General features: G+C 58.8%; 49 protein-coding genes (1 of these 49 running past the window's edge). 34 read left to right on the top strand and 15 right to left on the bottom strand.

Annotated features, from left to right (window positions below):
* Positions 1–94 carry the 5' portion of a PTS transporter subunit EIIC gene (locus tag DW821_RS07170; protein WP_118066257.1) on the bottom strand. Its footprint begins 1676 nt before the window's first position, so 94 of the gene's 1770 nt are visible here — the first part of the coding sequence; its start codon is at positions 92–94; its stop codon lies off the left edge, out of view.
* A 357-nt stretch (positions 95–451) separates the two neighbouring features.
* Between DW821_RS07170 and DW821_RS07165 the strand changes: the two genes are divergently transcribed.
* From DW821_RS07165 to DW821_RS07130, 8 genes are all read left to right on the top strand, one after another.
* On the top strand, positions 452–1456 hold the full coding sequence (locus DW821_RS07165; protein ID WP_117629880.1) for a LacI family DNA-binding transcriptional regulator: 1005 nt from the start codon (positions 452–454) through the stop codon (positions 1454–1456).
* A 214-nt stretch (positions 1457–1670) separates the two neighbouring features.
* Positions 1671–2009: a PTS lactose/cellobiose transporter subunit IIA gene (locus tag DW821_RS07160; RefSeq protein ID WP_089572387.1), complete on the top strand. Its 339-nt coding sequence runs from the start codon at positions 1671–1673 to the stop codon at positions 2007–2009.
* Between the two features lie 506 nt (positions 2010–2515).
* Positions 2516–3031: a hypothetical protein gene (locus tag DW821_RS07155; protein WP_118066255.1), complete on the top strand. Its 516-nt coding sequence runs from the start codon at positions 2516–2518 to the stop codon at positions 3029–3031.
* Positions 3028–3486: a hypothetical protein gene (locus DW821_RS07150; protein ID WP_118066253.1), complete on the top strand. Its 459-nt coding sequence runs from the start codon at positions 3028–3030 to the stop codon at positions 3484–3486. Before DW821_RS07155 ends, DW821_RS07150 begins: the two co-directional genes overlap by 4 nt.
* A gap of 307 nt (positions 3487–3793) precedes the next feature.
* Complete coding sequence (gene lacA / locus DW821_RS07145; RefSeq protein WP_006234830.1) at positions 3794–4222, top strand: galactose-6-phosphate isomerase subunit LacA; 429 nt, start codon at positions 3794–3796, stop codon at positions 4220–4222.
* 63 nt (positions 4223–4285) lie between these two features.
* Complete coding sequence (lacB, locus tag DW821_RS07140) at positions 4286–4810, top strand: galactose-6-phosphate isomerase subunit LacB (RefSeq protein ID WP_006234831.1); 525 nt, start codon at positions 4286–4288, stop codon at positions 4808–4810.
* Between the two features lie 374 nt (positions 4811–5184).
* Entirely contained in the window at positions 5185–6066 is an 882-nt protein-coding gene (locus tag DW821_RS07135; protein ID WP_117629878.1) for an aldose 1-epimerase family protein, read from the top strand.
* Between the two features lie 53 nt (positions 6067–6119).
* Positions 6120–7055 carry a hexose kinase gene (locus tag DW821_RS07130; protein ID WP_117629913.1) on the top strand — a complete coding sequence of 312 codons (936 nt, stop codon included), beginning with the start codon at positions 6120–6122 and terminating at the stop codon, positions 7053–7055.
* Positions 7056–7296: 241 nt separating this feature from the next.
* Here the strand turns inward: DW821_RS07130 and DW821_RS07125 are convergent, their stop codons facing one another.
* Positions 7297–8925: a UDP-glucose--hexose-1-phosphate uridylyltransferase gene (locus tag DW821_RS07125; RefSeq protein ID WP_233505705.1), complete on the bottom strand. Its 1629-nt coding sequence runs from the start codon at positions 8923–8925 to the stop codon at positions 7297–7299.
* On the bottom strand, positions 8916–10121 hold the full coding sequence (locus DW821_RS07120) for a galactokinase family protein (protein WP_117629876.1): 1206 nt from the start codon (positions 10119–10121) through the stop codon (positions 8916–8918). Before DW821_RS07120 ends, DW821_RS07125 begins: the two co-directional genes overlap by 10 nt.
* A gap of 383 nt (positions 10122–10504) precedes the next feature.
* Here DW821_RS07120 and DW821_RS07115 point away from each other — a divergent pair, with 383 nt between their 5' ends.
* Positions 10505–11491, top strand: a complete 987-nt coding sequence (locus DW821_RS07115) for a LacI family DNA-binding transcriptional regulator (protein WP_117629875.1) — start codon at positions 10505–10507, stop codon at positions 11489–11491.
* 129 nt (positions 11492–11620) lie between these two features.
* Positions 11621–12781, top strand: a complete 1161-nt coding sequence (locus DW821_RS07110) for an FprA family A-type flavoprotein (protein WP_118066251.1) — start codon at positions 11621–11623, stop codon at positions 12779–12781.
* A gap of 66 nt (positions 12782–12847) precedes the next feature.
* Here the strand turns inward: DW821_RS07110 and DW821_RS07105 are convergent, their stop codons facing one another.
* The gene (locus DW821_RS07105) at positions 12848–13651 is read right to left on the bottom strand and encodes a DeoR/GlpR family DNA-binding transcription regulator (protein ID WP_118066249.1); all 804 of its coding nucleotides are present in this window, start codon (positions 13649–13651) and stop codon (positions 12848–12850) included.
* A gap of 335 nt (positions 13652–13986) precedes the next feature.
* On the opposite strand from DW821_RS07105, the gene DW821_RS07100 reads away from it, so the two are divergent.
* Complete coding sequence (locus tag DW821_RS07100; protein WP_022095149.1) at positions 13987–14844, top strand: class II fructose-bisphosphate aldolase; 858 nt, start codon at positions 13987–13989, stop codon at positions 14842–14844.
* A 322-nt stretch (positions 14845–15166) separates the two neighbouring features.
* On the opposite strand, the gene DW821_RS07095 is transcribed toward DW821_RS07100, so the two are convergent.
* The 3 genes from DW821_RS07095 to vsr all read right to left on the bottom strand — a co-directional run bounded on the left by DW821_RS07095 (position 15167) and on the right by vsr (position 18260).
* Complete coding sequence (locus DW821_RS07095; protein ID WP_118066247.1) at positions 15167–15790, bottom strand: HAD family hydrolase; 624 nt, start codon at positions 15788–15790, stop codon at positions 15167–15169.
* A gap of 56 nt (positions 15791–15846) precedes the next feature.
* On the bottom strand, positions 15847–16776 hold the full coding sequence (locus DW821_RS07090) for an AraC family transcriptional regulator (protein ID WP_158567555.1): 930 nt from the start codon (positions 16774–16776) through the stop codon (positions 15847–15849).
* 497 nt (positions 16777–17273) lie between these two features.
* Positions 17274–18260 carry a DNA mismatch endonuclease Vsr gene (gene vsr / locus DW821_RS10320; RefSeq protein ID WP_233545843.1) on the bottom strand — a complete coding sequence of 329 codons (987 nt, stop codon included), beginning with the start codon at positions 18258–18260 and terminating at the stop codon, positions 17274–17276.
* 144 nt (positions 18261–18404) lie between these two features.
* Between vsr and DW821_RS07070 the strand changes: the two genes are divergently transcribed.
* On the top strand, positions 18405–19190 hold the full coding sequence (locus tag DW821_RS07070; RefSeq protein WP_117583535.1) for an ABC transporter ATP-binding protein: 786 nt from the start codon (positions 18405–18407) through the stop codon (positions 19188–19190).
* Positions 19180–21417 (top strand): ABC transporter permease, encoded by a 2238-nt coding sequence (locus tag DW821_RS07065; RefSeq protein ID WP_118066241.1) that lies wholly within the window; start codon positions 19180–19182, stop codon positions 21415–21417. The genes DW821_RS07070 and DW821_RS07065 overlap by 11 nt, the downstream gene beginning before the upstream one ends.
* 328 nt (positions 21418–21745) lie before the next feature.
* Here the strand turns inward: DW821_RS07065 and DW821_RS07060 are convergent, their stop codons facing one another.
* Entirely contained in the window at positions 21746–22711 is a 966-nt protein-coding gene (locus tag DW821_RS07060) for a response regulator transcription factor (RefSeq protein WP_118066239.1), read from the bottom strand.
* 331 nt (positions 22712–23042) lie between these two features.
* Between DW821_RS07060 and ptcA the strand changes: the two genes are divergently transcribed.
* The 5 genes from ptcA to DW821_RS07025 all read left to right on the top strand — a co-directional run bounded on the left by ptcA (position 23043) and on the right by DW821_RS07025 (position 29211).
* A complete protein-coding gene (gene ptcA / locus DW821_RS07055; RefSeq protein ID WP_117776864.1) occupies positions 23043–24116 on the top strand; it encodes a putrescine carbamoyltransferase in 1074 nt (357 codons plus the stop codon).
* Between the two features lie 133 nt (positions 24117–24249).
* Entirely contained in the window at positions 24250–25689 is a 1440-nt protein-coding gene (locus DW821_RS07050) for an APC family permease (RefSeq protein WP_117785928.1), read from the top strand.
* A 367-nt stretch (positions 25690–26056) separates the two neighbouring features.
* Positions 26057–27262 carry an agmatine deiminase family protein gene (locus DW821_RS07040; RefSeq protein WP_089572369.1) on the top strand — a complete coding sequence of 402 codons (1206 nt, stop codon included), beginning with the start codon at positions 26057–26059 and terminating at the stop codon, positions 27260–27262.
* A gap of 367 nt (positions 27263–27629) precedes the next feature.
* A complete protein-coding gene (locus DW821_RS07030; protein WP_117637033.1) occupies positions 27630–27812 on the top strand; it encodes a hypothetical protein in 183 nt (60 codons plus the stop codon).
* Entirely contained in the window at positions 27802–29211 is a 1410-nt protein-coding gene (locus tag DW821_RS07025) for an APC family permease (RefSeq protein ID WP_118066235.1), read from the top strand. Before DW821_RS07030 ends, DW821_RS07025 begins: the two co-directional genes overlap by 11 nt.
* Before the next feature lie 36 nt (positions 29212–29247).
* Here DW821_RS07025 and DW821_RS07020 read toward each other — a convergent pair whose 3' ends face one another.
* Positions 29248–29439, bottom strand: coding sequence for a hypothetical protein (locus DW821_RS07020; RefSeq protein ID WP_117640166.1), 192 nt, complete (start codon positions 29437–29439; stop codon positions 29248–29250).
* Between the two features lie 128 nt (positions 29440–29567).
* Here DW821_RS07020 and DW821_RS07015 point away from each other — a divergent pair, with 128 nt between their 5' ends.
* The 4 genes from DW821_RS07015 to DW821_RS07000 all read left to right on the top strand — a co-directional run bounded on the left by DW821_RS07015 (position 29568) and on the right by DW821_RS07000 (position 35398).
* Positions 29568–30560: a helix-turn-helix transcriptional regulator gene (locus DW821_RS07015; protein WP_117654947.1), complete on the top strand. Its 993-nt coding sequence runs from the start codon at positions 29568–29570 to the stop codon at positions 30558–30560.
* 315 nt (positions 30561–30875) lie between these two features.
* Entirely contained in the window at positions 30876–32504 is a 1629-nt protein-coding gene (locus tag DW821_RS07010; RefSeq protein ID WP_158567554.1) for an amidohydrolase, read from the top strand.
* 96 nt (positions 32505–32600) lie between these two features.
* Positions 32601–33977 (top strand): MATE family efflux transporter, encoded by a 1377-nt coding sequence (locus DW821_RS07005; RefSeq protein ID WP_089572364.1) that lies wholly within the window; start codon positions 32601–32603, stop codon positions 33975–33977.
* 251 nt (positions 33978–34228) lie between these two features.
* The gene (locus DW821_RS07000) at positions 34229–35398 is read left to right on the top strand and encodes an ATP-binding protein (protein ID WP_199408051.1); all 1170 of its coding nucleotides are present in this window, start codon (positions 34229–34231) and stop codon (positions 35396–35398) included.
* 359 nt (positions 35399–35757) lie between these two features.
* Here DW821_RS07000 and DW821_RS06995 read toward each other — a convergent pair whose 3' ends face one another.
* Positions 35758–36408, bottom strand: a complete 651-nt coding sequence (locus DW821_RS06995; protein WP_089572363.1) for a GNAT family N-acetyltransferase — start codon at positions 36406–36408, stop codon at positions 35758–35760.
* A 350-nt stretch (positions 36409–36758) separates the two neighbouring features.
* On the opposite strand from DW821_RS06995, the gene DW821_RS06990 reads away from it, so the two are divergent.
* Positions 36759–37790 (top strand): 3-deoxy-7-phosphoheptulonate synthase, encoded by a 1032-nt coding sequence (locus DW821_RS06990; RefSeq protein ID WP_089572362.1) that lies wholly within the window; start codon positions 36759–36761, stop codon positions 37788–37790.
* A 557-nt stretch (positions 37791–38347) separates the two neighbouring features.
* On the opposite strand, the gene DW821_RS06980 is transcribed toward DW821_RS06990, so the two are convergent.
* From DW821_RS06980 to DW821_RS06970, 3 genes are read right to left on the bottom strand one after another with little or no spacing between them, the layout of a single operon-like run.
* Positions 38348–40204, bottom strand: coding sequence for an ABC transporter ATP-binding protein (locus DW821_RS06980; protein ID WP_117716325.1), 1857 nt, complete (start codon positions 40202–40204; stop codon positions 38348–38350).
* Entirely contained in the window at positions 40204–42570 is a 2367-nt protein-coding gene (locus DW821_RS06975) for an ABC transporter ATP-binding protein (RefSeq protein ID WP_118066231.1), read from the bottom strand. The genes DW821_RS06980 and DW821_RS06975 overlap by 1 nt, the downstream gene beginning before the upstream one ends.
* Complete coding sequence (locus DW821_RS06970; protein ID WP_118066229.1) at positions 42567–43016, bottom strand: MarR family winged helix-turn-helix transcriptional regulator; 450 nt, start codon at positions 43014–43016, stop codon at positions 42567–42569. The genes DW821_RS06975 and DW821_RS06970 overlap by 4 nt, the downstream gene beginning before the upstream one ends.
* Positions 43017–43267: 251 nt before the next feature.
* Between DW821_RS06970 and DW821_RS06965 the strand changes: the two genes are divergently transcribed.
* From DW821_RS06965 to yihA, 9 genes are all read left to right on the top strand, one after another.
* Positions 43268–44017, top strand: a complete 750-nt coding sequence (locus tag DW821_RS06965; protein ID WP_118066227.1) for an SDR family NAD(P)-dependent oxidoreductase — start codon at positions 43268–43270, stop codon at positions 44015–44017.
* Positions 44018–44125: 108 nt separating this feature from the next.
* Positions 44126–45139: a 2-keto-3-deoxygluconate permease gene (locus tag DW821_RS06960; protein ID WP_117564719.1), complete on the top strand. Its 1014-nt coding sequence runs from the start codon at positions 44126–44128 to the stop codon at positions 45137–45139.
* Between the two features lie 470 nt (positions 45140–45609).
* On the top strand, positions 45610–47661 hold the full coding sequence (pflB, locus tag DW821_RS06955) for a formate C-acetyltransferase (protein ID WP_117583522.1): 2052 nt from the start codon (positions 45610–45612) through the stop codon (positions 47659–47661).
* Positions 47662–47746: 85 nt separating this feature from the next.
* Positions 47747–47998: an autonomous glycyl radical cofactor GrcA3 gene (gene grcA3, locus DW821_RS06950; RefSeq protein WP_117583521.1), complete on the top strand. Its 252-nt coding sequence runs from the start codon at positions 47747–47749 to the stop codon at positions 47996–47998.
* 549 nt (positions 47999–48547) lie between these two features.
* Entirely contained in the window at positions 48548–49402 is an 855-nt protein-coding gene (locus tag DW821_RS06945) for a DegV family protein (RefSeq protein ID WP_117716955.1), read from the top strand.
* A 175-nt stretch (positions 49403–49577) separates the two neighbouring features.
* Positions 49578–50396, top strand: coding sequence for a pyruvate formate-lyase-activating protein (pflA, locus tag DW821_RS06940; RefSeq protein WP_117716956.1), 819 nt, complete (start codon positions 49578–49580; stop codon positions 50394–50396).
* A 31-nt stretch (positions 50397–50427) separates the two neighbouring features.
* Positions 50428–50616 (top strand): hypothetical protein, encoded by a 189-nt coding sequence (locus DW821_RS06935; RefSeq protein WP_117640187.1) that lies wholly within the window; start codon positions 50428–50430, stop codon positions 50614–50616.
* A gap of 78 nt (positions 50617–50694) precedes the next feature.
* Positions 50695–51435 (top strand): 5'-methylthioadenosine/S-adenosylhomocysteine nucleosidase, encoded by a 741-nt coding sequence (mtnN, locus tag DW821_RS06930; protein WP_099432169.1) that lies wholly within the window; start codon positions 50695–50697, stop codon positions 51433–51435.
* A 38-nt stretch (positions 51436–51473) separates the two neighbouring features.
* Entirely contained in the window at positions 51474–52064 is a 591-nt protein-coding gene (gene yihA, locus DW821_RS06925) for a ribosome biogenesis GTP-binding protein YihA/YsxC (RefSeq protein ID WP_055252447.1), read from the top strand.
* Positions 52065–52322: 258 nt separating this feature from the next.
* Here the strand turns inward: yihA and thrB are convergent, their stop codons facing one another.
* Positions 52323–53204, bottom strand: a complete 882-nt coding sequence (thrB, locus tag DW821_RS06920; protein WP_117563865.1) for a homoserine kinase — start codon at positions 53202–53204, stop codon at positions 52323–52325.
* A 201-nt stretch (positions 53205–53405) separates the two neighbouring features.
* Complete coding sequence (gene thrC, locus DW821_RS06915) at positions 53406–54923, bottom strand: threonine synthase (protein WP_118066225.1); 1518 nt, start codon at positions 54921–54923, stop codon at positions 53406–53408.
* 104 nt (positions 54924–55027) lie between these two features.
* On the opposite strand from thrC, the gene DW821_RS06910 reads away from it, so the two are divergent.
* The gene (locus DW821_RS06910) at positions 55028–56416 is read left to right on the top strand and encodes an aspartate kinase (protein WP_118066223.1); all 1389 of its coding nucleotides are present in this window, start codon (positions 55028–55030) and stop codon (positions 56414–56416) included.
* A gap of 173 nt (positions 56417–56589) precedes the next feature.
* Positions 56590–57615 (top strand): aspartate-semialdehyde dehydrogenase, encoded by a 1026-nt coding sequence (locus tag DW821_RS06905; protein WP_117638260.1) that lies wholly within the window; start codon positions 56590–56592, stop codon positions 57613–57615.
* Positions 57616–57671: the final 56 nt, after the last annotated feature.

Here is a 57671-nt window from a genome sequence, read left to right as displayed (position 1 = left end):
TAAAGCCGTCGCGGATCGCCTTGAGGTACTTGTTGCGGGCGATCGCGTTGAAAAAGGGCTGGCCCTTTTCGATGATGGCGATGAGTTGCTCCATGCAATGCTCCTAAGAGTCGGTGGGTTAGCAACGATGGTAGCTTTTGACGTTCGGTTGCCAAAATGTTGACGTTGCCATTTTGCGGCACAAAAAAAGACGCGAACCGGTGGCCCTTGTGCCTGTGGACCGTCGATTCCTTGCGCGTAAACGTTTGAGCCGCCCGGTGGCTCTGTGTTTGCACAATGGCAACGTTAACATTTGGGCGACAAAAGCCGCTCGGGGAAGCAGAATTGTCGGTGAACGGTAGGTTTTGGGTGGTAAGCGTATCGTTGGGGAGGCGTTGGATATACTTAAAGGTGTTCAAAATGACTGCGCAGGATGTCTTCAATGGCATCGTTGACATAGAAAGATCGACCTATGGCCGCTGTTAAAAAATCGGTTTCCGTTAAGGACGTGGCGCGTCTCGCGGGCGTCTCGGAGCAGACAGTCTCGCGTACGGTGCACGATTCGCCCAGCGTGCGCCTCGAGACCAAGGAGCGCGTGCGCGCCGCCATGCGCGAGCTGGGGTATCGCCCCAATTTTGCCGGTCGATCGCTGCGCCGCGGCAAGTTTAAGACCGTCGGCGTCGCCATGTTCAACATTACCGGCACCGGCAACCTCGACCGTATGGAGGGCTTTGCCGCCGCGGCCGACAAACATGGCTATGCCATCACCCTCACTAAAGTAGACGGGCATCCGTATACCCTCGAGAGCGCATCGTCGCGCATGAGCGCGCTGCCGGTGGATGGCATGGTTGTGATCATGAATCGCATGCCGGCGGACTTTGGCACCTTCGAGCCGCTGCCCGGTATGCAGACGGTGCTCGTTACCATGCTGGAGCACCCGCTCTGTTCAACAGTCGATAACGACCAGTTCGATTGCTCGCGCCAGGTGGTCGAGTACCTGCTGGAGCAGGGGCACAAGACCGTGCACTTTATCTCGTGCCCCGAGCGCTCGCTTTCGGGCATGCGTCGCGAGGAGGGCTGGCGCGAGACATTGCGCGCGCATGGTATTGAGCCGCCGCGACTCGTCCGTGGCGATTGGACGGCACAGAGCGGATATGCCGCCGGCCAGGTGCTTGCGGACGATTCGAACTGCACAGCCATTTATGCTTCCAACGATGCCATGGCCTACGGCTGCATTCGCGGGCTCGAGTCGCGCGGGAAGCACGTGCCCCAGGACGTAAGCGTGGTGGGTGTTGACGATAGTTTGGGCGATATCGTGCCCGATCGTCGCCTGACTACGGTGCGCTTTGACAACAAGCGCGTCGGCATGTGGGCGGTCGACAAGATTGCCGGCGCCGAGGGCGCTGCACCCGGTGTGGAGCACATGCTGTTTCCGGGTGTGCTCGTCGAGGGCGATACGGTGCGCGATATACGCTAGGGTGCGGACCTGTTTGGGTTGCCGCTAATTGTGTTTGAGAATGTTCAGATTGGTTTAAAAACCGTTCACGGGTGAAAAGCAACCGTTCATAGCTCGAAATTACGTTTTGCGCTGTTCTTTTTTGTTTGAATGTTAATGTTCCTGCCATACACAGCGCAGCGCGTATGCCCGGACGCGATGCTCTCCGTTGGTTCATATGTGAAAGGAACGCAATATGGCAACCAAAGAAGAAATCTCGATGGTTGGATTTGAGATTGTCGCATACGCGGGCGACGCCCAGACCGATCTGCTTGCAGCGCTCGATGCTGCTCGCGAGGGTGATTTTGAGAAGGCCGAGCAGCTGCACAAGGATGCCAGCGATGCACTTATCGGCGCCCACGACACGCAGACCAAGCTGCTTTCGCAGGAGGCCGGCGGCGGCGAGATGGAGATGACCTTCATCATGGCTCACGCTCAGGACACTCTCATGACCACCATGATCCTGGAGAAGCAGACCCGCTTTACCATCGATGCCTATAAGCGCATCGCCGCACTCGAGGCTAAGCTCGCCTAACGAGCTCTCACAACCAAGTCCCCTTCCAAAAGCTCTGCCGCTACCCGCGGCAGGGCTTTTCTGTTTACCCGGCACTTGGGGACGTTCCTTATCTGCCGGCAGTTTGGGACACTCCTGCCATGCATTCGATCCTTTGAGGATGGAAGAAACCGGGTCATTAGGTTTGCTGCGGTGCCGACTCGGTCTGTCGGTTACAAAACTATGCCGGTTTACTACGATGAATCGCATTCTTTCAACTATGGAAAGAACAGCGTTATCAAAGCCGCAGGTAGAAAGCTTGTCATTTTCTGCTAATAGCAAATGTGGTCGGTCCTATCGGTTTTATCGTAGTAAACCGGCATAGTTTTGAAATGGCACTATTCGACTAGCAGCGTTATGGAGCTTCTGCACGCCCTCCCGTTCGGTTTTTCGATGGGTGGGTATACTTTCCACCGCAATACAGGCCGGAATGAGGAGGCATCCAAATGCCGGATAACGGGTCAATACAAAAAAGAGACGCGCACGAGATGGCTCATGGGCGTCCTGTCCAGATAACCGAGCACACGACGGTAACCGAGCTGCAGCCCAGCCTGTCCGATGTCGTGTGCGCAAACAAAAAGCTGCAGATTGGCTTTATCGTTGCACTCGTGGTACTGGCGCTGCTGTCGGGCTTTGTGGCTCGTCCGCATTTTGCCGATACCAAAACATGGGACTCCACCATCGAGGTCATCGACCAAAAGAAGGGCAACGTTTTGGCGCTCACGACCTCGTGCGTGGCGCTGTCTGCGGGCATTACCGCGCTGCCGGGTGATACGGGAACGCCGGTTGCCGAGCAGCTCGCGCAGCTTTCGGGCAACTTGGGCATCGTGCTTGCCGTGCTCTACCTAGAGAAATATTTGCTCACGATTTTGTGGTCGGTTGGCTTGGGCATCTTAATCCCGTTTGCGCTGGTGCTCTTTGCGGTCTCGCTTGGCATTCACGGACGCTGGAGCACGAGCGCTGTCCTGCGCCGCGTGGCGACCCGCGTGCTGGTGGTGCCGTGATCGGCATGGCCTTGGTGCCTGCAAGCGTATGGGTGTCGCAAAAGGTCGACGAGACGTATCGGGTGAGCATCGAAGCGGCCGAGCAAAAGGCGGCCGACGCTGCGGGTGCGGCAGACGGCAATAGCTCCAAAACGAGCAAGAAAAAGTCCGAGTCCACAGAATCCAAGAACGTGCTTGAGCAGCTTGCCGACGGTGCCTCGGGTCTTGTCGCGTCGGTGACCAACGGCGCCAAACAGATGACCGATGAGATTGTGCAACAGGTGACCGATCTGATCGAAGGCGTCATCGTGATGATTGTGACTTCGTGCGTTATTCCATTGCTGGTGCTCGCGGCGTTTCTGTGGCTGGGGCACACGCTGCTGGGGATCGATATTTCCGGCCCGGCGAACTATTTAACGGGACGTTTTCTGAGCGCTCCGTCCAAACATGCCAAGAAGAGCGGGCAGTCTGAGTAGGCGGCAAAGCGATCTTTGGAAGATCAACCGTAAGAAGGGCGGCCGAGACACGTTCTCGGCCGCCCTTTTGTTTGTTGAAGACATGGTCGCTACGTCTGCGCCGGGCTCAAACGGTCGGCAATCAACCGTAAACGGTATTTGTTCAAAAAAGAACAAAGTTAAACAAATAATGGTTGCAACCTATGTTCGAATGTGTTCAAATAAACATGAACAGTGAAGAACCGCACATTCAGATGCCCGGACCTGAGCGCGATTCAACACTTCCAAACAGAAACTACGCACCTGCGTATCTCTCAAGGAGGATGTCATGAGGGTTGTAATCGCTTCCGATGCCGACGGTATGTCGATGAAGGAGTCCATCAAGGAGATGCTCATCGCTGACGGTCACGAGGTCGTCGACTATTCCGAGACCCCTGCTGCGGACTTTGTCGATTCCGCGACCGCCGTTGCCAAGGACCTGCTGGAGCACAAGGATTCCCAGGGCTTCGCATTCGATAAGTACGGCGTCGGCTCCTATATGGCCGCCGTCAAGATCAAGGGCATGGTCGTCGCCAACATTTCCGACGAGCGTTCCGCCTACATGACCCGCGAGCACAACGGCTCGCGCATGGTCACCATGGGCCCGGGCGTTGTGGGCACCGAGGTCGCCAAGAAGATCGCCCGCGAGTTCCTGCGCGCCCAGTACGCCGGCGGCCGTCACCAGATCCGTGTCGACATGCTCAACAAGATGGCCTAACGAGAGCCACCGAGAACTCGAACTTCTATCTCAACTTGTGAATTCAGACGAAAGGACGTTCTGATGAAGAAGACCATCGCAATCGGTTGCGACCATATCGTTACGGACGAGAAGATCTATCTGGCCGACCGCCTGGAGCAGGCTGGCTACAAGGTGCTCGACTGCGGCACCTACAGCCACACCCGTACGCACTATCCCATCTACGGTAAGGCCGTGGGCGAGGCTGTTGCCAGCGGCAAGGCCGACTTTGGCGTGGCCCTGTGCGGCACCGGCATCGGCATCACCAACGCCGTCAACAAGGTTCCCGGCGCTCGCTGCGCCCTGGTTCGCGACATGACCTCTGCCCTGTATGCCCGTCGCGAGCTCAACGCCAACATCGTGGGCTTTGGCGGCAAGATCACCGGCGAGTTCCTGATGGCCGATATCATGCTTGCCTTCCTGGAGGAGCCCTACGAGAAGACTCCCGAGCACGACGCCCTGATTGCCAAGATCGACGCCTGCAATAAGGCCGACGCCGAGGCTCAGGCTGACCCGCACTTCTTTGACGAGTTCCTCGAGAAGTGGGACCGCGGCGAGTATCACGACTAAGGGGGTTCCGGCGTTTTAACAAACGCCGGACCGGTCGACGCTGCGAAGCCATCTGGCGGGCAATCTGCCGCTCAGCTTCGACGGCATGACCAGAAGGTCAATGCCGTCTCGCTTCACGGCACCTTGCCTCGCCAGCTGGCTTCTCGCTGATGTCTGAGTGACCTGTGGGGTTACCGCTGTTGTTGCGAAGCGTTCTGGTATGGCAAGTTGCTCCGATAACACGTTTGCTTGCTTGGCTTGAGTGCTTCGTTTTGGCGGCCCCCGGCATTCTGCAGCTTTTCAATTGACGGCTCGCGTTTCTGTGAGGGGGCGCGGGCCGGTTTTCTATCAGCCCCACTGACTTGGCGGGCTGTCGTAAGAAAGGGAAGGCTCCTATGGAGTTTGTTCTTGATAACGGTTCTATCCGCGTAGCACTGAGCACGGCTGGCGGATCGTTCACTTCTATTGCGGCCAACGGCCGTGAGTACCTGTGGCAGGGTGACCCGGCGGTCTGGTCGGGCCAGGCACCCATTTGTTTCCCGATCTGCGGCGGCCTTCGCGACGGTCACGCAATGACCATGGGCGGCCGCGAGGTTAGGCTCGCCCGCCACGGCTTTGCGCGCAAACAGGAGTGGAAGCTCGAGGAACAGAGCGACAACATGGTTGCACTGAGCCTAAGCTCTGCCGACCATGCCGAGCTGCTCGAGCAGTACCCGTATCCGTTTAAGATCGTTGCTCGTTACACGATCGATGCGGCAAAGGTGGCCGTGTCGTACGAGGTGACCAATGAGGGCACCGAGGACATGCCGTTCTTTGTGGGTGGCCACCCCGGCTTTAAGTGCCCGCTCGACGAGGACGAGTCCTATGACGACTATGAGCTTCGTTTTGATCAGCGTGAGGCCGCCGAGCTCTGTACTGCCGTTCCCTCGACGGGCCTGATTGATGTTGAGCATCGCAGTAAGAACCCCATGATCGACCAGAACCTGCCGCTTGCCCACGAACTCTTCGACTTCGCGGAGACCATCTTTGACGTGCTCGAGAGCCGCGTGGTTACGCTGACCAAGAAAACCGAGGACAAGGGCGTGCGCCTGACGTTCCCCGATATGCCATACCTGATTGTGTGGAGCAAGCCCGAGGGTGACTTTGTGGCCGTGGAACCGTGGGGCGGCCTGTCTACCTGCTCCGATGAGGACGATATTCTGGAGCACAAGCGTGGCTGCCTGGTTGCCAAGCCGGGGGAGACCGTCATTCGCGGTTTTGAGATCGAGATCCTTTAACGAGTTATCGTATGTTTGGGGCGGGTCATGCCGCCCCGGAACAGGAGTTCAATATGATTCTGACCGTCACCATGAACCCGTCGATTGATACGCGCTATCAGCTCGACAAGCTGATCATTGACGACGTTAACCGCGTCACGCCCGAAAAGACCGCTGGCGGCAAGGGCCTCAACGTGAGCCGTGTGCTGCTGCAACTGGGAGACGACGTGCTCGCGACTGGTCTGCTTGGCGGCCACATGGGTGCCTATATGGCCGAGCTTATGGATGCCGACGGCGTCAAGAACGACTTTGTGCCCATCGCCGGTGAGACGCGCATTTGCCTGAATATTCTGCACGAGGGTAATCAGACCGAGCTGCTGGAGAGCGGCCCGCAGATCGCCCCGGCCGAGCTCGAGGCCTTTACGGCCAAGTTCGCCGAGCTCGCGGCGAAGGCGGACGTTGTGACGCTTTCGGGCTCGCTGCCGCGTGGCGTCGATGCCGGCTACTATGCCGAGCTCGTCAAGATCGCCGAGGAGGCGGGCGCCAAGGTGCTGCTCGACACCTCGGGTGCATCGCTGGAGGCAGCGCTGGAGTCCGACGCTAAGCCCGAGCTCGTAAAGCCCAACCTGACCGAGATTAACGGCCTACTGGGTACGTCCTTTACGACCGATGATGTCGATGCCCTGCGCGAGGCGCTTGCCGCCGATGGCCGCTTTGCCGGTATTCCCTGGGTTGTCGTTTCGATGGGCGCTGCCGGTTCGGTGGGCTTCCATGAGGGTCGCGCGTTCCGCGCCAAGACGCCCGCGATTGCGGCTGTGAACGCAACGGGTTCCGGCGACTCGACCATCGCCGGTTTTGCGCATGCCATTGCTGCTGGTGCCGACGACGTCACGGTGCTCAAGACCGCCAATACCTGCGGTAAGCTCAACGCCATGGATCCCAAGACCGGCCACCTGATCATGGACCGCTGGGACGAGATCTACAGCAACGTTGAGGTCGTAGAGTTGTAGCGGTTGCGACTCCTAATAGAATGATCGTGGATAATCTCCCGCTTTTGGTGCCCATACGAGTTCAAAGTGGGGGATTTTCCACGCTCGAGTCATTAGTTGTTGGGGACGTTCTTGTTTGACTAGTCGTTTAAGAACGTCCCCAATGACTACACTCAAAAACGGCGCCCGTCGGCGATGTTGCCGGCGGGCGCCGTTGTCTTGAAGACGAAATAGTCCGTTTTCCTCCGTCCCCAAGGGATCATTACAGTGAGTCGATAAAGCGCTGCTGGGCGGCGCGGCCGGCTTCGTCCCACTTAAAGACGCCGGCGTTGTCGAGCACGTGGCCAAACACTACGCCGACCTCCTCGTGCAGGATGTCGATGGCGTTGTCCGCCGTAAGCTCGTCGGCGCGGCGGGCATAGACGTCCTCGGCCCACGCGGCATGGCTGCGGCAAAGGTCGTCGCCCTCGAGCGCTGCGGCAAGGTCGTAGCTGGTATCGGCTTTGGCTGCCAGCAGGTGCTCGCGGACAGCGCCGAGCTCGGGAACCAGGCGCGGCGGAAGAATAGCCAGGCCCATAACCTCGATCAGGCCGATGTTCTCCTTCTTAATGTGGTGATACTCGGCATGCGGGTGGAAAACGCCCAGCGGATGCTCGTCGGTCGTGATATTGCAGCGAAGCGCCAGGTAGGCCTCGTAAATCTCGCCGCCGGCGTTGCCGCGGGAGTCGACGCGGCGGATGACGGGCGTCACGGTGTTGTGCGCTACGCCGTCGGCCGTGTGCGCGATAACGCCCGCAGACTCGTCGGTCCACTCGCGCCAGGCGAGGATAATCTTCTCGGCAGCGTCGAGCAGCTGAGCGCGGTCATGCGAGCGCAGGCGCAGCACCGAGAGCGGCCACTGCAGCACAGTGCCGGTGACCTGGTCAAAACCGGGCATGCTAAACTGCGAGACCTCGGCGGCATGCATCATGGGGAACTCGTGCGCGCCGCCCTGGAAGTGGTCGTGCGACAGAATCGAGCCGCCCACGATAGGCAGGTCGGCGTTGGAGCCGATGAAGTAATGCGGGAACAGGTCCACAAAGTCGAGCAGGCAGGTCAAGCCCTTGCGGTCGACGTGCATCGGACGATGCTCGGAGCTCATGGCAATGCAGTGCTCGTTAAAGTAGGCGTACGGGCTGTACTGGAAGCCCCAGCGCTCGCCATTAAGCTGAATGGGAATAACGCGTAGGTTCTGGCGAGCGGGGTGGGCGCCGCCGTCGGCTGCGGCGGAGCGTCCCGGGTAGCCCTCGTTTTCGATGCACAGCTGGCAGGCGGGGTACTTTTCGCCCGTGTTCTTTGCGGCGCCGGCGGCAGCGATATCGCGTGGGTCCTTCTCGGGCTTGGACAGGTTGATGGTGATCTCCAGGTCACCCCAGTTGGTGGGGGTGCTCCATTTGATGTTGCGCGCGATGGCGGCACGGCGCACGTAGCCGGCGTCGCAGCACAGGCCGTAGAACCAGTCGGTTGCGGCGCGGGGCTCGTTGACGCCCATACGTCCGTTGAACTCCTCGTTTACAACCGAAGGCCTCGGCATGAGCGCACCCATGATGCGCATGGCGATGCGGTCGCGGCCTGACGCCGTGTCCTCGGCGGCACCGTTGGTAACGGCGGCCTCGGAAAGCGCGGCAAGCGTGCCCTCCAGGTCAAAGTCGGGGAGTGTATCGGGGTGCAAGAGCGAAATCTTCTCGGTCTTGAGTGCCCAAGCCATGTCGAGTGCGGGGCCCGTGGCGCCGATGCACTCCAAAATGGTGTTGTATGCCCAGATCCGGTCGTCCTGGCCGATCATCGATCGGTGGATGGCGTACTCGATCAGGTTCTGCGCGGCCTCTCGCACGTCAGTCATTACAGCCATGCCGCGTAAGCCCCCTTGTCAGAGATGGCGTAGTGACGGGCAGAGCCCTCGCCCAGCCAGCCGTTCATCTTGGCAATGAAGGTGTCGACCAGATCGAGCGGCACGAAGGCCTGGATGGTACCGCCAAAGCCGCCGCCGTGGATACGAACGGCGCCACGGCCGTCGAGCACATGCTCGGCAAGAGCAAGCGCGTACATGGAAGGCTGCTCGGCACCCAGTTTGGCAACAACATTCTGCAGGTACATGGCGGAGCTGGCGCCGGACTCACGCGTCAGGACCAGGAACTGGTCAATGTCGCCGGCGTTCAGGGCCGCCCAGCGCTTATCGACCAGGCCGTTCTCGTACCAGTAATGAACGGCGCGCAGGCAGGCGCGGTCGCCCAGCTTGGCGCGCAGCTCGGGGAGCTTGGCGTCAAAGTCCGCCACGTTTACCTCGCACAGGCGTGCCTTGCCAAACTCGGCGGCGACGTCCTGCATCTCGCGCGGAACAGCGGCGTAGTCGTCGGTGGCTGCCACATGGTCGGCGCCGACCTTGACGAGCACGAGCGCATAGCCGTGATCCTCAAAGTTGAGTTCGAGCTTCTGGGTCTTAGGCTGAGCCTGGTCCTCAAAGTCCATGTAGGCGAGGCCGCCCAGGCACACGGCAGCTTGGTCCATCAGACCGCAGGGCTTGCCGTAGTAGTTGTTCTCGGTGCGCTGGCTCATCTGGGCGAGTGCGACGGGTTCAATGGCGGGCGCGCCCCAGAGCGTCTCCATGGCGCGGCCGTAAGCCGCCTCGACAGCGGCGGAGCTAGAAAGGCCGCCACCCGAGGGGACGGAGCAGGTAAAGGCAAAGTCGAAGCCCTGGGGCTCAACGCCGAGACCTGCGACCTCGTGGGCCATACCGCGCACGAGGCTTGCGGACGTGCCCTTCTCGGACTCTTGAATATCCAGCGTGTCGAGCGTGATCTCAAACGTAGGATAACCCTCGTCGGCGACGCGAACCTTGTTGGAATCGGTCGCCACGGCAATGCCGTCAACGGCGACATCGAGCGAGCCGGCGATAACGTGGCCACCCTCGTGGTCGGTGTGGTTGCCGCTGATCTCGGAGCGGCCGGGCGCGTGCACATAGAGAACCTGGCGGTCGCCGATGGGGCCAAACTCCTCCTCAAACAGCTTGGTGAGCGTGGCGAGTGTCTTTTCGTCGGGGGTGGTCATGGGAGTCCTTTCCTTGGCGCGCACGGGTGAGTTTTGCGTCGTTATGAGTACGTTAACAACTTGAAGCGGCATGAACCAAGTGTCCACGATACCGCACGTTACGGGTTATGTTAACGTACTCATAACACATCGCTTGTCACTTTTTGAGAATCTGGTAATCGGTAGAAATACAGCCGTGAACGGTACTGTCGTATGGACTTATAAAGCAGAAAAGATGCAGATAGAAAAAGTAGAGTACGTTAACATGCGTCCGACGATAGCGGGCCTCGGTGCAGGGCGTGTTTCTGCCCAGGCCGGCATTCACGCTATTCAGATCTCGCAAGGGTGAAGGTGATCCTGTGGCAAGGCGCCCGTCCAACGATACAGGTACGCGTCCGGTCTCCATGGCCGACGTCGCCCGCGCTGCTGGCGTTTCGCAGCAGACGGTTTCGCGCGTCGCCAACGGTTTGCCTAACGTCAACGAGCAGACGCGCCAGCGCGTGCAGGCCGCTATGCAAGAGCTCGGCTTTCGTCCGAGTTATGCCGGTCGCTCGCTGCGCGACGGCCGTTACCATTCGGTCGGCCTGTGCGTCAACGATGTCACCAAGTTTGGCAACCTCTCAATGATCGACGGCATCGCCAGCGCTGCTCGCGAGCATAATTGCGCCATCACGCTGGTCGAGATGTCCAAGACCGAGGAGTTTTCGCTTGCCGAGGCCACGCGTCGTATGGCCGCGCTGCCCGTGGACGGCATCATTATCGGCATGAGTCGCATGGCACCCGATTTTGAGACGTTTGATCCGTTGCCGGGCATTGGCACGGTCATCGTTACCATGTACGCGCATCCGCGCGTGACCACAGTCGATTCCGACCATTACGGCTGCTCGCTATTGCTTATGGATCACCTGTTTGAGCTGGGACACGATCAGATTCGCTATATTGGCGGCCCGTCGTTCTCGGTCGACGAGCGGTTTCGTCGCGCCGGTTGGCAGGATGCACTCGAGCGTAAGCACATTAAGCCGCAGGCGCCGCTCGAGGGCGATTGGTCTGCCAACAGCGGATACGAAGCCGGCAGATATCTGGCCGAGCACGACCGCACCATGACGGCGATTTACGCGGCAAACGACCAAATGGCAAACGGTGCCATCGCCGCGCTGCGCGATAGCGGCTTGCGCGTGCCCGAGGACGTGAGCGTGGTGGGCGTCGATGATTCGCTCGATGATTTTGTAGCACACAACGAGCTCACGACCGTTCGATTCGACTTGCATCAGCGTGGGCGCGAGGTGTTTGAGCATGCGGTTCCCGAGGCGGGTACGGTGGGCAAAACCGTTGCCATTCGTATTCCCGGCCAGCTCATCATTCGACATAGCACGGCGATACCGCGCTCATAGTTTGTGCTGGTAAACGGCGATTTATCGCATTTTAATAACAATCGGTAAGGATGCCGGCAGATAGCTGTTGGGATGCAGCCGAGTGCTATGATAAACGGGCTCTTTTGTCTATCTAGGAGGCTTTGCCTGATGGAGATCACCAAGGATATCCGCTACGTTGGCGTCGACGATCACGACATTGACCTGTTCGAGGGCCAGTACGATGTGTCCGAGAACGGTATGGCATACAACAGCTACGTTATCTTGGGCGAAAAGATCGCTGTCGCCGATTCAGTCGATGGCGGGTTTGTCGACGAATGGCTCGGTAACCTCGAGGCTGTACTCGACGGTCGCACGCCCGACTACCTGGTCATCCATCACATGGAGCCCGATCACTCCGCCGGCATCGCCGCCTTTATGGAGCGCTATCCCCAGGCACAGATTGTGGCAAGCATGGGCGCCTTCCGCATGATGGTTAACTACTTTGACACCGACTTCCCCGAGCGCAAGATGGTTGTCAAGGAGGGTGACGTGCTCGATTTGGGCGGCCACAGCCTAACCTTTGTCGGCGCCCCCAACGTGCACTGGCCCGAGGTGCTGTTCTCCTACGAGGCCACCGACAAGGTGCTCTTTAGTGCCGACGGCTTTGGCAAGTTTGGCGCTAACGACATCGAGGATCCCGAGGGTTGGGCTTGCGAGGCGCGCCGTTATTACTTTGGCATCGTGGGTAAGTTCGGCAAGTTTGTGCAGGCCGTGCTCAAGAAGGCCGCCGATCTGGACATCCAGGTTATCTGCCCGCTCCACGGCCCTGTTCTTACCGAGAACCTGGGCTATTACCTCGACACCTACAACACCTGGTCGAGCTATCAGCCCGAGGACGAGGGCATCACGATTGCCTATGCGAGCGTGTACGGCCATCTGAAGGCCGCCGTTGAGGAGCTCGCATCTGCGCTTGAGGCTCGCGGCCAGAAGGTTTCCGTCTTTGACCTGGCTCGCGACGACATGGCCGAGGCCGTTGAGGATGCGTTCCGCTACGACCGCCTGGTGCTCGCCTCCATTACCTATCAGGGCGAGATTTTCCCGTTCATGAGCACCTTTATCCACACGCTCGCTGAGCATGCCTACCAGAACCGCACCGTGGCGCTCGTCGAGGCTGGCTCTTGGGCACCTGCCGCCGCTAAGGTTATGGCCAAGGAGCTCGAGGGCATGAAAGACATCACGCTGACGCAGAATAAGGTGACCGTCCTGGGTTCGCTCAACGACGCTTCGCGCGCCCAGATCGAGGCCCTCGCTGACGAGCTGTCCAAGTAGCGATACGTTCACTTTCAACGCTCAAACCACCACAAAGGGGACAGGCACCTTTGTGGTGGTTTTTGTTTAAGCGCCGGCGATGACGAGATTTGGGCGGGCGTCGTCGACGGTCTCGGTGATTGAGGTGGCGACGGCATCATCGGGATCACGGTCCATCACGATGGTGTCGACATCGACAAGCTCGGCAAAGCGATACATGCCGCGTCCGTTGACCTTGCTGGCGTCCATGAGGGCCACGTTTTGACGGGCTGCGGCGATCATGGCCGTTTTGGTCTCGGCCATCTGCGGAAAGTCGGTCGTAAAGCCGCAGCCGGGAACAAAAGCGCCGGGGCACATGACGGCAAGGTCGGCATGGACCATTTGGAGCGCCTGCATAGTAAGTGGGCCGTACAGATAGCGATGACCTTTGCGCAGTGCCCCGCCCAGCATGACGACATCGACCGAGGGCATGCTCTCGTCGATGTAATCGGCGATGGTGATGTCGGCCGTGATAACGGTGATGCCGTTGCGTTGATCGAGGAGCCGGACAAACTCGAGCGCCGTGGTGCCCGAGTCGACGAGCAGCGTGTCGCCGTCATTGACGAGCCCGATGGCGCTTTGCGCGATGGCCTGCTTGGCGGCAACATTGACGTTGATACGGCGATCCTGGGTGGATACGGTCAGTCGCTTCTGGAGCGACACAGCGCCACCGTGCGTGCGGCGCAGCTTGCCGGACTCGGCGAGCGCGTCTAGGTCCGCACGGGCGGTAACGGAGGACACACCAAAGGTCTGGGCGATTTCTGCTACCTGCACCGAGGCGTTATGTTCGAGCATCTCCATGATGGCGGCGCGACGTTCGTCGGCAAAAGCTCGGGTTGTTGCATGGGCCATATTCGCTCCATCATCGTCTGAAATTTGCAGGAATTGTGTTGAGTCCATTTTCGTTCATTTTCTTTTTGAGTAAGAAAACACCTTTCGATTACTTATCTTTTCTATAAAAGAAAGATGATTCGCTTGAAAACTGCAATGTCGTATAGAGGGATCCGGCGCGAATCCCTTCCGTTTGCTTTTCAAAAACGAGTGTCTTGACCTGTGTGCCGGTGATATCTCATACGTGCGACGCCGTCGATTTTCATACAATGGGCGCAGCAAAACGCAAGGTAAAACGCCTTGTGATCAACTACGCCCGATGTCCAGATGCGGGCGAGGGAGAGGAGCAAACGCTCATGGCACTTGTTACCACCGAAAAGATGCTCAAGGACGCTCAGGCCGGCCACTACGCCGTCGGCGCGTTCAACGTCGAGAACCTCGAGTTTGTTATGGCCGTTCTGGCCGCTGCCGAGGAGACCAAGTCCCCCGTCATCATGCAGACCACCCCGGGCACCATCAAGACCGCTGGCCTGGATTACTTCTACGGCATGGTCAAGGCTGCCGCCGAGCGCGCTTCCGTGCCCGTCGCTCTGCACCTCGATCACGGCGATGGCTATGACCGCTGCATGCAGGCTTTCCGCACTGGCTACACCTCTGTCATGATTGACGGCTCGCACGAGTCCTTCGAGGACAACATTGCCCTGACCAAGTCCGTCGCCGACGCTGGCCGCGCCATGGGCGTGCCCGTCGAGGCCGAGCTTGGCAAGGTCGGCGGCAAGGAGGACGACGGTCCCGCGGTTGAGGGCGAGAGCCCCTACACCGATCCGGCCGAGGCCAAGGAGTTCGTCGAGCGCACTGGCTGCACCTCCCTCGCTATTGGCGTTGGCACCAGCCACGGCGTGTACACGAGCGATCCGCACATCGAGCAGTCCGTGGTCAAGGCCATCCGCGACGCCGTCGACGTGCCGCTGGTTCTGCACGGTACCTCCGGTGTGCCCGATGAGCAGGTTGCCGAGGCCGTGAAGAACGGCATCTGCAAGGTCAACTACGCCACCGAGCTGCGTCAGGCCTACACCAAGGGCTTCATGGCCTACATGGCCGAGAACCCCGCCTGCTTCGATCCCAAGAAGCCGGCCAAGGAGGGCATGCGCGAGATCACCGAGCTGGTTAAGATCCGCATGACCAACCTCAACTCTGTGGGCAAAGCAGAGTAACAGCAAGGGCACTCCGACTCGCTACATATCCCGGGGAGGGACGAGGGCTTAGTTCCCCAATCGTCCTCGGGCATGCAAAAAGCCTCGCTGCGCACTTCGTGCGGCGAGGCTTTTTGCCTCCTGCGGAAAGATTAGAGAACTAACCCCTCGTCCCTCCCCGGTTGACCTACTCGAGGTCGTCGCCCTTGTGGTGTTAGGTCTGAAAATAATAAGAAGCCTTCGCGCTGCGGAATGATTTTGGAAACTAAGTACGGGGACCCGCCCAAACCGTCCTGCTCAATCGCCCTTGTGGTGTTGGGGCTGAAAGGGTGGGACGCGTGGGTTATTTGGTTGTTAGGGTTAGTAGGTCGTTGGGGGTTTTGAGGTTGTAGGTGGCGTTTGGGATATCTTGGTGTGATCCCCATGCTGCTCGGGCAAAACTGACCCCTGCCGAAGTTGCGCATTGTTCGTCGTAGACGGTGTCGCCAACGTAGACGACGTTGCCAGGATTCGCGCCCGCACGTCGGAGATATTCGAGCATGGGTGCGGGTGCGGGTTTATGTTCGGTTGTGTCTTCGACAAGGATGATGTGCTCAAAATACTTATCGAAATCAAGGGGTGCAATTTCTTTTGCGTATTCGTCGCGCGCACGTGAGGAGACGATGCCAAGTTTGCAGCCGCTATCGGCGAGTGTTGCGATGACTTCAAGCAAACCTGGAAACACGCTGATGGTGCTTTTAAAGCTGGCGGCAACTTGGCACCAGCGATCCAACGTTGCCTGCGAGTAGATCCCAAGTTTCTCAAGGGCATCCTTGCCGGGTATGCCGAGGGCAAAGTCAAGCTCGTGTCGGGAAAGCGTTTTGCTGGTCTCTTCTTGGACAATCTGGACAAGCGATGACAGAACGCTTTCTTCTGTATCTGCCAATGTCCCATCAACGTCAAATACGATATGGTCAAAGTGCTTCATATGATTGCTCCTCTCTGTTGTTTGCCTGCAAGTTTGATGCAGTGACAGAAGAAGGGCTAGCGGGATTTCTGCCTGGTGCTATCGAGATTCTGCCTCGCTGCTCGATAGCTCGAAGGAGTGCATCCCATTTGTTCTTTAAATACCTGGCCAAGATGGCTTGCTGTCGCAAAGCCGCATTGGCGCGCGACTGTCTGGACCGTTCGCGTGGTGTGTGCCAAAAGTTCGCAAGCACGGTTTACGCGGTATGCGCGCAGATATGCCGCCGGGGTCGTTCCTGCGCAAGCTTCGATAATGCGGTAACACTCTCTTTCGCTTACGCCGGCTGCAGATGCCATCTGGGGCACATCTATAGCGGCTGCATAGTTTGCGCGGATAAAGTCCAGGATTGCCTTGAACTGTACGTCGCGGCTGGTCATCCAAGAGGCGCCGTCGGAAGAAAAGAGCGGTTCGGTCTTGGCGTTAATCTGAATCCAGAGCTCTGACAAACTATTTCGAAGCGCCATCTCGTTCTGCGGCTGTTGAAGGTCGTGGCTAAAGGAGCTCTTCAGCAAATCGATAAAGGGCATATCGTCGGGATTGGTGGGCGACCATTTGAGCACATCGACGCCTCGACATTGAAGCAATGGGTTGATGTAGCGCTTTTGGAGACGTCCCGCGGGATCGCCGAGCATCGACGGCTGAAAGATATGCAGCATTTGAATGGCTGGCGCCGAATTGGGTGATTGCAGCGTGCTGTGCAAAACGCCGCCGTTGATAAAGCCGGCGGACCCTTCCTCAAAGCGTACGTGCTCATGAGCCGCGTGCGTTCGATAGTCAATCGCTCCCTGCTCCATGTAGAAAAGCTCAACTTCGGAATGCCAGTGCCAGGGGACGGAATTGCCCGGATAGCGAGCGAATTCTGCGCGTTCGGCAATATAGGGCCAGTCTTCGGCGGTCTCGGGAAACGCTTCCTCGCGTCCTCCGCGGTGCAATTCTATGTGATCCATGTTTCGCATGGCATCAGTATAAAGCGCGATGGGCTTAGATTGCTCTTGCCTGTTCGGGGAACGCCTTGTCTAGGGATGCTTGGAGCTTTTCGAAGGAAGCTCGTAAGTTGAGGCTCTGATCGGCTGAGCGCTTGGTTTTTGTGGTGGGGGAGTCGAGGAGACCGTTTCTCTGTGTCGGGGGGAAGGAGAAAAGGTTTGCATGTTTTAGGGATGGCTGCTGTGCTGCGTCATTGGAAGAATACATGCTTATGCGGCCTCCTCGATGTCCACCAAAAGATTGCGCGCGGGGTTTGCTGCTAGGTCCCGTGCGTTGGCAGTATTATGCCGCGGCCGTCGCAAAGAAGCGCTAAAGAAAGGCTTAACCTGGTTTGGTGTAACCATGAAACCGCAGGTCAAGGCTATTGAGTAACACTCTTGAAAGGTTTTGAGCTTAAGGGCTTTCTAAGGTTTGTGGCGTAGACGTGGCGCGGACGTGCGGAGCGTGTGAATGCTCGCTGTTAGCGTTGCGGCTCTGCGGCACGCACCTGCTCGATGACCTTTTCCATCGTGGCGTCGATGCGGTCTTTTTTGAGATCGCATTCCCAGATGGTTATGGGTGTCCAGCCCATTTGAGTGAGTGCTGCCACGGCAGCGCGGTCGCGCTCGACGTTGCGACGGAACTTTGCCTCCCAAAACTCAACGTTACGCTTGGGCTGGCTGGGATTGCACTTGGGGCAGCGATGCCAAAAACAGCCGTTGACGAAGATGGCGATCTTGCGCCCGGGAAAGGCGATATCCGGCTTGCCGGGCACCTTCCATTCCAGACGGTATCCCGTAAGGCCTGCAGCCCGCAGACGCTGGCGTACGAGCAGCTCAGGCTTGGTGTTGGCGCGCTTGTTGCCCTTCATGGACTTTTTGATGGCGGCGCGACGGCGGACCAGTTCGCGCTCGTCAGCGGAGAGGTCCGAGGTATCGATGCCGTCGAGCAGACCTGGTTTGGGGCGTTTTTTGCTACGGCGCTTAGGTGCGCGCTTGGGTTTGGCGGTGGGTTTGTCGGCTGTGTTGGGCGCGGCGTCATCAGCGGAGCTTGCCTCAAGCCGGTCTTCCTTCAGCTCAATCAGGGCATCGATGAGCCCCTTGTCTGCGGGCATCCATTCCACCGTGGCAAGCGAGGTGCGCGGAATCCAGCGGATATCAAGCTGGCGGTCGTGCTTCTGAGGCTCATCGGATTCATCGGCGAGCGAGCAGTAGTAACACTCCATTGAGAGATGAAAATCGGGGTAGTCATACTCAACGGTGTAGAAATCACGCAGGTTGGTGACTTTTACCTGTAGCTCTTCCATAAGCTCGCGGCGCACGGCGTCTTCTGGCGTCTCACCGCGCATGAGCTTGCCACCGGGGAACTCCCAAAGTCCCTGCATGTCGCCATAGCCGCGCTGCACAGCCAGTAGCTCGTCGGATCCTTCCTTGCGAATGATCCCGGCGGCAACATGAACAGTCTTCAACAGGAGTCCTCTCTCAACATCAACACGTGGCAGACTACGCTTACCTTACGCAACGGTAAGGCAAGCGTAAGCCATATCGATGGTAGCCGACTCGGCTTCTTGCGACTATAGATGCCGTAGACTAATTGCAAGAAAGGACTCGGTATGCAAACCATGCAAGCAGCGACCCCGGTACTGGAGGTCGCGCATCTCGAAAAGGTATATGGAGCGCTGGGCAACGTGACCCGCGCGCTCAACGACGTCAGCTTTACCGTCAACCGCGGCGAATTCGTCGGTATCATGGGTGCCTCGGGCTCGGGCAAGTCGACGCTGCTCAACTGCGTGTCGACCATCGATGCCGCCACGAGCGGCACCATCCGCATCAACGGCCAGGACGTGACGCGCATGAAACAGGCCAAGCTTTCGCAGTTCCGCCGCGAGGAGCTCGGCTTTATCTTCCAGGACTCCAACCTGCTCGATACGCTCACGGCACGCGAGAACATTGCCCTGCCGCTCACCATCGCCCGCACAAACTCGGCCGAAATTTCGACCCGCGTGCAGGATGTAGCCGCGCGTCTGTCTATCAGTCAGGTGCTCGACAAGTATCCCTACCAGATGTCCGGCGGTCAGCAACAGCGCGTTGCCGCGGCTCGCGCGCTCGTCACCGACCCCACTATGATTATGGCCGACGAGCCCACCGGCGCCCTCGATTCCAAGAGCGCCCGCTTGCTGCTCGAGAGCCTGGAGGCGCTCAATCGCCGTCTGCGCGCCACCGTGCTCATGGTCACGCACGACAGCTTTGCCGCCAGCTACACGAGCCGTGTGCTGTTTATCCGCGACGGCAAGATTTTCACTGAGCTGCGCCGCGGCGACACCGACCGCCGAGAGTTCTTCGACCGCATTATGGAGGTCGTTGCCATGATGGGCGGTGAGGGCTCCGATGCTCTGTAAACTCGCTTGGGGCAACGTCCGCCGCGCCGGCCGCGATTACCTTGTCTACTTGCTGACGCTCACCCTGGGCGTCACGGTCTTCTATGCCTTCAATACCGTCTCGATGCAGGTCGACATTGCCGGCATCAAGGAGGAGGGACTGTCCGAGCTCATGGGCAGCATGCTCGGCTACCTGACGTACTTTTTGGCCGGCGTCATGGCCTTTTTGATGGTGTATGCCAACAACTTCATTATGAAACGCCGCAAAAAGGAGTTCGGCCTGTACCAGGTGCTCGGCATGCGCCGCGGGCGCGTCGCCACGATCATGGCGCTCGAGACCGTATTTGTTTCGGTCGGCGCGTTTGTCGCCGGCATTGTGCTGGGCGTGGGGCTCTCCCAGCTCATGACATTCTTTACCGCTTCGCTCTTTAAGACGCAGATCGCCGATTTTCACTTCTTCTTCTCGGTGCATGCGTTCAATCTGACCCTTGCCTGCATGCTCGTGATGTTTGTGCTCACGCTACTGCTGAACCTTCGCGCCGTGCGTCGCACCAGGCTCATTGAGCTCATGGGTGCCGAGCGTCGCAACGAGAGCATCAAGACGCGCAACCCCTGGATCGCGATTGCCATCTTTGCCGTGGGCGTGGCGCTTGTGGGCGTGGCCTATTACCGTCTGCTACGTGATGGGTTCCCGCTGACTGCGACGGACAGCAAGCTGCAAGAGGCCATGAGCCAGTTTGGCATTACGACCGCTATGGTTACAGTGGGTACCTTTGCGCTGTTCTGGGGACTCTCGGGCATGCTCATCAAGCTGCTGCAGAGCCTGCGCGGCGTGTACTGGCGCGGCCTCAACATGTTTACCGTGCGCCAGCTTGCGGCCAAGGTCAACACGGTGTGCTTTTCGATGGGCGTCATCGCGATGATTCTGTTTTTGGCCATTACCTCGGTGACCTGCGGTATGTCGATTGCCAACGTGATGAACGAAAACCTGGAGCGCTATAACCCTGTTGACGTGTCTCAGACGTATGTCTATTACACGCCCGAAACGCTCGACTACTACAAGGAGTATGTCAATCCGTCTGAGGCCGATCGCATGGTGCTGGCCGATGCAACGGTCGATTTGTACGCTGCATGGCATGGCGATCGTAAAGATCCCGATAACGTTGCAGACGGTATTAAGGGCAAGTCGGCGGACAACAACGACGAGACCGGCAAGAAGGTCAATATCGCCGATGTTGCCGGTGAACATGTGCAGATCGATTCGTATCTGAGTTACCCGCTTGGCGGCTCGGGCCCCTCGGTGGTGGCGGGTGAGATGTGCAAGGCCATGGGCGAAAAGCTTCCCAAGGCGCTTGAGGGAAGCAACGCCGATGCGATGGGTCTGTTTGTGACGCCGGCGAGCCAGTACAACAAATTGCGCCAGATGATGGGCGAGGAGCCGGTGAGCATTGGCCGGGACCAGTACTTGCTTACGTGTGATATGGGCGGTGAGCTGGGCGACCTGTACACCAAATACATGGCCGGCGGCCATGCCCTCACCTTGGGCGGGCATGAGCTCAAGCCCGCAACCGATAAGTCGGACGAGGACACGGCGGCCATCGCCAACTCGGCGATGGGCAGCAATCCCGGTACCGTGGTCGTAGCCGATGAACTGCTGTCCCAGCTTAACCTGCAGCCGTATTCCAGTAATCTGCTCGTTAACTACAAACAGGGGATGGATACGACCGAGGCAGACGAGAGCATTAAATACACCTTGCTCGACAATCTGCTCGTTGACGGCAAGGAGCCGGGGTCGTGGGGAGTCTTCATCACGCGTTCCGAGATGTACACGCAAGCAGCGCAGATGAACGGCATGATTAGCTATCTGGCCATCTACATTGGCTTTGTACTGGTCGTTGCGTGCGCGGCAATCCTATCGATCCAGCAGCTCTCCAATGTGGCCGACGGCAGCCGCAGCTATCGTGTGCTGGCACAGATCGGCTGTGACGACCGCCAGATTCGCCATTCGGTGATGGCGCAGCAAGCGGTATTCTTTCTGTTCCCGCTGGCAGTGGGCCTGGCGCACTCCTTTGTGGCGCTCAAGGTGATCATCGAGCTGGTGAGCGTATTCGGCGATATGAGCATCGGCGGCACCGTGGGCCTCACCTGCGCGATTTTCCTGGCGGCCTATGGTGGCTACTTCCTGGTAACGTACCTCATGAGCGCCGGCATGGTACAAGCTGCCATCGCCACCCGCTACAGCGAGTAACAAGCGGCAAAACCGCCGCAAAACCAGAGCGAACGATCGCCGCGAAGGGAGCTGGGCTCCTTTCGCGGCGGTATTTTGCGTATCTAGAGCATCTCAGATGCAAGTGAGTAGGCTTTTTTGGATCTGCCGAGCACATCGCGGCAAGCGCTCAATAAAATCGCAGGTCAGGGCTGTGGCGTTTTGAGGTGTGCTCGGCATCCCGCCAAAAGACTACTCACTTGGTTTTACTGCTAGAAAACCGCCGCGAGGGAAAGTAGCTCCCTCGCGGCGGTTTTTTGCGTTTACCCAGATAAAACCTGCCAAAATAAACCTGTCCCTTTTTGGCAGGTTATCGCTTCCAAAAGTGGAGGATGAGCGTCGTGCGGTTTTGCTGCTCGGTTTTGACCAGGATGTTGTGGATGTGGGTCTTGACGGTGCCCACGGCAAGGAATAGCTCGTCAGCGATCTCTTGGTTCGACTTGCCCAGCACAACCAAGCGCATGACTTCGGCCTCGCGGTTGGAGAGCCTGTAGGCGTTGCGATAGAAGGGCATTTGCTCTTCGATGTGTCGATCAAGATCGCTGACGTTCTTTTCCTCGGGCGCCTCCTGCATGCGGATTGAAAGCACGTGGTAGGCATAGATGATCAGCAGAATCGCAAAGTAGCACGCAAAGATGTTCTCGCTAAAGTTGCGCTCGGATAGATAAAGCTGCAGCCAAGAGGGCGCCAGACTCATGGGGATGACAAGGATGTTGTAGAAATCCTCGGCAACGATGCAACCGACCAGAATAGCGCCGATAATCAGGTGCTTTCGCTGGTTGTTAACGCGTGACTTCAGCTCAACCTCTGTACTCTTATGAGCCGTCCAAAAGATATACAGTCCAACAAAGACAAGGAATGCCTGGCGTATCGTGTAGTAGATCCACTGACGCATGGGGCCGGAGGGGACTGCGACGATAGCCAGCGACTCGCACAGCAAAAACGTTAAGACGGGGATAGCGAACTGCTTTTTAGAATGCTTATCGAGCAAGTCCATGGCAATCAGCCAAATAAAAGCCTGTGAAGCGGTCGCCACAAGGGTCCGCAACACAGGCATGGTAATTGAGTAATAGTCGCTGGCCGGAAAACTCTCGTTTTGCAACGTGTATTCAAAAAAGAAGATCTCAGTCATTTCGATGGCGTAGCAAATAAAAACGCCACTGCCATAGATAAAGAAGCGTCGACGGGACGAGGCATAGGCGGCAAGCGAAAGCACTGCCGTCACAATACAAATCAGGAGAATCGCTAGGGTATAGAAGAACATCAGGGTGTTCATCTGTCACCGTCCCTTCTCATTTCACCTATGGCCGAGCCATGTGTGCCTTGTGGGATATAGACGTCTCAACCCTTCGTTCCATTGCGGATTAAACGCCAAGATACAGCATAGCCGTATACCGTTCGCGGTTCCAGACGGTAAACCCCCTGTAAACTCTTGACCTGCGGGTTTATATTGGATTAGAGAGGGTGTAACTCCGTGAACGGTCTTTAATCCCGAATAAACTAGGTAAAAATTGCATACGGGTGAATGATGGTCTTGTCAACACGAGGCGTGATGTTCGAGCGCCTCATAGTTAATAGTCGGCAAGACCGGCGGAAAGGAAATCGATATGGCACTGCCTAAGGATTTCATCGACACCAACGACTTCACCAAAGAGCAGATCCTGGCTATCGAGGATCTTGGCCTGGCAATGAAGAAGGCCATCAAGGTTGACGGTTATTATCCGCACCTGCTCCGCAACAAGAGCCTTGGCATGATCTTCCAGCAGGTCTCCACCCGCACTCGTCTTTCCTTCGAGACCGCTATGACCGACCTCGGCGGCCACGCTCAGTTCTATGGCCCTGGCACCATTCAGCTCGGTGGCCACGAGTCCCTGGGCGACACCGCTCGCGTCATGGGCGACCTGCTCGACATCATGATGGCTCGCGTTGACCGTCACAAGGACGTCGTCGGCCTCGCCGAGGGCTCCGCTGTGCCCGTCATCAACGGCATGTCCGAGTTCAACCATCCCACGCAGGAGATGGGCGACCTCATGACCATGCTCGAGAACCTCCCCGAGGGCAAGAAGATCGAGGACTGCACCCTGGCCTTCATCGGCGACGCCACCCAGGTCTGCGTCTCCCTCATGTTCATCGCCTCCAAGGTCGGCATGAAGTTTGTCCAGTTTGGACCTAAGGGCCACCAGATCCCCGACGGCGGCCTGCACGTTGGCACCGTCGAGGAGCGCGCCGAGTTCGGCAAGCAGATGATGGCCATCGCCGAGGAGAACTGCAAGGTCTCCGGCGGCTCTGTCGTCATCTCCGACGACATCGAGTGCATCAAGGGCGCCGACTTCATCTACACCGACGTGTGGTATGGCCTGTACGACGAGGAGGTCTCGGGCGAGAACTACATGGACGTGTTCTATCCCAAGTATCAGGTCACCATGGACATGATGAACTTCGCCGGCCCCAACTCCAAGTTCATGCACTGCCTGCCGGCCACCCGCAACGAGGAGGTCGTCGACGAGGTCATGGACGATCCCGAGCGCTCCCTGTGCTGGGTCGAGGCCGAGAACCGCAAGCACTCCATCCGTGCTCTCCTTGCCGCCCTGGGCAAGCGCACCCCGCTCAACGACGAGGGTGTCGAGTACTCCGCCAAGGCTGAGCTCCACGCCGCTCTCGAAGCTCTCGAGCAGCTCTAAGCCTTAAGCCTGCTAAACGCACGTTTGCGGGCGGCGGATGCTCGTCTCCTGTCGCCCGCTCACCGAGGCCCAAGCAATTGCCTTAATACCTTAGGGCCTCGGATCTGTCCAAGACTGAGCGAAGGAGCTCATCATGAGCGACGGAAAGAAAAAGCTTTCCTTTTTGACGGTCATTTCGACCATCATCTGCGTCGTCTTCGTTTGCGAGGCCGCCGCTCCTGCTGCTGCCATTGGAAACCAGCAGTTCTTCTGGTGGATCTTCCTGATCCTGACCTTCCTGCTTCCCTACGGCATGGTTGTCGCCGAGCTCGGTACCACCTATGACGGCGAGGGCGGCATTTACGACTGGGTACGCGATGGCCTGGGCGACAAATGGGGCGCCCGCATCTCGTACTACTACTGGGTCAACTACCCGCTGTGGATCGCCTCGCTGGCTACCATGTTCCCCGACATTTTGGGCATGGTCTTTGGCGTCGAGTTCAACTTGATCGCCAAGATGGGTATCGATCTTGCCTTTGTGTGGATCGTCTACCTCATGGGCCGCTCCAAGGCGGCCGACTCCGAGTGGGTCCTTAACGGCGGCGCCATCATCAAGGTCGCCGTCGCCGTTATCGTTGGCGCTTTGGGCATTTGGTATGCCATGGAGAACGGTTTTGCGAACGACATGTCCGCTGCCACCTTCCTGCCCGAGCTCACCAACACCAACGCTCTCGGCTACCTGTCGATCATCATCTTTAACTTCATGGGCTTCGAGGTCATCTGCACCATGACCGACGACATGGCCGATCCCGCTCGCGATATCCCCAAGGCTATCATCGTCGGTGGCCTGTCCATCGCCGTGATCTACCTGTTCGCTGGCTTTGGCATCGGCGCTGCGGTGCCGGCCGATTCCATCGACCCCGACTACGGCATGATCGTCGCAGTCCAGACCATGGTGGGCGACTCCATGATCTTCAAGGTCATCTGCATTGCCTTCCTGATCACCCTGTTCGCCAACATGGCTGCCTGGTCCTTCGGCGTCAACTCTGTTGCTCGCTATGCTGCCGAGCACGGCAACATGCCCAAGGTCTTCGCCTCGATGATCTCGGATGACGACATGCCCAACGGCGCCAACCTGGTCAACGCCATCGTTGCCTCCCTGGTGCTGTGCCTGCAGCTCGTGCCCATCGACGCCATCTCCAACGGTGTCTTCTGGATGCTCTTCGGCACCTCCGTCGTCTTCCTGCTGCTCACCTATATCCCGATGTTCCCGGCGTTCCTCAACCTTCGTAAGAACGACCCCAACCGCGAGCGCATCTTCACGTTCCCGTTTAAGGGTGCCATGATGAAGGTCATGCTGGCCATCCCTTGCATCGAGCTGATCCTGGCCATCGTTGCAACGCTGGTGCCGCTCTCTGCCGCTGAAATTGGCGACAAGCTCCCGATGATCGTTATCTTCATCGTGCTTCTGCTCATCGGCGAGGTTGTCCGCGTCGTCAGCGCCAAGGGCCGCGAGACCGAGTACAAGGGCCTCACTCCCGAGCTGGCAGCTCAGCGTCTCGCTGAGGAGGCCGCCGAGGCCGAGGAGAACTAGGGCACCCGGTTCTGGGGCTCCAACCCTCCTCGCGTACCAACGTGCGCTTCGTCGGGCTTGTCGCTCCCGACTCCGGGCACTCTAGCTTCTTCGGAGACGTGCCCAAGCGACAGGTTTGCTAACCATTCCCCGGGGTGGGTGTGAGCGATAGCTCCGGTAACCACCGCCCACCCCAATCTCTCTTCCGTATCCTTCGTGCGTTTTGTCTCCGCGCACTTGGTTACGTCGTCGCTTGCCGGTGCGACTCCGTGAAAACCGGCGCCGGGCGCCCCGACCTTTGCCGGGGAACGGGCGCCTACCATCTCTTGGTTTTAGGCTGCGGGTAACCCGCCCGCAGCAAGCGATCGTTCGATTTGGAGGAAATCTTATGCGTACGATCACCGAGTCCGAGTCCACCCCCAAGGCCGACGGCTTCTTTATGCCCGCTGAGTTCGCCCCGCAGGATCGCGTGTGGATGGGTTGGCCCCACCGCACCGACACCTGGGCCCACGGCGCCAAGCCGGCTCAGAAGCAGTATGCCGCCATCGCCCGCGCCATCGCCGAGTTCACCCCGGTTACCATGTGCGCCAACCAGGTCGACTATGCCAACTGCAAGGCCGTCTTCGAGGAGGACGAGAACGTCACCGTCATCGAGATGACCACCGACGACGCCTGGTTCCGCGACACCGCCGCCACCTACGTCATCAACGGCAAGGGCGAGAAGCGCGCCAACCACTGGCACTTCAACGCTTACGGTGGCCTTGTGGATGGCCTCTATTTCCCGTGGGACAAGGACGAGCAGATCGCCCTTAAGATGGCTGAGCTCTCCGGCTGCCGTCGCTATCGTCCCGATGACATGATCCTCGAGGGCGGCTCCATCACCGTCGACGGCGAGGGCACCCTTGTCGTGACCGACCAGTGCCTGCTTTCCCCGGGCCGCACCTGCTCTGCGGTTCTGGAGGAGGAAGAGGATCCCGAGTCCATCTGGCCCAAGTTCCACAAGAAGTTTGAGCCCTGGAGCGAGGAGCTTCGCGCCTATATGGACGAGCACCTCAAGGATTACCTGGGTGTCGAGAAGGTCATCTGGGTCAAGGAGGGCATCGACCCCGAGGAGACCAACGGCCACATCGATGACGTCGCCACGTTCATCGCTCCGGGCGTCATGGCCTGCATCTGGACCGACGATCCCGAGTATCCGTTCTACGAGCAGTGCCACGCTGCCTACGAGACCCTCTCCAACGCCGTTGACGCCAAGGGCCGCAAGATGAAGGTCTACAAGCTCTGCATGCCCGTGAACCCGCTGTTCATGGACCAGGCTTCCTGCGACACCATCGACGCCGACGAGAACGCCGAGCCGCGCGTTCCCGACGAGCCGCTGATCGCCTCCTACATGAACTACCTGGTCACCAACCACGGCGTTATCGTCCCGCAGTACGGCGACGAGAACGACCAGCTGGCCGTTGACACGCTCCAGAAGATCTATGACGAGGTCTGGGGCGAGGGCGTCTACAAGTGCGTCGGCGTTCAGTCCGAGCAGGTCGTCTTCGGCGGCGGCAATATCCACTGCATTACGCAGCAGGAGCCGTCCGCTTAATCGTCTGACTTTCCGAGGCACCCCATCTCGCCGCTCAAACCGTCGCTCGCGTACCAAAGTACGCTTCGCTCCTCTTTCGCGGCGACCTGGGGCACCTCGAAAACCCAGCCGATCAATCGGACAATCGGCGAATCGAACCATCTTGGGGCATTGATGGTCGGCTTGCCCGATGTCTTGGTCGGTTGGGTTTTCTTTGGGCACTCCGTTGCCTCCACTTCGGAGTGCCCTTTTCTTTGATTGAGTACGCGTCTGGCCTGGGATTTTTTGCGGGTTAGGCCAATTGTTCGCTTGAATTTCCCAGGTCAGACGCGTTTTCAATTGCCGAAAGTTATCGGTCGTGAACGCGGCCGTTTTGATCGGAGTATCTATGTACCAGCGTATCGTTATCTACACGCGCCTGTTCCGCGAGCGTTGGTCCAACAAATGCATCCTCTCCTCTCTCTGGGATGGCACCTGCACCGGTGACGCGGCCTGCAACCCTACCTTGGGCTGCGCCTTCGGTACAGATGCCATCCTTTTTGCTGTAGGGGGCGCGCGCCATGGCAGGTAAAAAGTTCTCCCTGATCGAGGTCATCCTTTCGGTTATCTGCGTCGTGTTTACCATCGAGGCGGCGGCTCCGGCATCTGCCATGGGTAACGTACAGTTCTTCTGGTGGATTTTCCTTATCATTACGTTTTTGCTTCCCTATGGTCTGGTGGTGGCCGAGCTGGGTACGGCGTTTGATTCCGAGGGCGGCCTGTACGATTGGGTTCGCTTGGGCCTGGGCGACCGTTGGGGCGCCCGTTGCTCTTGGTGCTACTGGGTTAACTTTCCGCTGTGGGTGGCAAGTATCGCCTGCATGTTCCCCAGTGTCATTAATGCGGTGTGGGGTATCGAGTTTTCACTCGGGGTCCGAATTGCCATCGAGATTGCCTTTGTGTGGGGCGTCACGGTCATGGCAATGCAGCCGGTGGCGGAGGCCGATTGGGTTATGGACGGCGGCGCCGTCATCAAGGTGCTCATTACCGCTGCGGTGGGAATCGTCGGCATTTGGTTTGCCTGCAATAACGGCTTTGCCAACGACATGTCGTTTAAGACCTTCATTCCAGATCTGGGCGACACCAATTCGTTGACGTACCTATCGATTATCCTGTTCAACTTTATGGGCTTCGAAGTGGTCGCGACCTTTGCCAGCACGATGAAGAACCCGTCGCGTGATATCCCCAAGGCGGTTATTGCCGGTGGCGTGGCCATTGCGGCGATCTACATCATCTGTGGCATTGGCATTGGAGCCGCGGTTCCCACCGAGCAGCTTTCACTCGATTCGGGCATTGTGGACGCAGTCGCCGCTATGGTGGGGCGCACCCACCCGCTGACGATGGTCGTGGGCGTGGCCTTTTTGGTGACGCTGTTCGCCAATATGATCTGCTGGAGCTTTGGCGTCAACAACGTAGCGAGCTATGCCGCACGTCACGGCAACATGCCGCGCCCCTTTGCGCTGGTGTCCAAAAAGACCGGCATGCCCAACGGCTCGGCGCTCATTAACGGCTGTTTTGCCAGTCTGGTGCTGCTGCTCCAGATTCCGCTGGGTGAGGGTTCCGACGTCTTTTGGGTCTTCTTCTCGATGAACGTCGTCTTTCTGCTCATGAGCTATATTCCCATGTTCCCAGCGTTTTGGCGTCTGCGCAAGCACGATAATCGCTCGCGTGTGTTCCGTGCGCCTTTCGAGGGCAAGGTGCTCGCGGTGGCGCTTGCGATTCCCGTGGTGGAGCTCGTGCTTTCGATTGTTGCTACGATTGTGCCGCTCAACAGCTCACCTGCCGAGATGGCAAAGTTGCCGATTCTCGCGGGCGTAGTGATTGGCCTGTTATTGGGCGAGGTTTCGCGCCTCATATCGCGCCGCGGCCGAAGCGTCGACAATCCCGGCGTTGGTGCACGGGGGTCAGGTTACTTTGCACCAAAACAGTAAGCGCCGCGAGTTGCGCAGCGCTTGGTGCATCTTGGATTACTGTTCGCGGTGCTCGGGATCGGAAACGAGCTTAGGCGCAAAGAAGGGGACGTGGCCCAGATAGGGGCAGCTGTCCGAACGCTCTTCGACGACACAGGGGACGTCATTGTAGGTAAGTGAGTCGCACAGGTGGACGATGGCCTTGGCGGCAGGGGCAACGAGTATTTTGAGCGGTGCGATAGGCGCCATGGCATCTCCTTTCATCGGTGAGACACAGCTTGTTTATCTAAACGATACAGTACGTTTAATCGGTGAGTCTAATCTTGCGGCAAAGAATCTGTCAACATCCTCACGGCATCTAGACAGGGGAGGCGGGCATGAGTTTCGCGTTCTATATCTACACCACGATTATCATGGGTGTGGCTCTGGTGACCAGTGCCGTGGCATTGGTGGTTTGGCTCATGACGCACCGTCGCGACAGCCTAGTGGCCGCGGCGGGCTTTTTGCTCTACATGCTCGATATGTCGGTCATCTTTTTTGACGAGTACACTCGGCTCAAATATGACTACGCCGTTACCTTTAGCGAGCCGCTGCAGCACCCCTTGCTGCGCTGCGTGCTCGGTATTGCCATCTATGCTTGCATTGTGCTGTGGATGTTTGCACGCTTGCGCAAAAGGCCGACGTCGCGCATGCTCGGGCTCGCTATCGTGCCGTTTTCAATCTTGCAATTGCTGCTGGTGCCTCGCAGCGGCGCTGCCGGAGAGATGCAGCAGTATCTCTTTTGGCTCACGCGTGACCTGGGCAATGTAGGATGTCTTGCCTATGCCGCCTGGCATTACCGGTGCAGAGCCACTCGTGTTGAGAAGCTGGACCTCGACCGCTCAAAGCTCTTTTGGAAGGTGGCACTCGTTCTTGCGTTTTGCGTAATCGCCGAGGACACCTACATGATCTTGTTCTGCCACCCCGACTTTCAAAACCCCGTCATCAGCCTCTTTTTGTGGTATCTGTCCGAGCGCAATATCTCCGAAAACGTGCTGCTCGTGGTATGCGCGGCTCAGCTTTTTTGCCAGTTTAGCCATATCCTGCGTGTGTATGCCCGTCATCCGCGTGCCGATGAGGACGTGGCGGCCGAGAGCGCAAGCTCTGAGGACGACCTCGCATCGCGTGTGGTGATTTATGCCGACGCCCATAAGCTGTCACGGCGCGAGCAGGAAGTGCTCACACTGGTGCTGAAGGGCAACGACGCCCAAAACATCGCCAGCGAGTTGGTCATCAGCCCTGGCACGGTCAAGGCACACTTGCATCGCATCTACGTTAAAAGCGGTGTCTCCAACCGAGATGACCTCATAGATACCTTTTGGCGTTCCTAGCCCTATTCTTCCTTGCATGCGGGTCTTGCCGTGTGGGCGGGCACGCCGTTGGGCGTAATGACGCGGTAATAATCTCAGACAATAAACCTGCAGGTAAAGCGTGTAAACCTGCTTAAACTGACCGTTTGCGGTCCCTGGCCTTGGCATGGATTTGCCCCTGTGTATCAATGGGTGTAGCGCGAAGCCGCGGACGTGGGACAGACGTCCGAGCACGGCTTGTAGGCACGCGCCGATGCGGGAGCGCTACGCTCCCAACCGAGTGCCCACGCGGGCGGTGCGTCCGCGTTGCAACCAAAGATGCCTGAGGAGGCTCACATGGACAAGGCTGATGTAGTTATCAAGAGCAACGCCGTTTTTACCGGCGATGGGCTCGAGCCGTTTAAGGGCGGCGTTGCCGTGCGGGGCGATAAAATCGTTGCCTGCGGTGACGATGCCCACCTGGCACCGTTTATCGGTCCCGATACCGAGGTGCGCGACTTTGGCGACCAGCTCGTCATGCCCGGCCTGATTGACTCGCACACGCATTTTGCCCAGGGCGCGTTCATGACCGACCCCGATTTTGCCGTCAACCTCATCGACTGCACCAGTTTTGAGATGGCGATGGAACGTGTCGTGGCGTTTGCGGCCGACCATCCCGATAACGAGTGGATCCTGGGCTGCCAGATTATCCAGTTCCAGTGGGATGTCCCCGAGATGCCCACAGCCGCGATGATCGATGAGTACATCTCGGACCGCCCGGTCTTTCTGCAGCAGGTTGACCTGCATACCTTTAGTGCCAATACCTGCGCCATCAACAAGGTGGGAGTAACTTCGCAGACGCCCGATCCCGCAGGCGGCAAGATCCTTAAGGATGCCGAGGGCAATCTGACGGGCGTGTTTTCCAACAACGCCGTCGTCTTCTTTATGGACGAGGTCTACGACCCAGCGCCCGAGGTTGTTGACGCGTCGTTTGCAAAAACCGCCCGGCGCGCCAATGCCCTGGGAATCACTACGGTCGGCATGGTCAATCCTACGTTTGTGAGCATGGAAAACCCGTATGCGGTGTTGGCAGGTCTTAATGCCAAGGGCGACTTGCCACTGCGCGTGTTCCTGTACACCGATCTGTTCGAAAACGAGTCCTTAACGCTCGAGCAGATCAAGGAGAAATACGCCTTCTCGGGTACGCAGGTCGAGTGGCACGGCTTTAAGCAGTTTCTTGATGGCGTGTGCTCCGACCACACCGCTTGGATGCTTGAACCCTATTCCAACGCGCCCGATACCTGCGGTGAGCCCGCGGAGGATCCAGAGCGCATCCGTGCCGCCATTGTCAGGGCGCAGGAATGGGGCGTTGACACGCGCGTCCATACGATCGGCGATCGCTCGGTGCGTTTTGTGCTTGATTGCTTTGAGGAGGGCGAGCGCTTGCATGGTAAGCGGGGTTGCCGCCACTCCATGGAGCACAACGAGACGGTTGAGCCCGAGGATCTGCCGCGCTATGCCGAGCTGGGTATATGCCCTGGTATGCAGCCGTGGCACATGCTGCTCGATATGGCTGACCTTGCCAAGGACGATGCCGTGGGCCCCGAGCGTGCTGCGCTTTCGTGGCCCCTGCATAGCCTGCTTGCCAGCGGTGCCGTGGTGCACCTGGGCAGTGACTTCCCCGTTGTGGGCTTGGAGCCCATGGAGGAGGTGTACGGCGCGGTCTTCCGCATGCTCGAGGACGGCTCCAACCCAGAAGGGTGGTTCCCGCAGGAGCGCATCACCATGGCCGAGGCCCTGCGCGCCTACACCTACGGCAGCGCCTACGCCATGCATGCCGAGGATCGCATCGGTACGCTCGCATGCGGCAAACAGGCTGATATCTGTGTGCTCGACCGTAACCTCTTTGACTGCGAACCGGCTGAGGTCCTCGAGGCCACGGCGTCTCTCACGATGATTGCCGGCAAGGTGGTCTACGAGGCCTAGCGGGGCTGCTGCATCGCTGGGCGGTGCCGCAGCCTGTGCGTGCCGCCCATCCATTCATGCATCCATTCATCAATCTCTCATGGAAAGGGGAGAACAATGGCAGAAGAAACGACCGCCGCTGTTGAGGAGGAGCGTGAGCTTGCCTCGCAGCCGATTCCCGGCCTGGTGCGCAAGTACACCATCATCACCGGCCAGGGTATGCTCGCCCAGATTATCATGGTGGTCCTTGAGGGCCTCGTGATGGGTTGGGGCCTGGGTGCACACGGCCTGGCCTGTGTTTCGATCATCATGTCGGTCGAGTACATTAACCTGGCCTTTGGCAACCTGTTTGGCACCGGCGTGCCCGCCGTGGTGGGCAACCTTTTGGGTGCCGGCGACATTAAGGGCGCCAGCAAGGCGTTTAGCCAGGGTTTTTGGCTTACCACGATTGTGAGTGTGCTGCTTGCTGTGGTGATGGCTGTGTTTACCGAGCCCATCTGCGCATTCTTCGGCGCCACGCCCGACATCATGGCCGATACCGTTGCCGGCGTGCGCACCTTCTCCGTGCTGCTGCCGCTCACGGTCATTGGTCAGATGGTCACCGCCGTCATGCGTGTGGACGAGAAGGTTCAGATCCAGGCCAACCTCATGACCGTGTCTGCCATCGTCGCTATCTGCTGGCTTGCGCTTTCCACGTTTGTGCTCAAGCTTGGCGTTATGGGAGCTGGTGTGTACTACGGTCTTTCCATCGGTATCTGGGCCATCGGTATCTTCTGGTTCATCGGCGGTAAGAAGTCGCAGCTCCAGATCAGCGCCGCCGACCTCAAACTCGACATGGCCATCTGCGGCCAGATCATCAAGATTGGTTTCCCGTTCTTTTTGGTGCAAGCTGCCACGTTCATCTTCAACACCGTTGCCAACTCGTTGCTTGGCCAGCTCGGCGGCGACATGGGTTCGCTCTACATCGCGGCCTTTGGTGTGATCAACGGCTACATCCTCTACATTACCATGATGGTCGCCCAGTGCTTCTCGTACGGCCTGCAGCCCATTGCCGCCTTCAACGCCGGCGCCAAGGCGTGGGCGCGCCTCAAGGAAACGCTCTCCTGCACGCTTAAGTACCAGGTCGTGACGCTTGCTGCGGTGTCTGCTGTGCTATGGGTGGCCGCAACGCCGGTCTGCGCCTTTTTTGCTGGTAGCGATCCGGCGCTCGTCGAGGTTGCCGCCAACGCCACGCGCATCGTTATCCTGGCCGTGGCCCTGGGCTATCTTGCCATGACCATGTCGATGTACTTCCAGGCGGTTGAGAAGGTGGGTATCGCCACGTTCACCGGTCTGCTCCGCTACGTGATCTGCTCCGTGCCGCTTATGTACCTGCTTGGCAACATGATGGGCGTTCAGGGTGTCTGGTTTGCCTTGGTGGCGGCTGACGCCATCACTGGTCTTATCTCCATCGCCCTCGCCGTCCGCGAATCCAAGCGACTTGCCACGCTCTAGACTCGGACACGGCCGGCCCGCGATAGTCGAATAAGTCAACTCGCCTGCAAGCCACCACAATGGGGACAGTTCCCATTGTGGTGGCTATTGTTATTTAGGGTCTGAGATTTCGGCTCTATAAATAACGTTTTTGAACTGGGCTACTAAAAGATTGTGGAAAACACTACTACAAGATTATGGAAAACGCTACTGCAAGATTATGGCAAATGATACTATACGATTATGGTAACAGCGTTATAAGGGGCGTTGATATGGCCGAGTACATTAACAGGGATTTGCATGAGTTGCTCATTCGCATGGCGGGTTGGTTTCCTGTTGTGTCGTTGACGGGGCCTAGGCAGAGCGGTAAGTCTACGCTGGTTAGGCATGCCTTTCCCGACTATTCCTATGTCACGCTTGAGGACCCCCAAACGAGGCGCGCGGCCTTGGAGGATCCGGTGAGTTTTATCCGCAACCGAAAGGGCGGACTCATCATCGATGAGGCGCAATACGCCCCGGATTTGTTCTCGATGATTCAGGTTGTTTCGGATGAGCGGGGAGACGCCGGTCAATACATCCTTACGGGATCGCAAAACTTTTTGATGATGAAAAGCATCGGCCAGTCTCTTGCCGGGCGAGTCGGGATCTTAAAATTGCTGCCATTTTCGTTTCGAGAAGCGGAGAGGGGCCAGCAGGGGCAGTTGGAAGTGGATTTGTTTGCGCTCGAAGGGGGATACCCTCGCCTGCGTTCCGCCGGAATGCCGTCCTCGGTTTATTTCCCCAGCTATATTGATACCTATGTTGAGCGCGATGTTGTGGGCTTGCTTGACGTGCGCAATAAAGCAGAGTTTCATAAGTTTCTGTCCATAATTGCCCAGAGCGCCGGTGCTCTCATTAATATATCTTCGCTTTCTCGAGATACGGGTGTGAACGTATCGACCATTAAAAGCTGGTTGTCTATCCTGGAGCAGAGCTACCTGACGTTTTCACTGCAGCCCTATTATGCAAATGCCAGGAAACGTTTGACTAAAACGCCCAAGCTTTATTTTTACGACACGGGGCTGCTCTGCTACTTGCTCAAAATTGGATCACTGGAGCAACTTTTGGAGAGCCCTTATCTGGGGGCAGTTTTCGAAAACCTCATCGTTTCCGAAACGGCGAAGAGCCATCTCAACGTGGGCGAGAATCCCGAGTTGTATTTCTATAGGGACGACGGCAAGCGAGAAATCGATTTGCTCGACTGCACAAACTCAGGGAGGCCCAAGGCTATCGAAATAAAATCATCCAGAACGTATCACGATAAGTACGCCCGCCATTTACAGGCTGTATGCGATGAGATCGACATTGCAAAAGATGCGCGCTATGTTGTGGCCCGCGTGGATTCAACGTATGAGTCGAAAGACTGTAGCGTGGTCTCGGCGCGTGATTGGCTTTTGCGATAACAAGTTCGGCGTATTAACAACTGCCGCGAAGAGGATCGGACCCCTTTCGCGGCGGTTTTTTGCCGATCCGGTGCGCCTCAGATGCAAGTGAGTAGGCTTTTTTGGATCTGTCGAGCACACCGCGACAAACGCTAAATAAAACCGCAGGTCAGAGCTGTGGCGTTTTGGAGTGTGCTCGGCCTCCTGCAAAAGGTCTACTCACTTGGTTTTTCGGCGAGAAGGCCGCCGCAAGGGCAAGCAGCTCTCCTCACGGCGGTTGGCGTTTGCCCAGATAAAACCTGCCAAAATAAACCTGTCCCTTTTGGCGTGGCTGATTGGTTTGGGCTGTTTTGGAGAAAGCCCATGAGGCGGCACTCAGGCTAATCCTGCGTGTCGCCTCCGTACATGTAGACGATAAAGCCGTCGCCGGTGTCTTGGCTGTGATCCTCCAGGATGCGTTTCATGTTGAGGTGCTCGTAGAACTGCCAGTCAGAGTTGCAGTCGCTCATCAGGAAGAACTTGGTGCACCCGGCTTTGGCGAGTTCGGCGCGCGCAAGGTCGATGAGCTCGCGGCCGAGTCCCTTGCCCTGCCACTCGGGCACAATGATGATCAGGTTGAGCTGGCCCTGGGCATACTCGTCGCCCGTGGCGGCAAAGCGATCGGCCGTGGCCTTTTCGCGACTGTCGCCAAAGAGCGAGCCCTCGAGTTTGGCATCGGCGGTCTTTGCCATCTCGGTTGCCTGGGCGAACATCTCGTCGTAGCAGGGTACCCACGTGGGGTTGGTACGCGGCTTGCCGTCCTCGAAGATACCGATGCAGCAGGCGGCGATAATGCGGCCCTCTGCCTCGGCGACGAGCGCGATGGGGGAGCGCTGCAGCTGCATGGCAATGTTGAAGCGCGCGCAGAAATCGGCAGCTTCGACGTCGCCGCGGTTGCGCAGCGTGTTGCACCACAGCTGGTTGTAGATGGCGGCGATGCCAGCCAGGTCGTCGAGCGTGGCGGCGCGCAGGGTTACGTTGTCAAGGCTCATGGAGGCTCCTTCCAAGGTGGGTCAGGCCACCTCTGAGTGTGACATGGGCGCACCGCTGCCGCATCAACCATTCGGTAGACGAGCTTCGATCTCTCGGGGACGGAGGAAAAGGGGCCACGAGCGAGGATTTTCGGACGCTTGCTCGACGAGAGTGGATAATCTCCCGCTTTTAGCGCGAACATAGGTCAAAAACGGGAGATTATCCACTCTCGTTGGAAGCGCCCGAAAATCCTCGCTCGTTATCCATTCCCTTTTTGGCTGGTTGTGCTTGCACTTTAGCGTGCGACAGCGGATAATGCCGAGCATTCGACAATGTTCTCGTTGCCATCAATTGATTGAGGAGGCCCCGCATGGCCATGGAATTTAAACGCAGGCTGCCGATCCCCATGGAGATCCGCGAGGAAATGCCGCTTTCCGCCGAGCTTACCGCTAAGAAGCAGGCATTCGACGCCGAGGTCGCCAAGGTCTTTACCGGCGAGGACGCGCGCAAGGTGCTCATCATCGGACCGTGCTCTGCCGACCGCGAGGACTCGGTCCTCGAGTACATGAACCGCCTGGCCAAAACCGCCGAGGAGGTCAAGGACAAGCTCATCATCATTCCGCGCGTCTACACCAACAAGCCGCGTACTAAGGGCACTGGCTACAAGGGCCTGCTGCACAACCCCGACCCCGAGGCGCCCGATGACCTGCTCGAGGGCGTTAAGGCCATCCGCCACATGCACCTGCGCGTCATCGAGGAGACTGGCTTCTTCACTGCCGACGAGATGCTCTACCCGTCCAACTACCAGTACCTCGTCGACCTGTTGAGCTACGTCGCCGTGGGTGCGCGCTCGGTCGAAAACCAGGAGCATCGCCTGGTGTCGAGTGGCATTTCGGTGCCGGTGGGTATGAAGAACCCCACTGCCGGTTCCACCACCGTCATGCTCAATTCCATCTACGCCGCCCAGGCGCATCAGAGCTTTATCTTCCGCAACTGGGAGGTCGAGTGCGACGGCAACCCGCTCGCGCATGCCGTCATGCGCGGCTACATCGGCCTCGACGGTCGTACCTACCCCAATTACCACTACGAGCACCTGGAGCGTCTGGCCGAGCGCTACACCGAGCACGCCGGCTATGCCAATCCGGCAGCGGTCATCGACTGCAACCACGACAACTCGGGCAAGCGTCCGCTGGAGCAGTATCGCATTTGCAAGGAGGTGCTCGACAGCTGCCGCCGCAACGAAGCCATTTCAAGGCTGGTCAAGGGCTTTATGATCGAGTCCTACCTTGAGGACGGCAACCAGCCGGTCGACGGCGGTGTCTTTGGCAAGTCGATCACCGATCCGTGCCTGGGCTGGGAAAAGACCGACTACCTCATTCACGAGATCGCGGAGCGGGTTTAGTTACGCGGGTTTTCGCTGACTCTGCCAAGACATCGGCGGTCCCGTTGCTGCCGGGCACTCATTGGGGACAGACTTAAATGAGTGCTCGCAGAATGAGAGTGGATAATCTCCCGTTTTTAAGTAGTCGTTGGGGACGTTCTTGTTTGACTGGTCGTTTAAGAACGTCCCCAATGACTACCCTGTTGGCCTTTTCCAGGCCCTGTGGGCAAAAAATGGCAAATATGAGTACTGTTGCTATCGTAGTGTCATATTGCCGGCATAAGATAATAGACATAACAGAAAATATGTTCATTAACCTTAACACATATAAGCCCGCTATAGAACTATTTGAGTAATTTAGGGGCGCTTGCAAGCCGTGCGGGCAGCATATGGGGCTGTTTTGGCTGTTACTAAAAAGGTAACAGTACTCATATTTGCCATTTTTTGCCCACAGGGGCTGGAAAGGACCGTCAATTCGGCTCCAGGGGATGCGGCCCAAGGGCCGCAGAACGAAAAATGGGGGCGCTGGTTGTCCTGCGCCCCCATTCTTTGGGTATTGCGGTTGTTTGCCGCCGGTTTTACGCCGCCTCGTCGAACTGCGAGTTGTACAGGTCGGCGTAGAAGCCGCCCTGGGCGAGCAGTTCGTCGTGTGTGCCCTTCTCGACGATGTCGCCGTCGCGAATCACCAAGATCACGTCGGCGTTGCGGATCGTGGACAGGCGATGCGCGATGACAAAGCTCGTGCGGCCCTGCATCAGCGCATCCATGGCGCGCTGGATGAGCTCCTCGGTGCGGGTATCGACGTTGGAGGTCGCCTCGTCCAAAATCAGCGCCGGACGGTCGGCCAAAATGGCGCGGGCGATGGTCACGAGTTGGCGCTGGCCCTGTGAGAGGTTGGTGCCCTCCTCATTGATCATAAAGTCGTAACCGCCGGCGAGCGTATGGATAAAGTGGTCGCAGCGTGCGGCGCGCGCGGCGGCCTCGACCTCGGCGTCAGTCGCATCGGGACGTCCGTAGCGGATGTTCTCGCGGATGGTGCCGTTAAACAGCCAGGTATCCTGCAGCACCATGGCAAACTCGCCGCGCAGTGCCGCGCGGTCCCAGTCGCGCACGTCGACGCCCTCGACGCGCAGCGAACCGCCGTCCACGTCGTAGAAACGCTGCAGCAGCTTAATGAGCGTGGTCTTGCCGGCGCCGGTGGGGCCGACGATGGCGATGGTCTGACCGGGCTGCGCCTCGCAGCTAAAGTCGTGGATGATGGTCTTGTCGGGCGTGTAGCCAAACTTGACATGGTCAAACTCAACGTGGCCGGGGCGCTTCTCGGGAATCTGGGCGTCGGCCTTCTGCTCCTCCTCGGGCGCGGCGAGGAACTCAAAGACGCGCTCGGTGGCAGCGGCCATCGACTGCATCGTGTTGCTCACGTTGCCCAGCTGCTGCACCGGCTGCGTAAAGTTGCGCACGTACTGGATAAAGCTCTGGATGTCGCCGGGCGTGGCATTGCCGGTCAGCGCGAGCTGTGCGCCCACCACGACAACGCCCACGTAGCCCATGTTGCCCACCAAGCTCATAAGCGGCATCATCAGGCCCGATAGGAACTGCGAGCGCCAGCCACTAATAAAGAGACGGTCGTTTTGACGGTCGAACTCCTCGATTGAGGCCTCGGCGCGGTCGAACACCTGAATAACGTTCTGGCCGGCAAAGTCCTCCTCGATAATGCCGTTGACGGCGCCCAGGACTTGCTGTTGCTCGCGGAAGTACGGCTGCGAGAAGTGAATCATCACGGTCAGGATAATCGCGGCAGCCGGCAGCGTGAGCACGGTGACGCCGGTGAGCGGCAGACTGATCGACAGCATCATGACGAGCACGCCGATAATCTGCGTCACCGATGTGATGAGTTGTGTCACGCTCTGGTTGAGTGACTGACCCAGCGTGTCGACATCGTTGGTGATGCGGCTGAGCACGTCGCCCTTGCTGTGGCCGTTGAAGTAGCTCATCGGCACGACAGCGATCTTGGCGGCGATCTCCTTGCGCATGCGGTAGCAAATCTTTTGCGTGACGCCGGTCATGAGCCAGCCCTGGATGAGGCCGCAGACAGAGCTTGCCAGATACAGGCAGAGCAAAAAGCCGAGCGTCTTGGCGATCCAGGCAAAGTCAACGTCGCCGGTACCGTTGACCTTGGCAACCAGGCCCTCGAACAGCTTGGTCGTAACCTGGCCGAGCACCTTGGGCCCCACAATGTTAAAGATGACCGAGCATACGGCAAAGGCGACGGCGGCAAACACGGCAATCTTGTGCTGGCCGATATAGCCGAGCAGCTGCCTCATGGTGCCCTTAAAGTCCTTGGCCTTTTCGCCGCGGCCCATACCACCCATGCGGCCCATGGGACCGCGCCGGCGGGTGGGCTTGGGAATCTGAGTCTTGGTCTCGTCTGCCATTAGCGCTCGCCTCCTTCCATGACGGCTTCAATCTCTTCTTGGGTAAGCCCCAACTCCTCGGCGGAAAGCTGCGACTGTGCGATCTCCAGGTATGCCGGGCAGTTGTGCAGCAGTTCCTCGTGCGTGCCGGTGCCCACTACGTGGCCGTCGTCGAGCACGATGATCTGATCGGCGTGCATGATGGTCGCGATGCGCTGGGCCACGACCACGAGCGCGGCGTCGGTAACGTTTTTGGCCAGCTCCTCGCGCAGGCGCGCGTCGGTCTTGTAGTCGAGGGCGCTAAACGAGTCATCGAACACCACGACCTCGGGCTTTTTGGCCAATGCGCGGGCGATGGCCAAGCGCTGGCGCTGACCGCCCGAGACATTGGAGCCTCCCTGGCTGATGGGGGAGTCGTAGCCGCCCTCGCGCTCGGCGATAAAGTCCTCGGCTTGTGCGATGCGCGCTGCCTGGTGCATGTCATCATCGCTCACCATGTCGCCGGCAAACTTGAGGTTGCTCTCGACAGTGCCCGAGAACAGGCGCCCCTGCTGCGGGATGTAACCAATGCGGCGACGCAGCTCGGAGAGAGTCATGTCACGCACGTCGACGCCGTCAAGCGAAATGCTGCCGCCTGTGACGTCGTACAGGCGCGGAATCAGCTGCACGAGCGTGGACTTGCCCGAGCCCGTGGAGCCAATAATGCCGAGCATCTGACCGGCATGTGTGGTGAAGTTCACGCCGCTGATGACATCGGCGCGGGCATCGGGGTACTGGAAGCTCACGTCGCGGAAGGTGAGCTCACCGCGCGGTGCGCTGGCTGCGGGCAGTTTGGGCGAGGCAGGGTCGTTGATGCTCGTGGGGCAGGTGATGACCTCTTCCACGCGCTCAGCTGCGACCTCGGCACGGGGCAGGATAACCGAAACCATGGTGAGGATCATAAACGCCATGACGATCTGCATGGTGTAGGAGATGAACGCCATCATGTTGCCGACCTGCATCACGCCGTCGGACACGCCCTGCGCGCCAAACCAGACGATAAGCACGGTGATGCAGTTCATGACGAGCATCATGAGCGGCATCATAAAGCTCATGGCTCGGTTGGTATAGAGCTGCGTGGTCATCAGGTCGAGGGACGCCTGGTCAAAGCGCTCGAGCTCATGTTCCTCGCGGTTAAACGAGCGGATGGGCATAAGGCCGTCGAGCAGCTCGCGGGCGGTAAGGTTCACGCGGTCCACAAAGCTCTGCATCTTTTTGAACTTGGGCATGGTGAGGCCCATGAGCACGCCGACGACGGCCGACACCGCGATGATGGCCACGGCGATGGTCCACTCCAGACCGGTGCGGTTGGCCAGGACACGCATGACAGCGACGATGCCCATGACGGGGGCCATCAGACACATGCGGATAAACAGGGTTGCCGCCATCTGGATCTGCTGAATGTCGTTGGTGCAGCGGGTGATGAGCGAGGCCTGGCTAAACTTGCCCACCTCGGCCGGCGAGAAGTGCATAACCTTGTTGAAGGTCTCGCGGCGCAGGTCGCGTGCGATGGAACAGGCGGTGCGCGACGCCACAGCACCGGTCAGGATGGTGGCGACGAGCGACACGAGGCACAGACCAAACATCGTGGTCGCCATGCGGCCCAGGTAGGCGTTCTGCACGTCGGCGGGGTCGATGCCTTGCGCCTTGTACTCGTCTTGCACATAGCTCACGGCGCGTTGGGTCACGATGGAGCCCGACATGGAGCCCATTTTGTCCGCCATACCGTTGGCGCCCTCGACGAGCTTGCCTTGGTCGATTAGGCCGCCTTCAACGCCTAGACGCAGGCTCTTCATGGTGATCTTGCCGCCGTCGGCATCAATCTGCTTTTGCATATTCTGCGCCGCTGCGGCCTTTTGCTGCATCTTGGCGAGCTGGTCGGGCGTCATCGCTGCCATTTGCTCGGGCGTGGGCATGGCTTGGGCGTCGCTGTTGCCTTTCTCGCTGGACGCGCCCATCATGTCGCCCATGGAGCTGGCGTCGATGCCTTGGTTGAGCGAAAGGACGACGGTCTCGGGCAGGCTCATGATATCGGCAATCTTGCCGCCGTCGGCGCGCTCATCCTCGGTTCCCCTGTACGTGCGAATGCCGTTTTTGTCTGCCCTGCCAAACGCAGCTTCTACTGTCTTGGCGTCTTTGGCGCTCATAAAGAGTTCGAGGTCGTCGAGCGATTCGGCGCGAATGGTGTCGGGCACGGGTGAGGCGATGCCGCCTTGCTGTACACCCACGTCGACGATGTCGCTCATATAGGTAGGTAGCGCCAGGTCGGCATTGCAGCTGATTACGATAAGCACGATAGCCGTGAGTAGCGCCAGGATATGCTTTTTAAAGAGCTTGAGAATCCTCACTCGGCATCTCTCCTTTCGTGATTGCGATCGATAATTTCGTTGGCTCGCCTTAGAAGGCGCACCATCTCTTGGGTATCTGTTTCGCCGAGCCGCTCGAGGAAGGCCGCGGTGCGGTCCTCGAATTCGCGACGCTTGATTTCGATATCTTGTCGGCCTTTGTCGGTCACCGTGACGTGTACGCGACGACGGTCGGTCTTTGAGTGCTCGCGCTCGATCCAGCCCTTGGTTTCGAGGGCGCGCAGGATGTTGGCGATGCGGGCGCTCGAGACCCAGGCGCGATCGGCGAGTTCGCTCGGCGTGAGCGAGCCGCCGGCGAGCATGAGGGCGCGCATGACGGCCATCTCGCCACTCAGGGCTTGGTCGGCAAAGCGCGTAATGCGCTGGTGAATGCTGCCAAACTCGGTAAAGAGCTGACGCCCAAGCTCATGGAAATCGGTATCTTCCACCGAAAACCCCTAACACTAGAAACTATTTTCGGTGAAAGATGATACCCGCATATTCGGGCCTCATGCAGTGGGCAATATAAAGAGCGCATAAAGAGTTAAAAAATTCAATTGCTGAAGCGTTTCAAAGAACTATTATGCCCGCGGTTAGGCGAGGGGTTGTCACCACCATGACGACTGGGACTCATATAATCGCCACGTGCGATGCTCCAACTTCCCGCGAGGAGACACCTTATATAAAGGGGGATGGAGTCATGGCATTTGACTTCACGGGCAAGACCGCGATTGTCACGGGCGGCACTCAGGGCATTGGCCTCGAGATCGCCAAGGGCATCGTCGCGGGCGGCGGACATGTCGCGCTCATCGCAAGGAACGCTGCTAAGGGCGAGGCCGCTGTGGCCGAGCTTGGCGAAGGCAACAAGTTCTACCAGCTCGATGTTGCCGATGCGCCCAAGGCGCGCGAGACCGTCGAGCAGATTTTCGCGGACCTGCCGCAAACCAACATCCTGATCAACTGCGCTGGCGTCATCAGCACCAAGAAGTTTGACGAGATCGACGACACCGAGTGGCGTCGCACCATCGACATCAACCTCAACGGTACCTTCACTATGATGAATGCCGTGTACCCGCACTTTAAGGCGGCACATGCCGGCACTATCGTCAACGTGAGCTCCGTTGCTGGCAAGATCGGTGGCGGCCTGCTCGGCACCGCTGCCTACGCCAGCTCCAAGGCCGGTGTTAACGGTCTAACCAAGGCAGTCGCCAAGGAAGGCGGCAAGTTTGGTGTCCGCTGCAACGCTGTATGCCCGTCGCTCACGTTGACCGATATGACCTCGATTCTCTCTGACGAGAACTCTCAGCGCATCATCAACGGTATCCCTCTGGGCCGCGCCGCCCAGGCCAGTGAGCCTGCGCAGATGGTGCTGTTCTTTGCTTCCGACCTTGCCAGCTTCGTGAACGGCGAGATCGGTGACTGTGACGGTGGCATCGTTCTGGACGGGTAATACCCCGCGACGATTATTCGGCGACGGCTCCTGCGACTCGGGACCGTCGCCTTCTTTCTGATATAGGCGCGTGCGGCTACGATTCGCATGCATCCAAAGGAGATATATATGAGTGAATCGACTGCGGTGGAGGCGCCGGCGGCAAAGGAGCCATTCTTTAAGATGTCCTCCATCCCGGGTGCCAATATTTTGGTGCCGCTTTTGCTGGGCTGCCTGCTCAACACGCTATTTCCCGACCTATTCAAAACACTCGGTAGCTTTACGCTTGGCATGACCCAGCAGGGCGCAGGCCCGCTTGTTGGCGCCTTTTTGCTCATCGTCGGTACGACGATTTCGTTTAAGAGTGCTCCTGCCGCCGCTGCCCGCGGTGCCATCATCATCGCCGTCAAGCAGATCGTGGTCGTTGCCGTGTCGCTGCTCATCCTTTATGTATTCAACGACAACCTGTTTGGCATCTCTGCCATGGTGATGCTGGCCGCTTGCACCGGCGCCAACAACGCTATGTACGCTGGTCTGATGGGCACCATGGGCAATGAGGCCGAGCGTGGTGCCGTCGCAATCACCACGCTGGTTGTCGGCCCTCCGGTCACGATGATCGTGCTCGGCGCTGCCGGTCAGGCTCCGATCGGTTGGTCGCTCGTGGGCGCCATCCTGCCGATCGTCGTCGGCATTATTCTGGGTAACCTCTTCCCGAGCTTTAAGAAGATGATGGCACCGGCACTTTCCGCCATCATCGTGCTCGTCTTCTTTGCCATGGGCTCGACCATGACCTTTGGCCAGCTTATCAACGGTGGTCTTCCCGGCATCCTGCTCGGCGTGATCTGCTCGGTAGTCTTTGCAATTCCCGTCATCGCGGTCGATAAGCTCACGGGCGGTACGGGTGTCGCAGGTGCGGCCATTTCGAGCTGCGCCGGAGCCAATGTGGCCACGCCTGCTGCCATGGCAAGCGTCAACGAGGCCATGTACGGCGGCGCGGTGCTCGCGACGGCTACGGCGCAGGTTGCAGCATGTGCTATCGTGACGGCCATTTTGACCCCGCTGGTCACCAGCTGGTGCTACAAGCATTTTGAGGGTCAGGGCCACAGCAAGGCAACGACCGACAAGGCCGCCGCAGCCGCCTAATGCCAAGCGGCAATCAAAGCTAAATAACTAACCATGCCACAGGGCGGTCCCGGGGGAAATCCCGTGGCCGCCCTGCAGTTTCTGCGGGGTCTCTGGGGCACTTTACCCTGCTAAAACTGGCATAACAGCTAGAGTGAACGTCGTACAAAGGCAAGGAAATATACCAAACAAATCGGTGAACGGTAGTTGCTCGCGCTCGCATTTCCTGCGGATTTGTTAAAAACGCCCTAATGGTATAAAAAAAGAAACATATAACAGCCCTGATGAAGGGGGTGGCTATGTTATCCTTCTCAAACGGGTGAAATCTTGGGTTTTGGGTTGCAGTTCCAAGGTGGACAAACGTTTTTCCCTGTACCAATGTGTGGTGAAGAACGGAAGAAGCCGGTAGTGCAAGCCGATAATTCAAGAATTCAATAAGCAGCGGTGTGAGAGAGCGCCGCATTACACGTAACTAGGAGCGTGGTTACACAATGCAGGAGGCATGGGAAGGCTTCAAGGAAGGCATCTGGACGGGAGAGGTTGACGTCCGAGACTTCATCCAGAAGAACTACACCCCCTACGAGGGCGACGAGTCGTTCCTCGCCGGCCCGACCGAGCGTACCAAGGAGCTGTGGGGCGAGGTTCTCGACCTGCTGCTCAAGGAGCGCGAGCAGGGCGGCGTCCTCGATATGGACACCAAGACCGTCACGGGTATCGTGAGCCACCCCGCTGGCTACATCGATAACGCCCATCGCGACAAGGAGACCATCGTCGGCCTCCAGACCGACAAGCCGCTCAAGCGCGCGCTGCACGTCAACGGTGGTATCCGCATCGCTTGCCAGGCTGCCAGCCAGCACGGCTACAAGATCGACGAGAACGTTGTCGAGCGCTACACCTTCGAGCGCAAGACCCACAACGCCGGCGTCTTCGATGTCTACACCCCCGAGATGCGCGCCTGCCGTTCGGCCCACATCATCACCGGTCTGCCCGATGGCTATGGCCGCGGCCGCATCATCGGCGACTACCGTCGTGTCGCCCTGTACGGTGTCGACTACCTGATCAAGGACAAGGAGGCCCAGAAGGCTTCCACCCCGACGGTCATGACCGCCGACAACATCCGCGATCGTGAGGAGCTGCAGGAGCAGATCCGCGCCCTCGGCGAGCTCAAGATGATGGCCGAGACCTATGGTTTCGACATTTCCAACCCTGCTACCAACACGCAGGAGGCCATCCAGTGGATGTACTTCGCCTACCTCGCTGCCGTTAAGGAGCAGAACGGCGCCGCTATGTCCATCGGCCGTACCTCCACGTTCATCGACATCTACGCTGAGCGCGACCTTGCCAACGGCACCTTCACCGAGGAGCAGATCCAGGAGTTCGTGGATCACTTCATCATGAAGCTTCGCATGGTTAAGTTTGCCCGTACCCCCGAGTACCAGGCCCTGTTCACCGGCGACCCGCAGTGGGTCACCGAGTCCATCGGCGGCATGGGTGTCGACGGCCGTACGCTCGTTACCAAGATGAGCTACCGCTACCTGCACACGCTCGAGAACATGGGCACCAGCCCCGAGCCCAACATGACCGTTCTGTGGTCGACCCGTCTGCCCGAGAACTTCAAGAAGTTCTGCGCCAAGACTTCTGTCGCCAGCTCCTCGATTCAGTACGAGAACGACGACCTCATGCGCGTCTACCACGGCGACGACTACGGCATTGCCTGCTGCGTGTCCTCCATGCGCATCGGCAAGGAGATGCAGTTCTTCGGCGCCCGCGCCAACCTGGCCAAGTGCCTGCTGTACGCACTCAACGGCGGTGTTGACGAGGTCTCCAAGAAGCAGGTCGGCCCCAAGTATCGCGCCGTCGAGGGCGATACGCTCGATTACGACGACGTTGTGGCCAAGTACAACGACATGATGAAGTGGCTCGCTGGCGTGTACGTCAACTCGCTGAACATCATCCACTACATGCACGACAAGTATTGCTACGAGCGCATCCAGATGGCTCTGCACGACAAGCACGTGCACCGCTGGTTCGCTACGGGCATTGCTGGCCTTTCCGTCGTGGCTGACTCCCTGTCCGCCATCAAGTACGCCAAGGTCCACCCCGTCCGCGACGAGAACGGCATCATTGTCGACTTCGAGACCGAGGGCGAGTTCCCCAAGTACGGTAACGACGACGACCGCGTCGACCAGATCGCTCACGACGTTGTGCACCAGTTCATGGAGTACATCCGCATGAACGACACCTACCGCAACTCCGTGCCCACGACCTCGGTTCTGACCATCACCTCCAACGTCGTGTACGGCAAGAAGACCGGTTCTACGCCTGATGGCCGCAAGGCTGGCCAGCCCTTCGCCCCGGGTGCTAACCCCATGCACAAGCGCGATAGCCACGGCGCCATCGCTTCGCTGTCTTCGGTTTCCAAGCTCCCGTTCCGCGATGCTCAGGACGGCATCTCCAACACCTTCTCCATCATCCCGGGTGCGCTCGGCAAGGAGGACCAGGTGTTCTTTGGCGATATCGACCTTGATCAGCTGGGCGAGTAACTATTGTTAGTGCTATACTAACAATAACGATTACTGATTAGTGCGCCGGTTTCGGCCGGCGCCTATCGATCGAAGGAGACACATTATGAAGGTTTCTGAAGTTTCCGAGACTCAGGCCGATAACCTGGTCCACATGCTCGACGCTTACGCCGAGAAGGGTGGCCACCACCTGAACATCAACGTCTTCAACCGTGAGACGCTGCTCGACGCTCAGGCTCACCCCGAGAAGTACCCGCAGCTGACCATTCGCGTTTCCGGCTACGCCGTGAACTTCCACACGCTCACCAAGGAGCAGCAGGACGAGGTCATTTCGCGTACCTTCCACGACAAGTTCTAAAAGGACTCAACTCTCACCGGAGACCCGGTAAGGCCTACGCACTTTGCCTCTCAAACGTCCTCGCCGCTTCGCGGCTGCGGAATGTTTGCGAGACAAAGTGCTCCCGGCCTTGCCGGGTCTCCTACGTTGTCGCCCTTTAGGAAACCACACTAAATTAAATTGGTGTCCTCGGACATGCAAGAAGCCCTCGCTGCGCACTTCGTGCGGCGAGGGCTTCTTGCGTCCTGCGGAATATTTTGGGAGGTAGCCCAAACAGCCCCGGCGGGGTCCTGTGTAGTCACCCTTTAGGCGGAACTCTCCTAATGGGTTGAGCGTTCTGGATTCTTGCTTGCTACCGTTTATCGCGTATAGCTACCGTTTGCGGAATAAGTAACACTCCTTAATAAACCGTGTAGAATCTCAGATAAGCACGGAGTTTTCCAGGGAGACGCTGTCCTTTGTTGTGTGCAAGGGGCGGCGTCTCTTTGGCGCTTGGAGGCCGTTCTGCAGCAGGACGGCGGACGTGCGTCACATATTCAAAAGCCAACGTCGAGATGGGTTGTGATGATAATGGGCAAGTACGTAATCGTGGTTGAGTCTGGTTCGGATGTGACGCCGGAGCTCTGCGAGCGCTATGGCATCGTGCGCGTGCCCATGCATGTCACGATTGGTGACGAGACCGTCGAAGACGGATCGATCGACCCGCTTGAGATTTACTCGCGCTGCAACGAGTTTGGCGTGATGCCCAAGACCAGCGGTTGCTCGCCGGCGGATTTTGCGCATGTGTACGACCGCATTCACGCCGAGCAGCCCGACGCGACCATTTTGCATCTTGCGTATTCCGAGGTTACGACCTGCTCGCATCAGTCGTCGAAGATTGCGGCAAAGGGCCGCGATTACGTCTTCTCCATGGATACGCGCTTTGTGTCGGTGGGCCAGTCGCTTGTCGCCGTTGAGACCGCCAAGTATATCGAAGCCCATCCGGATGCCACCGTCGACGAGATTTTCGCCTTTACCAATTCGGTGATGGACCGCGTGCTGCTGGGCTTTGTTCCTACGGACCTTGCCTTCCTTAAGGCGGGTGGTCGCTTGTCCAACGTCGCGTTTCTTGGCGCCCATCTGCTCAAGATTAAGCCCTGCATTGAGGTAACGGGTGGCAAATTCGTGGCGACCAAGAAGCTCCGCGGCTCTATGCTCAAATGCGCCCGTGCCTTTATTGACCACATGGTTGCCAAGGGCGATATTGATTACTCGCACATTGGCTTGGCGTATTCGGTGGGCCTTTCCCAGGAGCTGCGCGACGACATGGAAGTCTATGCGCACGACCTGGGCTTTGAGGACGTTACCTGGACGCAGGTTGGCGGCGTCATCTCGAGCCATTGCGGCCCGACCGCCTTCGGCGCGGTGCTCACGCTTAAGGCGTAAAGGCCGCAGGCGAGCGTTCTCCAGCCTGACATCTCGACGTAGCCCCCCAGCCATGGTGATGGGGGATAGATTAAAACGTGCCGTTCTAGTCCGAGACGTTTAAACGCAAACGCATGGGCTAGAATGGCTCTGGCATTTTAATTGGTTGCATCCAAGGAGAGGCAAGGTAGCGCGAATGGCAGAAATGACGCTTGAGGGTGTGGACGCTCGTCCCGAGGACTCTGCGTATGCCCTGGGTCGCGTGCATTCGATCGAGACGATGGGAACGGTCGACGGACCCGGCATCCGCTTTGTGGTGTTTGTTCAGGGCTGTCCCATGCGCTGCGCGTATTGCCACAATCCCGATACCTGGTCTGTTAACGGCGGCACGATGGTGACTGTCGAGCATCTCATGGACGAGTTCCAGAGCAACCATGAGTTCTACCGTAGTGGCGGCATTACCGTTTCGGGTGGCGAACCGCTCCTGCAGCCCGAGTTTTTGGCCGACCTGTTCCGTGCAATGCACAACAATCCCGATGGCCGTGTGCATACCTGCCTAGATAGCTGTGGCTATGCATTTGATCCCAAGCATCCGGAGAAGTTCGATGCTGTTCTCAACGAGACCGATATGGTGCTGCTCGACATCAAGCATGCCGATCCGGTTGAGCATAAAAAGCTGACCGGTTGCGATCCTGCGCGCATCCTGGCGTTTGGCGATGAGCTTGCCCATCGCAAGATTAAGGTTGTTATTCGCCATGTGGTGGTGCCGGGTATCACCGACACGGCGGAGGAATGCGAGAAGCTCGGTCGCCTGATCGCTCCATGGCACAACGTGGTGGGCCTGGAAATGCTGCCGTATCACACGATGGGTGTCGTCAAGTACGAGCAACTGGGTATTCCCTATAAGCTCGAGGGCGTGCCCCAGATGGATACCGCGCGCATGCCCGAGCTGCGCAACGCCGTCATGGCCGGCATGAAAAAGCGCCGTGCGGAGCTCAGGTCGGCCATCGGCTAACAAGCCCGTCCCAAATTGACTACCCTTTAAGATGCGCAACAAGGCGGGCTGGATTAGCGAGGATGGTTACTATTCGACATGCGATGCCGGACTGATCGAAGTCGACGGCCATAGCTATGCCATGAGCGTCATGACATCGATGCCGTGGAGCGACCGCTCGAGCGAGGTTACGGCCGCGATTGCAAAGGCGCTGTTTGATACGCGAGCTGCACTGGCTTAGCGTGTTCGTTTGGCGAGGTCAAACAAAATGCTGGTACCATACCGTGGTTGAGAATTTCGTATAGGTTTGGGGAATGGTATGGCTACCATCGCGATTATCGGTGCGCTCGAAAAAGAGATCATGCAGATTAAGGAAGAGCTGAGCGACGTTTGCGAGGCGCGGGAGGCAGGCTTGACCGTTGTGAGCGGTGAGCTCGACGGTCTGACAGTTGTCGCCACAACGGCGGGCATGGGCACGGTGAACGCCGCCGCTGCAACACAGCACCTCATTAGCAAGTATGCTCCGCAGGCTGTTGTGTTTTCGGGCATTGCGGGCGGTTTGAACCCCAAGCTCCATATCGACGACGTGGTCATTGGCAAACGCCTACGCTATCTGGATACCGATACCGCGCTTATCGCCGAGTCCGCACCGGGGCTCGAGGAGTTTGGCTCGACGCCCGCGCTGGTCGATATTGCCGTCGACGTGCTTGCTGAGCGTGGGTTTGTTGACGCTTCGACAAATGCAGTTGCTTCGAACGAGGGCACCAAACAGTTCCTGGTCGGCACGATTGCCACGGGTAACCGCTTTGTGACGGGCGCCGCCATGCGCAACGACGCTATCGAAGCGACGCATGCCGATTGTGTCGGCATGGAGGGCGCGGCGATTGCCCATGTCGCAACCAAAAATGGTGTCGATTGCCTGGTGTTGCGCGCTATCAGCGATAATTGTGACGAGGCGTACGATGCAATTTGCGACCGAGAGTTCGATCTGTTCGAGTACGCGCGTGTCGCAAGTAACATCACGCTCGATATCGTCCGCCGCATTGCCGCCGCGCAATAGCGCGCTCTTTTGTAAGAACCTACGACCAAGGAGTGTCCATGGCCGATTCCATTAACTACCAGCTTGCCAAGTTCGTCGCCAGCTACGGCAAGGTTTCGCAGATTCCCGAGTCCACCTGCCCCGAAGTGAGCTTTGTCGGCCGCTCCAATGTGGGCAAGTCGTCGATTATGAACAAGCTCTTTGGTCGCAAGAACTTGGTCAAGGTTTCGAGCACACCGGGCAAGACAAGCAACATCAATTTCTTCGAGGCCGACGACGTGCACTTCGTCGACCTGCCGGGCTATGGTTTCGCCCGTCGTTCTAAGGCCGAGCGCGACCGCTGGGCCGAGCTTATCGGCGACTTTTTCGACTCCGAGCGCAGCTTTAACTTGGTCGTCTCGCTGGTGGATATTCGTCACGACCCCAGCAAGCTCGATCATGACATGATCGACTACCTGCAGGGCAACGAGTTCAACTTTATCGTCTGTCTCACCAAAGCCGACAAGCTCAGCCGCACCCAGCAGGCCCGCCAGGCAGCAGCCATCAAAAAGCAGCTCAACGTCCCGGCCGAAAACGTAATCATCACAAGCTCCCAGACTGGCACCGGTATCGATGAACTCAAGCGCCGCATCGCCGAGGCCTGCCTCTAGTAAGGGTCCCATCCCAGTAAGGGCCCCCACCAATAAAAAGCCAAACCATCAGCCCGGTGCCCCTTCAAAGCGTGGGTTCCTATAGACATCGTCGACCACGTTGCTGTAGGGCCGCCCAAGGGTATCCCCTTAAAAACATTCCGCAGCACGAGGCCCGCTTATCCGTAGCTCCGAAGGAGCAGGATAAGCGGGCCTCAAGTGCGAGGACGTTTTTAAGGGGATACCCTTGGGCGGCCCGAAGGGATTAACCAGCGATGTCTACAGGTACTCGATTTGAGCGCCCTCGGTGTCGCACGTCAGAATATGCGTCTCACACTTGGGGAACTGCTCACGCAGCTTGACCTGCAGGAACTTGGCTACGATGGTGTCGTCAGTCACGGCCATGAGGGTCGAGCCGGAGCCACTGATCCAGATGGTCTTGGCGCCGCCGTTAAGGCAGGTGTCGCGCACAGCGTTGTAGTCGGGAATCAGGCGACGGCGATACGGCTCTTGGATGCGGTCGTCATTGGCGGCGGCAATCAGGTCCAGATCGCCGGTCTCGAGACCGCGCGTCATGCCGGCGATGCGGCCCATCTGCCACACGGCGGTGGAGAGCGGAATCTCCTGCGGCACGACCTTGCGCGCCTCGCTCGTATGTACCTCGTAGGGCGGAATCACGGTAATAAAACGCAAGCGATCGCTCACCTCGTAGCGCAGGCATTGGGGGAGCGAATCGGTCGGTGTAAAGGAGCAGACGGCGCCGCCAAGGATGGCGGGGGCGACGTTGTCGGGATGTCCCTCGACCTCGGTGGCGATGCGGACGAGCTCGGCGCGGTCGACGGTGTGGCCCGTCAGCGCGGCGGCTGCCATGATGCCCGCGACGACGCAGGTGGAGCTGGAACCCAGGCCGCGGGCGACGGGCACGTCGGTCTGGATGTCGATAGCGACGGGGAAGGCCGGCTCGCCCCAGGCGGCCAGAGCATCGACAAAGCTCACATAGACCAGGTTATTCTCGTTTTGGAACTCCTCGGGGCAGCCCGTGATGGTGAGCTTGTCGGCGCGCTCGAAGGTAAAGTGCGAGTAAAGGCTGACGGCCATGCCGAGGGTGTCGTAGCCGATGCCCAAGTTGGCGCTTGTTGCTGGGACGGTGATCTTGATCATGGGAATCTCCTGGGCGGTCTGCCTGTTTAGTTCGCTGCTCGGGCAGTCCTGGCTCGCTCGGAAAGCACATTAAGTGCTTTCCGGCTCGTGCGGAACTCGCGACGAACTAAACAGGCAGACCCGCATGTCAGCTCGTCATCATCCCGGTGGATTTCTGATAAAAGAAGGTGCGCCGGCTTGCGCCGGCGCTTAATAAGGGGTTTAGTTGGTTGCCATCTTTTTTGCAGCCTGCTCTACGTAGTTGGCCATGTCGGCAACGTCGCAGACGTCTTCGAAGCGGACGGGCTTGGACTCGAGTTCGGCGAGTTGTGCCGGTGCGACCGTATTGGTGGCCTGCTCGAGCACGCGCATGGCCTCAAAGTCGTCCTCGGGAACGTTAAGGCCCAGGGCGTCGCAGCAGGCGCGCGGGAACTTGTAGGGGCTGGCGGTCGAAAGCAGCACACGGGCCTTGGCGCCCTCGGCGGGAGCGACCTTTTCAAAGACGTGATAGCCGCAAGCAGTGTGCGGGTCGATTACGTAGCCGTTCGCATCCCAGCAGCTCTTGATGGCAGCGCGGACTTCGTCTTCGCTGGCCCAACCGCAGCCAAAGACGCTCTGAATCTTTGCCAGCAGGTCGGCGGGAACCTCATAGCGACCAGTCTGTGCCAGCTGCTCCATAAGGCCGGCAACGAGCTCGCAGTCGCCGTCGGACAGGAAGTACAGCATGCGCTCCAGGTTAGAGCTGATGAGGATGTCCATCGATGGCGAGATGGTCGTGAAGAACGGACGGTTGCGGTCGTAGACGCCGGTGGTCAGGAAGTCAGCCAGCACGTTGTTCTTGTCGCTCGCGACGATGAGCTTGGCGACGGGCAGACCCATGCGCTTGGCATAGTAGCCGGCCAGGATATCGCCAAAGTTGCCGGTCGGTACGCAGAACTCCACGGCGTCGCCGGCCTCGATGGCGCCGGCGCGCAGCAGCTGCGCATAGGCGGCAAAGTAGTAGACGACCTGCGGCACCAGACGGCCGACATTGATGGAGTTGGCGCTCGAAAGCACAGTGCCAGCGGCCTCCAGGCGCTCGGCAAGCTCCTTATCGGCAAAGATACGCTTGACGGCGCTCTGGGCATCGTCGAAGTTGCCGCGGATGCCGCAGACGGCGACGTTATCGCCCTCCTGAGTGGACATCTGCAGGTTCTGGACGCGGCTGACCTTGCCCTCGGGATAAAAGACGGTGATGCCCGTGCCCGGAGCGTCGGCAAAGCCGGCGAGTGCTGCCTTGCCCGTGTCGCCCGACGTGGCGGTGACGATCATGATGCGCTCGGCGCCGCCATCCTTGGCAGAAGTGCGGGCCATCAGACGGGGGAGCATTTGCAGGGCGACGTCCTTGAAGGCGCTCGTGGGGCCGCCAAAGAGCTCCATCACATAGGTCTGAGGGGCGTCGGTGCCCGGCGCAGCGTCGAGTTTGACGAGCGGCGTAACCTCTTCGCTCGCGAATGTGCCGCGGTATGCCTCGTCGACACACGCCGAAATTTCTTCGGCCGTGTAATCATTCAGTAACATTCCCAACACATCTTGAGCGATTTCAAAGTACGATTTATCTGCAAGCGAGCTGATATCGACCTGCTGGGTGCCGAGCTCGTCCGAGACAAACAAACCCCCGTCGGGAGCGATGCCGGTACGGATTGCCACCTTACTTGAGCACGATAAAGTGCGTCCTCGTGTACTATGATAAGTTCCCATATAACACTGCTCCTCGGATGCCTTGGTCCCAATCGGTGAAACCATGGTATCAGAGCGCACAAAGTAGGTTCGCAGAGGCTTTTTAGAAAGGTAACCTCCAGCCCATGATTAAGATTGCCAAGTTTGGCGGCTCGTCGGTCGCCGACGCCGAACACTTCAAGAAGATCAAGGCCATCGTCGATGCCGACCCGGCTCGACGTTTTGTGGTGGTTTCCGCCTGCGGTCGCCGTTTTAAGGGCGACACCAAGGTGACCGACCTGCTCTATCTGGTCAATGCGCACGTTAAGTACCACGTGTCGTGTGAGGAGCTGCTCGAGGACATTGGCCAGCGCTATTTTGATATCGCTGACGAGCTGGAGCTCACCTATCCCATCCGTGAGGAGTTCGCGGCCTTTGCCGAGCGCGCCCGCTCGGGCGGCTACTCCACCGAGGAGCTTGTGAGCCGTGGCGAGTACTTTACCGCGCGCCTGATGGCTGAGTACCTGGGCCTACCGTTCCTGGATGCCGCGACGGTTGTGGCGTTCCATCACGACGGTACGCTCAGCATGAATCGCACCTCCGGGCTGGTGCAGGAGTACGGTCAGCAGGGCGGCTTTGTTATGCCCGGTTTCTACGGCGCGACGCGTGAGGGCCAGATCAAGCTGCTCGATCGTGGCGGCGGCGATATCTCGGGCTCGATCTTGGCTAAGTGCCTGGGTGCCGATCTGTACGAGAACTGGACCGACGTCTCGGGCTTCTATTCTGCCGATCCGCGTATTGTTCCCGAGGCTCAGCCCATTGCGCGCGTTACCTACGAGGAGCTGCGCGAGCTTTCGTACATGGGCGCAAGTGTCCTGCACGAGGAGGCCGTGTTCCCCGTGCGCGAGGCAGGCATTCCGCTGGTCATCAAGAACACCAATGCGCCACAGGACCCCGGCACCATCATTAGCGAGACGGCTGATGAGGGCGAGGCGGAGCCCATCATTACCGGCGTGACCGGCAAGCGCGGCTTTGTCGCCATCAACGTTGCCCGCGACCGCACCAAGCCCCGCGTTGGCTTTATGCGCCGTGCACTTTCGGTCTTCGAGCGCTATGACGTTTCCGTCGAGCATATGCCCACCGGCGTCGACCGCTTTGGCGCCGTGGTGCAGGAGCAGGATGTGCACGATTCGCTGTACTCACTCGTGGGCGACATCCAGCAGGAGGTCGAGCCGCTCGAGATCGAGGTTGTCGAGGGCTTGGCGCTCATCGCTACCGTCGGCCGCAACCTGCGCGGTCGTGCAGGTATCTCGGGCCATCTGTTTGGTATGCTCGGCCAGGCCGGCGTGAGCGTGCGTATGATTTCGCAGAGCTGCGACGAGATCAACATCATTATCGGTGTCGAGGAGAAGGACTTCGACCTGGCGATTCAGACCATTTACCGTGCCTTCTCCGACGAAAACGGCATTGTGAAGGTCTCCGATCTGGAGGCTCCTGCGCCGGTCGATCCCGCCCCGGCCGCGCTCCACAAGTAGCTGCTATCCCAGTAGATTTTTGGGACTTGCCTCAAAAACTACGGCGGGGCGTTTCGTTTCGGTTTCGTTTCGACGGGGCGGGTTTCGTGCCCGCCCTGTTCTTGTATACACTGGCAACAATAATCGGCCTGCTCGGCGTGCGGGCAAAAGCCACAGCCTTTAAAGGGGGAAGCATGAAACAGTACACGGTTGCTATTTTGGGCGCGACGGGAGCCGTGGGCACCCAGATGCTCGAGTGCCTCAACGAGCAGGAGTTTCCGGTCGGCAAGCTCAAGCTGCTAGCGAGCGCGCGCTCTGCGGGCAAGACCGTCGAGTTCCGCGGCGAGCAGGTTGTGATTGAGGAGGCTTGCCCCGAGGCCTTTGAGGGCTGCGACATCGTGCTCGGCGCCGCCGGCGACGATATTGCGAAGGAGCTACTGCCCGAGGCCGTCAAGCGCGGCGCCGTCGTGGTCGACAACAGCCACGCCTTCCGCATGGATCCCGAGGTGCCGCTGGTCGTACCCGAGATCAATGCTGACGACATCAAGTGGCATCACGGCCTTATCGCTAACCCCAACTGCGCGACTATCATCGGCCTGGTTCCCACCTGGCCGCTGCACCAGCTTGCCGGCGTGAAGCGTATGATCGTGTCCACGTATCAGGCGGCTTCGGGTGCCGGCGCTCCCGGCATGGCCGAGCTTGAGGCTCAGCTGGCCGCCCTGGGCCGTGGCGAGGAGATTCCCGAGCCGTGCGCATTTGCCGCCCAGCTCGCGAGCAACCTGATTCCGCAGATTGGCGGCGTCAAGGAGGAGGGCTTTACCTCCGAGGAGATGAAACTGCAGAACGAGGGCCGCAAAATCATGCATCTGCCCGAGCTGCGCGTGAATTGCACCTGCGTGCGCGTGCCGGTGCTGCGCTCGCACTCCGAGAGCATTACGCTCGAGTTTGAGCGCGATATTACGGTCGAGGAGGCCCGTGCTGCGCTGGCTGCCGCTCCCGGCGTCAAGCTGGTTGACGACATGAGTGCCGAGGATGCGCACGATCGCTTCCCCATGCCGATGGACACCTCCGACCAGGACCTGATTTGGGTCGGTCGCGTACGCCGCGACATCTCGAACCCCGAGGCCGCACGTGGCATCACCTTCTGGTGCTGCGGCGACCAAATCCGTAAGGGCGCGGCAACCAACGCCGTCCAGATCGCTAAGCTGCTCTGCGAGTAGCGGTGGACCTGTCCGGCGGGGGCCGGGCTTAGTTTTCAGAACACTCCGCAGACCAG

Source organism: Collinsella sp. AM33-4BH, assembly GCF_003469205.1.
Lineage (GTDB): Bacteria > Actinomycetota > Coriobacteriia > Coriobacteriales > Coriobacteriaceae > Collinsella.
This window is presented reverse-complemented; position numbering and strand designations above follow the sequence as displayed.

Bases quoted from the DNA above. Each gene is read 5' to 3' on its own strand.
- thrC (WP_118066225.1), bottom strand. From the start codon at position 54,923: ATGGGAACTTATCATAGTACACGAGGACGCACTTTATCGTGCTCAAGT.
- DW821_RS06960 (WP_117564719.1), top strand. From the start codon at position 44,126: ATGAGTGAATCGACTGCGGTGGAGGCGCCGGCGGCAAAGGAGCCATTC.
- DW821_RS06995 (WP_089572363.1), bottom strand. From the start codon at position 36,408: ATGAGCCTTGACAACGTAACCCTGCGCGCCGCCACGCTCGACGACCTG.
- thrB (WP_117563865.1), bottom strand. From the start codon at position 53,204: ATGATCAAGATCACCGTCCCAGCAACAAGCGCCAACTTGGGCATCGGC.
- lacB (WP_006234831.1), top strand. From the start codon at position 4,286: ATGAAGAAGACCATCGCAATCGGTTGCGACCATATCGTTACGGACGAG.
- DW821_RS07090 (WP_158567555.1), bottom strand. From the start codon at position 16,776: ATGGATCACATAGAATTGCACCGCGGAGGACGCGAGGAAGCGTTTCCC.
- DW821_RS06980 (WP_117716325.1), bottom strand. From the start codon at position 40,204: ATGGCAGACGAGACCAAGACTCAGATTCCCAAGCCCACCCGCCGGCGC.
- DW821_RS07050 (WP_117785928.1), top strand. From the start codon at position 24,250: ATGAGCGACGGAAAGAAAAAGCTTTCCTTTTTGACGGTCATTTCGACC.
- lacA (WP_006234830.1), top strand. From the start codon at position 3,794: ATGAGGGTTGTAATCGCTTCCGATGCCGACGGTATGTCGATGAAGGAG.
- grcA3 (WP_117583521.1), top strand. From the start codon at position 47,747: ATGAAGGTTTCTGAAGTTTCCGAGACTCAGGCCGATAACCTGGTCCAC.
- DW821_RS07110 (WP_118066251.1), top strand. From the start codon at position 11,621: ATGGAGATCACCAAGGATATCCGCTACGTTGGCGTCGACGATCACGAC.
- DW821_RS06945 (WP_117716955.1), top strand. From the start codon at position 48,548: ATGGGCAAGTACGTAATCGTGGTTGAGTCTGGTTCGGATGTGACGCCG.
- DW821_RS07025 (WP_118066235.1), top strand. From the start codon at position 27,802: ATGGCAGGTAAAAAGTTCTCCCTGATCGAGGTCATCCTTTCGGTTATC.
- yihA (WP_055252447.1), top strand. From the start codon at position 51,474: ATGGCCGATTCCATTAACTACCAGCTTGCCAAGTTCGTCGCCAGCTAC.
- DW821_RS07070 (WP_117583535.1), top strand. From the start codon at position 18,405: ATGCAAACCATGCAAGCAGCGACCCCGGTACTGGAGGTCGCGCATCTC.
- DW821_RS07015 (WP_117654947.1), top strand. From the start codon at position 29,568: ATGAGTTTCGCGTTCTATATCTACACCACGATTATCATGGGTGTGGCT.
- DW821_RS07065 (WP_118066241.1), top strand. From the start codon at position 19,180: ATGCTCTGTAAACTCGCTTGGGGCAACGTCCGCCGCGCCGGCCGCGAT.
- DW821_RS07120 (WP_117629876.1), bottom strand. From the start codon at position 10,121: ATGACCACCCCCGACGAAAAGACACTCGCCACGCTCACCAAGCTGTTT.
- DW821_RS06905 (WP_117638260.1), top strand. From the start codon at position 56,590: ATGAAACAGTACACGGTTGCTATTTTGGGCGCGACGGGAGCCGTGGGC.
- DW821_RS06935 (WP_117640187.1), top strand. From the start codon at position 50,428: ATGCGCAACAAGGCGGGCTGGATTAGCGAGGATGGTTACTATTCGACA.
- DW821_RS07040 (WP_089572369.1), top strand. From the start codon at position 26,057: ATGCGTACGATCACCGAGTCCGAGTCCACCCCCAAGGCCGACGGCTTC.
- DW821_RS07000 (WP_199408051.1), top strand. From the start codon at position 34,229: ATGGCCGAGTACATTAACAGGGATTTGCATGAGTTGCTCATTCGCATG.
- DW821_RS07060 (WP_118066239.1), bottom strand. From the start codon at position 22,711: ATGAACACCCTGATGTTCTTCTATACCCTAGCGATTCTCCTGATTTGT.
- DW821_RS07135 (WP_117629878.1), top strand. From the start codon at position 5,185: ATGGAGTTTGTTCTTGATAACGGTTCTATCCGCGTAGCACTGAGCACG.
- DW821_RS06990 (WP_089572362.1), top strand. From the start codon at position 36,759: ATGGCCATGGAATTTAAACGCAGGCTGCCGATCCCCATGGAGATCCGC.
- DW821_RS07095 (WP_118066247.1), bottom strand. From the start codon at position 15,790: ATGAAGCACTTTGACCATATCGTATTTGACGTTGATGGGACATTGGCA.
- DW821_RS07005 (WP_089572364.1), top strand. From the start codon at position 32,601: ATGGCAGAAGAAACGACCGCCGCTGTTGAGGAGGAGCGTGAGCTTGCC.
- DW821_RS07030 (WP_117637033.1), top strand. From the start codon at position 27,630: ATGTACCAGCGTATCGTTATCTACACGCGCCTGTTCCGCGAGCGTTGG.
- DW821_RS07010 (WP_158567554.1), top strand. From the start codon at position 30,876: ATGGACAAGGCTGATGTAGTTATCAAGAGCAACGCCGTTTTTACCGGC.
- DW821_RS07100 (WP_022095149.1), top strand. From the start codon at position 13,987: ATGGCACTTGTTACCACCGAAAAGATGCTCAAGGACGCTCAGGCCGGC.
- DW821_RS07160 (WP_089572387.1), top strand. From the start codon at position 1,671: ATGGCAACCAAAGAAGAAATCTCGATGGTTGGATTTGAGATTGTCGCA.
- DW821_RS07020 (WP_117640166.1), bottom strand. From the start codon at position 29,439: ATGGCGCCTATCGCACCGCTCAAAATACTCGTTGCCCCTGCCGCCAAG.
- DW821_RS06910 (WP_118066223.1), top strand. From the start codon at position 55,028: ATGATTAAGATTGCCAAGTTTGGCGGCTCGTCGGTCGCCGACGCCGAA.
- mtnN (WP_099432169.1), top strand. From the start codon at position 50,695: ATGGCTACCATCGCGATTATCGGTGCGCTCGAAAAAGAGATCATGCAG.
- DW821_RS07105 (WP_118066249.1), bottom strand. From the start codon at position 13,651: ATGGCCCATGCAACAACCCGAGCTTTTGCCGACGAACGTCGCGCCGCC.
- ptcA (WP_117776864.1), top strand. From the start codon at position 23,043: ATGGCACTGCCTAAGGATTTCATCGACACCAACGACTTCACCAAAGAG.
- DW821_RS07165 (WP_117629880.1), top strand. From the start codon at position 452: ATGGCCGCTGTTAAAAAATCGGTTTCCGTTAAGGACGTGGCGCGTCTC.
- DW821_RS06965 (WP_118066227.1), top strand. From the start codon at position 43,268: ATGGCATTTGACTTCACGGGCAAGACCGCGATTGTCACGGGCGGCACT.
- DW821_RS07115 (WP_117629875.1), top strand. From the start codon at position 10,505: ATGGCCGACGTCGCCCGCGCTGCTGGCGTTTCGCAGCAGACGGTTTCG.
- DW821_RS07130 (WP_117629913.1), top strand. From the start codon at position 6,120: ATGATTCTGACCGTCACCATGAACCCGTCGATTGATACGCGCTATCAG.
- DW821_RS07155 (WP_118066255.1), top strand. From the start codon at position 2,516: ATGGCTCATGGGCGTCCTGTCCAGATAACCGAGCACACGACGGTAACC.
- pflB (WP_117583522.1), top strand. From the start codon at position 45,610: ATGCAGGAGGCATGGGAAGGCTTCAAGGAAGGCATCTGGACGGGAGAG.
- pflA (WP_117716956.1), top strand. From the start codon at position 49,578: ATGGCAGAAATGACGCTTGAGGGTGTGGACGCTCGTCCCGAGGACTCT.
- DW821_RS07125 (WP_233505705.1), bottom strand. From the start codon at position 8,925: ATGGCTGTAATGACTGACGTGCGAGAGGCCGCGCAGAACCTGATCGAG.